Annotated in this window: 54 protein-coding genes (2 of these 54 cut by a window edge); 18 read left to right on the top strand and 36 right to left on the bottom strand. The window is 71.5% G+C overall.

The features are described 5' to 3' along the window. The 7 genes from ABT053_RS03900 to wrbA all read right to left on the bottom strand — a co-directional run. A protein-coding gene (locus ABT053_RS03900) for an NAD-dependent epimerase/dehydratase family protein (RefSeq protein ID WP_350967323.1) crosses the window boundary here: on the bottom strand, nt 1–544 show its 5' end (the start). The gene continues 800 nt to the left of window position 1, outside the view; 544 of the gene's 1,344 nt are visible here — the first part of the coding sequence; its start codon is at nt 542–544; its stop codon lies beyond the left edge, outside the window. 242 nt (nt 545–786) lie between these two features. Next, nucleotides 787–1,863 (bottom strand): methyltransferase, encoded by a 1,077-nt coding sequence (locus ABT053_RS03895; RefSeq protein ID WP_350967322.1) that lies wholly within the window; start codon nt 1,861–1,863, stop codon nt 787–789. A gap of 35 nt (nt 1,864–1,898) precedes the next feature. Then, complete coding sequence (locus ABT053_RS03890) at nt 1,899–2,717, bottom strand: aldo/keto reductase (protein ID WP_350967321.1); 819 nt, start codon at nt 2,715–2,717, stop codon at nt 1,899–1,901. A gap of 51 nt (nt 2,718–2,768) precedes the next feature. Beyond that, nucleotides 2,769–3,992, bottom strand: a complete 1,224-nt coding sequence (locus tag ABT053_RS03885) for an acyl-CoA dehydrogenase family protein (RefSeq protein ID WP_350967320.1) — start codon at nt 3,990–3,992, stop codon at nt 2,769–2,771. 150 nt (nt 3,993–4,142) lie between these two features. Further along, nucleotides 4,143–4,553: a YybH family protein gene (locus tag ABT053_RS03880; protein WP_350967319.1), complete on the bottom strand. Its 411-nt coding sequence runs from the start codon at nt 4,551–4,553 to the stop codon at nt 4,143–4,145. A gap of 10 nt (nt 4,554–4,563) precedes the next feature. Continuing rightward, complete coding sequence (locus ABT053_RS03875) at nt 4,564–5,178, bottom strand: flavin reductase family protein (RefSeq protein ID WP_350967317.1); 615 nt, start codon at nt 5,176–5,178, stop codon at nt 4,564–4,566. A gap of 351 nt (nt 5,179–5,529) precedes the next feature. Then, nucleotides 5,530–6,147 carry an NAD(P)H:quinone oxidoreductase gene (gene wrbA / locus ABT053_RS03870; protein WP_350967316.1) on the bottom strand — a complete coding sequence of 206 codons (618 nt, stop codon included), beginning with the start codon at nt 6,145–6,147 and terminating at the stop codon, nt 5,530–5,532. Nucleotides 6,148–6,242: 95 nt separating this feature from the next. Here wrbA and ABT053_RS03865 point away from each other — a divergent pair, with 95 nt between their 5' ends. After that, nucleotides 6,243–6,917: a MarR family winged helix-turn-helix transcriptional regulator gene (locus tag ABT053_RS03865; RefSeq protein ID WP_350967315.1), complete on the top strand. Its 675-nt coding sequence runs from the start codon at nt 6,243–6,245 to the stop codon at nt 6,915–6,917. Nucleotides 6,918–7,053: 136 nt separating this feature from the next. Here ABT053_RS03865 and ABT053_RS03860 read toward each other — a convergent pair whose 3' ends face one another. The 6 genes from ABT053_RS03860 to ABT053_RS03835 all read right to left on the bottom strand — a co-directional run bounded on the left by ABT053_RS03860 (nt 7,054) and on the right by ABT053_RS03835 (nt 14,998). After that, nucleotides 7,054–9,132: an AfsR/SARP family transcriptional regulator gene (locus tag ABT053_RS03860; RefSeq protein WP_350967314.1), complete on the bottom strand. Its 2,079-nt coding sequence runs from the start codon at nt 9,130–9,132 to the stop codon at nt 7,054–7,056. A gap of 1,393 nt (nt 9,133–10,525) precedes the next feature. Then, nucleotides 10,526–11,638 (bottom strand): hypothetical protein, encoded by a 1,113-nt coding sequence (locus ABT053_RS03855; RefSeq protein ID WP_350967313.1) that lies wholly within the window; start codon nt 11,636–11,638, stop codon nt 10,526–10,528. A gap of 359 nt (nt 11,639–11,997) precedes the next feature. Further along, entirely contained in the window at nt 11,998–12,423 is a 426-nt protein-coding gene (locus tag ABT053_RS03850) for a PPOX class F420-dependent oxidoreductase (protein ID WP_350967312.1), read from the bottom strand. A gap of 117 nt (nt 12,424–12,540) precedes the next feature. After that, nucleotides 12,541–13,092 carry a hypothetical protein gene (locus ABT053_RS03845; protein ID WP_350967311.1) on the bottom strand — a complete coding sequence of 184 codons (552 nt, stop codon included), beginning with the start codon at nt 13,090–13,092 and terminating at the stop codon, nt 12,541–12,543. 38 nt (nt 13,093–13,130) lie between these two features. Next, complete coding sequence (locus tag ABT053_RS03840; RefSeq protein WP_350967310.1) at nt 13,131–13,883, bottom strand: lysophospholipid acyltransferase family protein; 753 nt, start codon at nt 13,881–13,883, stop codon at nt 13,131–13,133. Nucleotides 13,884–14,224: 341 nt separating this feature from the next. Next, the gene (locus tag ABT053_RS03835) at nt 14,225–14,998 is read right to left on the bottom strand and encodes a cyclase family protein (protein WP_350967309.1); all 774 of its coding nucleotides are present in this window, start codon (nt 14,996–14,998) and stop codon (nt 14,225–14,227) included. A 219-nt stretch (nt 14,999–15,217) separates the two neighbouring features. Here ABT053_RS03835 and dhaK point away from each other — a divergent pair, with 219 nt between their 5' ends. From dhaK to ABT053_RS03815, 4 genes are all read left to right on the top strand, one after another. Next, complete coding sequence (gene dhaK / locus ABT053_RS03830; RefSeq protein WP_350967308.1) at nt 15,218–16,210, top strand: dihydroxyacetone kinase subunit DhaK; 993 nt, start codon at nt 15,218–15,220, stop codon at nt 16,208–16,210. After that, nucleotides 16,210–16,929 (top strand): dihydroxyacetone kinase subunit DhaL, encoded by a 720-nt coding sequence (gene dhaL / locus ABT053_RS03825; RefSeq protein WP_350967307.1) that lies wholly within the window; start codon nt 16,210–16,212, stop codon nt 16,927–16,929. The genes dhaK and dhaL overlap by 1 nt, the downstream gene beginning before the upstream one ends. A gap of 101 nt (nt 16,930–17,030) precedes the next feature. Further along, entirely contained in the window at nt 17,031–17,198 is a 168-nt protein-coding gene (locus ABT053_RS03820; RefSeq protein WP_350967306.1) for a hypothetical protein, read from the top strand. Then, nucleotides 17,192–17,563 (top strand): PTS-dependent dihydroxyacetone kinase phosphotransferase subunit DhaM, encoded by a 372-nt coding sequence (locus ABT053_RS03815; protein ID WP_350967305.1) that lies wholly within the window; start codon nt 17,192–17,194, stop codon nt 17,561–17,563. The genes ABT053_RS03820 and ABT053_RS03815 overlap by 7 nt, the downstream gene beginning before the upstream one ends. A gap of 258 nt (nt 17,564–17,821) precedes the next feature. On the opposite strand, the gene ABT053_RS03810 is transcribed toward ABT053_RS03815, so the two are convergent. Together ABT053_RS03810 and ABT053_RS03805 are read right to left on the bottom strand one after the other, a co-directional pair. Further along, nucleotides 17,822–18,184 (bottom strand): hypothetical protein, encoded by a 363-nt coding sequence (locus tag ABT053_RS03810; protein WP_350967304.1) that lies wholly within the window; start codon nt 18,182–18,184, stop codon nt 17,822–17,824. 275 nt (nt 18,185–18,459) lie between these two features. Then, entirely contained in the window at nt 18,460–19,809 is a 1,350-nt protein-coding gene (locus ABT053_RS03805; RefSeq protein WP_350967303.1) for a hypothetical protein, read from the bottom strand. 348 nt (nt 19,810–20,157) lie between these two features. Here ABT053_RS03805 and ABT053_RS03800 point away from each other — a divergent pair, with 348 nt between their 5' ends. After that, complete coding sequence (locus tag ABT053_RS03800; RefSeq protein WP_350967302.1) at nt 20,158–20,535, top strand: hypothetical protein; 378 nt, start codon at nt 20,158–20,160, stop codon at nt 20,533–20,535. 80 nt (nt 20,536–20,615) lie between these two features. Continuing rightward, nucleotides 20,616–21,800, top strand: a complete 1,185-nt coding sequence (locus tag ABT053_RS03795) for a serine hydrolase domain-containing protein (protein WP_350967301.1) — start codon at nt 20,616–20,618, stop codon at nt 21,798–21,800. 150 nt (nt 21,801–21,950) lie between these two features. Here the strand turns inward: ABT053_RS03795 and ABT053_RS03790 are convergent, their stop codons facing one another. Both ABT053_RS03790 and ABT053_RS03785 read right to left on the bottom strand, forming a co-directional pair. Further along, complete coding sequence (locus ABT053_RS03790; RefSeq protein ID WP_350967300.1) at nt 21,951–23,135, bottom strand: cellulose binding domain-containing protein; 1,185 nt, start codon at nt 23,133–23,135, stop codon at nt 21,951–21,953. Between the two features lie 380 nt (nt 23,136–23,515). Beyond that, on the bottom strand, nt 23,516–24,136 hold the full coding sequence (locus tag ABT053_RS03785; RefSeq protein WP_350967299.1) for a TIGR03086 family metal-binding protein: 621 nt from the start codon (nt 24,134–24,136) through the stop codon (nt 23,516–23,518). Nucleotides 24,137–24,234: 98 nt separating this feature from the next. Between ABT053_RS03785 and ABT053_RS03780 the strand changes: the two genes are divergently transcribed. Next, nucleotides 24,235–25,227, top strand: coding sequence for a helix-turn-helix transcriptional regulator (locus ABT053_RS03780; RefSeq protein WP_350967298.1), 993 nt, complete (start codon nt 24,235–24,237; stop codon nt 25,225–25,227). Nucleotides 25,228–25,450: 223 nt separating this feature from the next. On the opposite strand, the gene ABT053_RS03775 is transcribed toward ABT053_RS03780, so the two are convergent. The 5 genes from ABT053_RS03775 to ABT053_RS03755 form a co-directional block, all read right to left on the bottom strand. Beyond that, complete coding sequence (locus tag ABT053_RS03775) at nt 25,451–25,996, bottom strand: hypothetical protein (protein WP_350967297.1); 546 nt, start codon at nt 25,994–25,996, stop codon at nt 25,451–25,453. 105 nt (nt 25,997–26,101) lie between these two features. Further along, nucleotides 26,102–26,944, bottom strand: coding sequence for a helix-turn-helix domain-containing protein (locus tag ABT053_RS03770; protein WP_350967296.1), 843 nt, complete (start codon nt 26,942–26,944; stop codon nt 26,102–26,104). Beyond that, nucleotides 26,919–27,461, bottom strand: a complete 543-nt coding sequence (locus tag ABT053_RS03765; RefSeq protein WP_350967295.1) for a DUF6879 family protein — start codon at nt 27,459–27,461, stop codon at nt 26,919–26,921. Before ABT053_RS03765 ends, ABT053_RS03770 begins: the two co-directional genes overlap by 26 nt. Beyond that, nucleotides 27,458–27,658 (bottom strand): hypothetical protein, encoded by a 201-nt coding sequence (locus ABT053_RS03760; protein ID WP_350967294.1) that lies wholly within the window; start codon nt 27,656–27,658, stop codon nt 27,458–27,460. The genes ABT053_RS03765 and ABT053_RS03760 overlap by 4 nt, the downstream gene beginning before the upstream one ends. A 719-nt stretch (nt 27,659–28,377) precedes the next feature. Continuing rightward, nucleotides 28,378–28,632 (bottom strand): Smr/MutS family protein, encoded by a 255-nt coding sequence (locus ABT053_RS03755; RefSeq protein ID WP_329093428.1) that lies wholly within the window; start codon nt 28,630–28,632, stop codon nt 28,378–28,380. A 456-nt stretch (nt 28,633–29,088) separates the two neighbouring features. Here ABT053_RS03755 and ABT053_RS03750 point away from each other — a divergent pair, with 456 nt between their 5' ends. Next, entirely contained in the window at nt 29,089–32,433 is a 3,345-nt protein-coding gene (locus ABT053_RS03750) for a S8 family serine peptidase (RefSeq protein WP_350967293.1), read from the top strand. A 257-nt stretch (nt 32,434–32,690) separates the two neighbouring features. Here the strand turns inward: ABT053_RS03750 and ABT053_RS03745 are convergent, their stop codons facing one another. Both ABT053_RS03745 and ABT053_RS03740 read right to left on the bottom strand, forming a co-directional pair. After that, a complete protein-coding gene (locus tag ABT053_RS03745) occupies nt 32,691–33,119 on the bottom strand; it encodes a CBS domain-containing protein (protein ID WP_350967292.1) in 429 nt (142 codons plus the stop codon). A gap of 95 nt (nt 33,120–33,214) precedes the next feature. After that, entirely contained in the window at nt 33,215–34,414 is a 1,200-nt protein-coding gene (locus ABT053_RS03740) for a PucR family transcriptional regulator (RefSeq protein ID WP_350967291.1), read from the bottom strand. A 184-nt stretch (nt 34,415–34,598) separates the two neighbouring features. Between ABT053_RS03740 and ABT053_RS03735 the strand changes: the two genes are divergently transcribed. The 6 genes from ABT053_RS03735 to ABT053_RS03710 all read left to right on the top strand — a co-directional run bounded on the left by ABT053_RS03735 (nt 34,599) and on the right by ABT053_RS03710 (nt 41,584). Continuing rightward, a complete protein-coding gene (locus ABT053_RS03735) occupies nt 34,599–35,432 on the top strand; it encodes an ABC transporter ATP-binding protein (protein ID WP_350967290.1) in 834 nt (277 codons plus the stop codon). Next, nucleotides 35,429–36,550: an ABC transporter ATP-binding protein gene (locus ABT053_RS03730; protein ID WP_502991699.1), complete on the top strand. Its 1,122-nt coding sequence runs from the start codon at nt 35,429–35,431 to the stop codon at nt 36,548–36,550. The genes ABT053_RS03735 and ABT053_RS03730 overlap by 4 nt, the downstream gene beginning before the upstream one ends. After that, on the top strand, nt 36,547–37,437 hold the full coding sequence (locus ABT053_RS03725; protein ID WP_350967289.1) for a branched-chain amino acid ABC transporter permease: 891 nt from the start codon (nt 36,547–36,549) through the stop codon (nt 37,435–37,437). Before ABT053_RS03730 ends, ABT053_RS03725 begins: the two co-directional genes overlap by 4 nt. After that, nucleotides 37,430–38,602, top strand: a complete 1,173-nt coding sequence (locus ABT053_RS03720) for a branched-chain amino acid ABC transporter permease (RefSeq protein WP_350967288.1) — start codon at nt 37,430–37,432, stop codon at nt 38,600–38,602. Before ABT053_RS03725 ends, ABT053_RS03720 begins: the two co-directional genes overlap by 8 nt. Before the next feature lie 4 nt (nt 38,603–38,606). Further along, the gene (locus tag ABT053_RS03715) at nt 38,607–39,887 is read left to right on the top strand and encodes an ABC transporter substrate-binding protein (RefSeq protein ID WP_350967287.1); all 1,281 of its coding nucleotides are present in this window, start codon (nt 38,607–38,609) and stop codon (nt 39,885–39,887) included. Nucleotides 39,888–40,162: 275 nt separating this feature from the next. Then, entirely contained in the window at nt 40,163–41,584 is a 1,422-nt protein-coding gene (locus ABT053_RS03710) for an aminopeptidase P family protein (RefSeq protein WP_350967286.1), read from the top strand. Here ABT053_RS03710 and ABT053_RS03705 read toward each other — a convergent pair. Further along, entirely contained in the window at nt 41,570–42,589 is a 1,020-nt protein-coding gene (locus tag ABT053_RS03705) for a cation diffusion facilitator family transporter (protein ID WP_350967285.1), read from the bottom strand. The genes ABT053_RS03710 and ABT053_RS03705 overlap by 15 nt on opposite strands. A 298-nt stretch (nt 42,590–42,887) precedes the next feature. Here ABT053_RS03705 and ABT053_RS03700 point away from each other — a divergent pair, with 298 nt between their 5' ends. The 3 genes from ABT053_RS03700 (at nt 42,888) to ABT053_RS03690 (ending at nt 46,018) form a co-directional block, all read left to right on the top strand. Continuing rightward, entirely contained in the window at nt 42,888–43,457 is a 570-nt protein-coding gene (locus ABT053_RS03700) for a MarR family winged helix-turn-helix transcriptional regulator (protein ID WP_350967284.1), read from the top strand. Nucleotides 43,458–43,784: 327 nt separating this feature from the next. Beyond that, nucleotides 43,785–44,465 carry an LppX_LprAFG lipoprotein gene (locus ABT053_RS03695; RefSeq protein WP_350967283.1) on the top strand — a complete coding sequence of 227 codons (681 nt, stop codon included), beginning with the start codon at nt 43,785–43,787 and terminating at the stop codon, nt 44,463–44,465. Between the two features lie 2 nt (nt 44,466–44,467). After that, on the top strand, nt 44,468–46,018 hold the full coding sequence (locus tag ABT053_RS03690; RefSeq protein ID WP_350967282.1) for an MFS transporter: 1,551 nt from the start codon (nt 44,468–44,470) through the stop codon (nt 46,016–46,018). A gap of 374 nt (nt 46,019–46,392) precedes the next feature. On the opposite strand, the gene der is transcribed toward ABT053_RS03690, so the two are convergent. The 11 genes from der to pyrG form a co-directional block, all read right to left on the bottom strand. Beyond that, nucleotides 46,393–47,820 carry a ribosome biogenesis GTPase Der gene (gene der, locus ABT053_RS03685; RefSeq protein ID WP_350967281.1) on the bottom strand — a complete coding sequence of 476 codons (1,428 nt, stop codon included), beginning with the start codon at nt 47,818–47,820 and terminating at the stop codon, nt 46,393–46,395. Beyond that, the gene (gene cmk / locus ABT053_RS03680; RefSeq protein WP_350967280.1) at nt 47,817–48,473 is read right to left on the bottom strand and encodes a (d)CMP kinase; all 657 of its coding nucleotides are present in this window, start codon (nt 48,471–48,473) and stop codon (nt 47,817–47,819) included. Before cmk ends, der begins: the two co-directional genes overlap by 4 nt. A 92-nt stretch (nt 48,474–48,565) precedes the next feature. Next, nucleotides 48,566–49,699: a prephenate dehydrogenase gene (locus tag ABT053_RS03675; protein WP_350967279.1), complete on the bottom strand. Its 1,134-nt coding sequence runs from the start codon at nt 49,697–49,699 to the stop codon at nt 48,566–48,568. A gap of 37 nt (nt 49,700–49,736) precedes the next feature. After that, on the bottom strand, nt 49,737–50,096 hold the full coding sequence (aroH, locus tag ABT053_RS03670) for a chorismate mutase (protein WP_350967276.1): 360 nt from the start codon (nt 50,094–50,096) through the stop codon (nt 49,737–49,739). Between the two features lie 77 nt (nt 50,097–50,173). Beyond that, a complete protein-coding gene (locus tag ABT053_RS03665) occupies nt 50,174–52,261 on the bottom strand; it encodes a pseudouridine synthase (RefSeq protein WP_350967275.1) in 2,088 nt (695 codons plus the stop codon). Further along, entirely contained in the window at nt 52,258–52,821 is a 564-nt protein-coding gene (scpB, locus tag ABT053_RS03660; RefSeq protein WP_350967530.1) for an SMC-Scp complex subunit ScpB, read from the bottom strand. The genes ABT053_RS03665 and scpB overlap by 4 nt, the downstream gene beginning before the upstream one ends. A 205-nt stretch (nt 52,822–53,026) precedes the next feature. Then, the gene (locus ABT053_RS03655; protein WP_350967274.1) at nt 53,027–53,860 is read right to left on the bottom strand and encodes a segregation and condensation protein A; all 834 of its coding nucleotides are present in this window, start codon (nt 53,858–53,860) and stop codon (nt 53,027–53,029) included. A 30-nt stretch (nt 53,861–53,890) separates the two neighbouring features. After that, nucleotides 53,891–54,838 (bottom strand): ParA family protein, encoded by a 948-nt coding sequence (locus tag ABT053_RS03650; RefSeq protein WP_329093373.1) that lies wholly within the window; start codon nt 54,836–54,838, stop codon nt 53,891–53,893. Between the two features lie 99 nt (nt 54,839–54,937). Further along, a complete protein-coding gene (locus tag ABT053_RS03645; RefSeq protein ID WP_350967529.1) occupies nt 54,938–55,864 on the bottom strand; it encodes a tyrosine recombinase in 927 nt (308 codons plus the stop codon). 12 nt (nt 55,865–55,876) lie between these two features. Continuing rightward, a complete protein-coding gene (locus ABT053_RS03640; RefSeq protein ID WP_350967273.1) occupies nt 55,877–56,536 on the bottom strand; it encodes an NUDIX domain-containing protein in 660 nt (219 codons plus the stop codon). After that, nucleotides 56,533–57,051, bottom strand: partial view of a CTP synthase gene (gene pyrG / locus ABT053_RS03635; protein ID WP_350967271.1) — the final stretch only. Its footprint extends 1,152 nt past the window's final position; the window shows 519 of its 1,671 coding nt (coding positions 1,153–1,671); the start codon falls outside the window, past its right edge; its stop codon occupies nt 56,533–56,535. Before pyrG ends, ABT053_RS03640 begins: the two co-directional genes overlap by 4 nt.

The following is a 57,051-nucleotide window of genomic DNA, read 5'->3' as shown; positions in this document are numbered from 1 at the left end:
CGACCCGCGCCTCGGCGCAGGCGTCCACGACGTGGCGCGTGCCCAGCACGTCGGTGCACACCGAGTCGTGGGTGTCGGGTTCGGCCGTTCCCGTGACGGGACGCGTGGCCAGGTGGAAGACGACGTCGGGGCGGACGGCGGTGATCAGCCGGGAGACCCGCTCCCGGTCGCGGATGTCGAGGACGCGGTGCTCGGTGCCGTCCACGGGGGCGTCCGGCGAGAGGCCGGCCGTCAGCAGCCTGCCCGGCCCCAGGCCCGCCAGCCCGGCGACCAGCATGCCGCCGATGCGTCCCTCGGCCCCGATGACCAGCACGGTGCGGCCGCCGACCAGGTCGCGTACCCGCCGGTGCGGCACACCGACGTCCCGCCCGGCCGCCGCGAGGACGTGCCGGTAGCGCGCGCCACCCGCGGGGTACGCCGCGGTCAGCTCGGCGGTCAGTTCCCACAGCCTGCGCAGGGTGGTGTGGTCCAGTGCGCGGCGCCACGCGGGGGCGATGGCGCGGATCTCGTCGAGGATTCCCTCGATACGCCGTGCGGCACTCATATCTCGATGACTCCTGTACGGCAGGACCGGCTCGGGACTCGGGGCCCGGGACTCAGAACTCGGAACTCGGAGCTCAGGGCTCGGGACTTGGAGCTCGGGACTCGGGACTCAGGGCTCGGAACTCGGAGCTCAGGGGTCGGAGCTCAGGACTCAGGACTCGGAGCTCAGGGCCCGCGGATCCGGATGGGGCCCGCGTGGGCGCCCCGTCCGGATCCTCGGCTCAGCTCGCGCGGATCCCCGGCTCAGCTCGCGGCGGGGGTCCGCTTGGTCCCGCTGATCACCCCGTGCGGGGTCCAGGTCTCCCCGGGAAGCCTGCGCACCTCGTCGAACCCCGTCTCGCGCATCCACCGCTCGTAGTGGCTCCAGCTGTAGATCATGCTGCGCGGCGCGGTGAGCGTGGCGAAGTAGGCGTTGTCCAGCGCCGAGTAGAGCGGGCCGTCGCCGGTGTCGCCGGACATCACGTTGAACACCATGACCCTGCCGCCCTCGGGCAGCGCCGCGTGCGCCTTGCGCAGCAGGTCGCGGTTCTGCTCCGGGGACCAGATGACCAGCTGGTTGGCGAACAGCACCGCGTCGTGGCCCTGGGGGTACGGGTCGTTGAAGATGTCGCCCACCCGCACGTCGATGCGGTCGCTCAGGCCGTTGTCGGCGATCTTGCGCCGGGCGATCTCCACCGCGCCCGGCAGGTCGAGCACGGTGAACTCGACCCCGGGGTTGGCGCGGGCCAGCTCGATCGCGTTGACCCCGTCGCCGCCGCCCACGTCGAGCACCCGGCGCACCCCGGTGAGGTCCGCCTTGGCGACCAGGACCGGGTTGGACAGCAGCGACCAGGAGCGCATGCAGCGGTAGAACAGCCGCTCCAGCTCCGGCGTCTCGGGCAGCCGGTGGTACAGGTCCTCACCCGTCCCCGCGAACCGGGCCAGCCCGGCGTTGGTGTTCTCCCGCAGTGACTCGACGAGGTCGGCCAGCGGGAGGTAGACGAGCTTGGCCTGGAAGGCGACGATGTCGGCCAGCACCTCCCAGGAGCCGTCCTCGAACATCTCCTGGATCACCGCGCAGTTGCGGTAGCGCCCGCCGGTCACCTCGGTGAGCCCGAGGGCGGTGGTGCCCAGCAGCAGGATCTCGGCTGGCCGCGGGTCCAGCCCGAGCGCGTCGCCGACCTCCTCGGCGGCCAGCTCCCCCTTGTCGCGCAGCAGGGCGAACAGGCCCAGCTCGCAGCCCGCGTTGAGCATCTGGAACGCCGCCGCCCCGAACAGGGGGCCGACGAGGTCCTCACGTGACCGCACCTTCCGCGGGCCGTGGTGGTTGTGAAGGGACACCGCGCTCTCCTCCCGTGTTCTCGCACGTGGGGCCGTCACGACACGTCGAACAGCGTGCCGGGGACGGGGTGGCACCGCTGCTCGGTGCCCAGGTCGTCCAGCCGCGCCATCTGGGACTCGTCGAGGGTGAAGTCGAACACCTGGATGTTGGCGCGGATGCGCTCGGGCTTGGCCGACTTCGGGATGACGACGATGTCGTGCTGCAGGTGCCAGCGCAGCACCACCTGGGCGGGGGTCCTGTCGCACTCCCGGGCGATCTCCACCGCCGTGGGGTGCTGGAGCAGCCCCTGGTCACGGCCGATGGGGCTCCAGGCCTGCGTCACGATGCCGCGCTCGGCGTGCGCCGCGCGCAGCTCGTGCTGCGGGTACAGCGGGTGCAGCTCGATCTGGTTGACCGAGGGGACGACCGAGCACTCCTCGGCCAGCCGGTCGAGTTCGGCGACGCCGAAGTTCGACACGCCGATCGACCGGATGCGGCCGTCCGCGCGCAGCCTCTCGAACGCCCGCCAGCTGTCCACGTACCGGCCCAGCGCGGGGCGCGGGAAGTGGATCAGGTACAGGTCGAGGTAGTCGAGGCCGAGCCGGGCCATGCTCTCGTCGAAGGCCCGCATGGTCTCGTTGTAGCCGTGGTCGTCGTTCCACAGCTTGGTGGTGACGAAGAACTCCTCGCGGGGAACCGCGCTGTTGGCGATCGCCTTTCCGACTCCGGCCTCGTTCTGGTAGGCGGCGGCGGTGTCGATCAGGCGGTAGCCCTCTTCGATCGCCGTCGTCATCGGCTCCACCACCTGGTCGGCGGGGATGAGGAACACCCCGTACCCGAGCTGCGGGATGGACACGCCATCGTTGAGGGGCACGTGCGGGATCGTGGTCACGGCAGGTTCGTCCTTCCTGTTCGGGGGCCGTCGTCAGGAGTAGCGGCCGGGCTCGGGCACCTCGTCCAGCAGCCGGTACAGGCCGACCTCGCGGCGCTGGTAGGCCACCGGGTGGTGCAGCGTGTGGGTACGGACGTTGCGCCAGAAGCGGTCGAAGCCGAACCGGTTCGCGGTGGAGCGGGCACCGGTGACCTCGAAGATCCGCGAGGTGACCTCAAGCGCCACCTCGTCGGCCCGCGCCTTGACCGCCGCGGTCCGCACCTTGTACTCGCCGCGGATCCGGGGGGTGACCGAGTCGGGGTCGCGGTGGAGCGCCATGCCCTCCTCGGCGACCTGGTCGGCCAGCGCCTCGGCGGCCCAGAGCTTGGCGGTCAGGTCGCCGATGGTGTCCTGGACGCGGGGCTCGTCGACGGTGCGCTCGTAGCCGCCCCAGCCCCGGCCCGTCTGGGTGTACTCGATCGCGGCGCGCAGCGCGCCCCCGGCCACGCCCAGCCAGATGTTGCAGAACAGGAGCTGGCCGGTCGGCACGTTCGTGGTCGCGTAGGTACGGGGGTTGAACTCCTTGTCCCGGTAGCCCAGCGCGTCCTCCCAGGGCACCCGGACGTCGCGGATGGTGATCCCGCCGCTCTCCGTCAGGCGCTGGCCCATGTTGTCCCAGTTGTTGTGGTGGACGATGCCCGGCTGGTCGGTGGGCACGACGGCCAGCACGTGGTCCTTGCCGTTCAGCACGCCTTCCAGCACGGTGTGGTCGGAGACCTTCACCCCGGTGCAGAAGTGCTTGCTGCCGTTGAAGACCAGGTGGTCGCCCTCGTCCGTGGCCACCACGTCGGCGTCGCGCGGGTTGAGGGCGCACCCGAAGAACCAGTTGCCCTGGGTGGCCTCGATCTCCAGCCGCCGGATCTGCTCCTCGGTGCCCAGCCAGCGGGGCAGCCAGCACCAGGTGTAGTGGTCGCCCAGCAGCTGGCCGATCGACCCGTCGGCCGAGGCGACCGCCCGCACGACCCGGTAGGCCGTCGGCCACTCCTGGCCGGCGCCGCCGTGCTCCACGGGACCGAAGATCGGCACCAGTCCCGACTCCTTGAGGATCTGGATCTCCTCGTGCGGCGTCTGGTTGGCGCGGTCGCGCTCGGCCGCGCCGACGGTCAGCACGTCGGCCACCTCCCGGGCGCGGTCGACCCATCCCGTCGGCGTGTCCGGCCTGACCGACCAGTCCGGCCGGGGTATGGCCCCCGAGGGGGCGGGCGTGGTGATGGTCACGTTCTCTCCTTGGGGTCTCAGGTGGGCTCAGGTGGTCTCAGGGGTTCGGGGCGTCTTGGCGTCTCGGTGTCTTGGTGTCTCGATGTCTTGGTGTCTTGGTAGGTCGGATCGGTGTCTCGTGTCTTGGAGGGCCGGGCGTCGAGGGGGTCGTCAGGCCGCGGGGCGCGTGGTGCCGTGCGGGTTGTCGATGACCGAACGCCAGAGGCCGTCGGCACCGCGCCGGATGACGTCGGTGCTCGTCCCCTCCATCCGCATGTGGTCGCCGCCGGGGCCGGTTCCCTCCACGACCCAGTCGGCGATGATCAGCGCGATGTCGTCCGCGACGTAGACGTGGCGGTCGCGGATGTCCATGGGCAGCCCGAGCGCGAGGAAGTCGGCGATCGCCTTGCTCGCCTCGCCGCCGGTGACGGGATCGCCGGGGCCGCGGACGAAAACCGCGCCGTCCTCCAGACCGGCCTCGACGGCGGCCGCTTCACCGGAGTTGAAGGCGTGGCGGAAGTTCTCGGTGTGCTGGTACGGGTCGGAGACCGGGGCGAAGGTGCTCCTCGTCGAGCTGGTCATCTGTGCTCCTTCATGACATTCGGTGGCTCGCGGTCTCCGCGGTCAACGCGGGCCGGTGTCGGTGCCCCGCGGAGGCGGGTTCCGCGATGTCTGTGATGTCGGTGGGGACGGCCTCCTGCGGTTCCGGCCACACCGAGTAGCGGCGCAGCCCGTACAGCAGCGGACGGCGCGACTCTCGGCGCAGCACGCGCTGGACCGCGCCCATCACGACGGTGTGGTCGCCGACCCGGTCCGCGCGCGACACCAGGCAGTCGGCTATGGAGTGGGCGTCCCGCACCAGGTGCGGGCCGCACGCCCCGCCGTCGACCGTCCACTCGGCGCGCTCGAAGCGGCGCGGATCGCCGGAGGCGAACAGCTCGGCGGTCGGCCGGGCGTTGTGGTCGAGAAGATTGAGGGTGAACCGCCGGGCGGCGAGCACCGCCGCCAGGGTTGGGCTGGCGTTGCGCACGCACACCAGCAAGGTCGGCGGGGCGAGGGTGACGCTGCAGACCGACGAGCAGGTTATGCCTTTGGGACTGCCGTCGGCGGAGACGACCGTCACGACCGCCACCCCGGTGGGGAAACCGGCCATCAGGGCGCGGAAGTCGTCCTGACCGGTCTGATTCGTATTCGCTGCTTCGCGCATGTGATACCGCCTCTGCTGGCCGGGAGCCCGGTCCGGACCCGTACGCGACGATGTCCGGGAACCGCCTGCGATCACGTGAGTTCACGCTATGGGCGTCGGCTCTCGATGCTCTCTTTCCCATCTCTCACCGGCCCCGGCCTGGGCGGCCGTGACATGACGAGGACATGACGAGGCCGCCGGAGCGATGCTCCGGCGGCCTCGGGTGGCGCCTGTCGTACCGGCCGGGCGTCACGCGCCCGCGGCTCCCGGTGGGGCGTGGCCGGGTTGGGTGTCAGCCGTTCGCGGCTCGCGGCGAGCCGGTGCCGGGCCGGACGTCGGGCGTCCGCGACCCGCGGTAGGTCATGCCGGGCGTCACGCGTCCGCGGCTCGCAGCGGCTTGAGCGCCTCGGCGATCCGGGTGAAACGGGCGCCGTGGTACTCGGCGGCGGCGTACACGTGCTTGGCGAGGTCCTCGTCGCCGTCGCGGATGCTGATGCCGTACGGGTTGCCACCCGCGGCGTGGATGAGGTCGTAGTCGACGTACCCGGTGGGGACGATGATCGAGCCCCAGTGGTGCATCACGTTGTAGAGGGCGACCAGGGTGGTCTCCTGCCCCCCGTGGACCTCGTAGCTGCTGGTGAATCCGGTCGCCGCCTTGCCCGCCAGCTCGCCCTCCTGCCAGATCTTGCCGGTCATGTCGAGAAACTGCTTGAGCTGGGAGCTGACGTTGCCGAAGCGGGTGGGCGTGCCGAAGGCGAACCCGTCGGCCCAGACGAGGTCGTCGACGGTGGCCTCCTCGACGTGCGCGGTGGCGTCAACGTGCTCCCGCCAGGACGGGTTGGAGTCGATCGCCGAACTCGGGGCCAGCTCGGTGACCTTGCGCAGCCGGACCTCCGCCCCCGCCGAGGCGGCGCCACGGGCCAGGGCCTCGGCGAGCGCGTGCACGTTGCCCGTCGCCGAGTAGTAGATCACTGCGATTCGGGTATTCATTAGCACACCTCTCAACTGTTCATTTGACAACCGTTCTTAATTCAACGGTATAAGCGAAATAGTGCACGAGTCAACTGTTGCGATATGGTAGTAAAATGGACGAACGGCGACTGGAGCGGAAGATCACGGCATGGGCCGCGATCTTCCGGTTCAACGGGATGACGAACGTGCGTCTCGACTCGGTCCTGCGTTCGCGGGCGGGGATGACGCTGGCGGAGCACGAGCTGCTCGCCGTCCTGCAACGGCACGGCGGGCGCGCCAGGATGGGCGAGCTCGCCCGCGACCTGATGCTCTCCAAGAGCGGGGTGACCCGGCTGGTCGCCAAGCTGGAGGAGCCCGGCGACTGGGTCCGGAGGACGATGTCGCCCCGCGACCGCCGCGCCACCTGGGCCGAGCTCACACCGGCGGGTGAGAAGGCCCTTGAGGCCGCCAAGCCGGTGTTCGACGCGGCGGTGTCGGAGATCTTCGCGGACGCCCTCCCGGACGGGGAGCTGGACCGCGTCACGGCGGCGCTGGAACACGTCATCGCCACGAACGGGTGGACCGCCACGACCGGCTCGTGCGCCGAGGCGTACGCCCCGGTGCCCGGCACGCGTCCGGTCGGCGAACGCCCGAGCGATGCGCGTCCGGCCGACGGGCTTCCGGACGGCGTGCGTCCGAGCGGCGTTTCCCCGGACGACGGGCTTTCGGACGGCGAACGCCTGGACGGCGCGCGTCCGGACGACGTACCCCCGGACAGCGGGCACCCGGGCGCCGCCCCGGGGCGGTGAGCCCGCCCGGGGCCCGTACACGCGCGTCCCCTGCACACGCGTGCCGCGCGTACGCGTCCCGTACACACGTGTTCCGCGTGTACGGGCGCGGCCCGGCCGGGCCCCGTCCACCTCCCGCGCCTCCGCACGACGGCCGTCAGCTCGCGGACGGCACGGCCGCGACACCGTCCTGGTCGTCCGCGTCCGCGCCGACGATGCCGAGTTCCGGGCGGCCGAGCCGGGGGCGGGCCGGTGACGGCACGCGGGACAGCCGGTCGCGATGGCGGGCGGCGAAGCGCAGCCCCTCGGCCTCGAGTTCGAGCCAGGCGCCCGGATCGGACGTCACCATCTCGATCATCTGCTCGCACACCGACGTCGGGCACTCGATCAGGCCGGACGCCCCCGCCTCACCCTTGAGCAGCCGCTCGGCGCCCTGGGCGAGACCCAGCCAGCAGTCGGTGGCACGATCGAGCATGCCGGTCCGCTGCGCGGCGGTCAGCTCGCTGAGGGAGCGTTCCTTGGCGTACAGCCCCATCAGCTGGTGCATCCGGCAGCGCAGCACCCCCATGTGGTCGGTGCCCGCCACGTCCAGCAGCCCCCGGTCGACGAGGTGTTCCAGGATCGGCTCCACCTCGGCGATCGGGGTGTCGACGGCGGCGGCGATCACCCAGGCGCCGAAGTCGGGCACCTGCAGCATGCTCGCCGCGTACCAGACCCGCCGCGCGTCCGGGTCGAGGGCCTCGACGCTGGGGGCCAGGTAGGAGCGCATGTCGAACGCGCCGTGGGAGAGCTCGTCCAGCCGGCGGTCCGGGTCGCTCAGCCGCTGCGCGAGACGGCCGATCTTGAGGTGGGTGCGGGAGGCGAGGCGCGCCGCTGCGGCGCGCACCGAGAGCGCCAGCCTGCCGGTCGCGCCGACCACCTGGTCCACCGCCTCGGGCTCCGCCGCTATGCGGTGGACGCCCACGACCTTGCGGAGAAGCTCGACCGACTGGTCGACGGTGAGCATGCCCACCTCGACGGGGAAGTTGCCCGGGACGTCGGACAGGTTCGAGCGGCTGGTCATCAGCAGCGCGGCCTCGGGCGTGGCCGGGATCAGCGGCCAGACGTGACCGGCCCCGAGCACGTCGTCGAGCATGATGAGCACGCGTCTGCGGTCGAGCAGGCTGCGGTAGATCGCGGCCCGCTCGGCGAGCGCCTTCGGGATCGCGGTGTCGGCGACGCCGAAGGAGCGCAGGAAGCAGGACAGCACGTCGCCGACGTCGACCGGGTCGGGCCGGGAGCCGCGCAGATCGGCGTAGAGCTGCCCGTCGGGGAACTCGTCGCGCAGCTGGTGGGCCACGTGCAGGGCCATGGCCGACTTGCCGGAACTCCACTTGCCGTAGACGCCGCAGATGCGGGCGCCCTGGCTGTCGGCCGTCAGCGCGGCACGGATGCGGCGCTCGTGCTCCGGCCGGCCGACGTAGTCGGGCAGGTCCGCGACGAGCTGGGCGGGCACGTTGACGGGTGTGTCCTCAACGGTGTTGACCGGTTCGCCCGCCAGGACGCGCTGGTGCATCTCCCGCAGGGTCGGGCCGGGTTCGAGGCCGAGCTCGTCGACGAGGAGCACCCGCCCCGCGGCGTAGGCCTCCAGCGCCTCCGCCCTCCGGTCGGCGCAGTACAGCGCGTACATCAGCTGCGCGCGCAGGCCCTCACGCAGGGGATACCGTTCCACCAGGGCCATCAGCTCGTCGATCAGCTCCCGGCCTCGGCCGCACTGCAGCTCCAGGTCGATGCACTCCTCGATGACCGACAGCCGCCGTTCCTCCCATTTGGCGGCGATGGCCTGCACGGCGGGGCTGTCGACCTCGGCGAGCACCGGGCCGCGGAACAGCGACAGCGCGCAGCGGAACCGGGACGCCGCCAGCGTCCTATCCCCCTGCGCGGCCAGCGAGCGGGCGTCGGCGACCTGCTCGTTGAACCGGTGCGCGTCGACGGTCTGCGGGTCGACGCGCAGGGCGTAACCCGGTGACGTCGTCTCGATGAGGTCCGCGACGGCTCCGGCGAGCGCGAACGAGCGGCGCAACTGCCATATGCATGTCTGCACCTGCTCGGCGGCGGTCCGCGGCGGCCTGCCCGCCCAGAGGGCCTCCACGATCTCCCCGACCGTCACGATGCGGCCGGCGCTGGCCAGGAGCATCGTGAGAACGATGCGCTGCCGGTTCTTGCCGACAACGACCGGTGTGTCACCGATCAGCACTTCAAGTGGACCCAGTATACGAAACAGCATATGTGCCTCGACATTCCCGTTAACGGCAATCTAATCGGATCATCTCGCCTCGTCCCATCACCAATCCCCATTCCCGATCGGGTGTTCGCGGCGCCCTCCGCGACAACCCGGTTGACCACGGAGGGAGGACCGTCACGGTCGTTCGCCACCTTGCCTTTCCTTTCATCGTGGATCGCCGTTTCGCCGGCGGAGCGACGGCTCGGAGCGAATGTGACACACCCATACCGCCAATTCCGGATGATCACTATTCGACACGACAACGCATGTGATCTTGGCTTAACAAGACCCCCCTTCTCTTTACGTATAGCAAATCACCGCGTACGTGGCAAGCTATCGATGAATGGCACAGTGACGACTAATCGGCTCCCAGGAAGTGCAAGTCTTCCGAACGTAATGCCGATTTCTACCGCGACATAATGCGTCACGCCTCGTCGTCCCATTCCGTACGCGTCGCTCCGGGGAAGTTTGGGAGAAGGTGCCCGCAAGAGGGGGACAGAGAGGCAGAAGGGGCCGCTGACCACGGTGGATTCGCCGCTCCCGGCTCGACGGCCGGTCGGTTCCCGCACCGGGGGCCGACGGCCCGGCGTGACAGGGAGCGGCGGACCCGGATTTCGGTCGGCATCGCCGGGCCCCGTGCGAGCCGTTCACGGCACCCGGTCGCCGAATCGCGAACCAGGGGCGGAGGACCGCTCCATAAAACGTTTCAAATTCGGGGAGGAAAGCACCGCGACTTCAAGGGAACCGCGGTTCCCCGATTAAGGTCCCTTATACAGGGTGATAATTCCCGAACCTCGGGTGTGGCCGAATTCAAGAATGTCCGAACACGAGAATGGTGTCGGTGAATAACGCGTACGCGACCGGTCCCTGGACGCGGACGGCGACGGCGGCGAGAACACGCCATCGGCGACCCGAATTATCGGAGGCTCTGCCTGCTTGACCGATCACCACCCCATCGCGCTATTTTGTTCGTTCTTCGCGTGCAGGGAGCGATCAACCCCCGGCCGACCATCGCTACCCGCGCTCGGACCGGTCAAACACGGCCGGGCGCGGCCTCCGGCGCCCTCGCGGAGGTTCCGGCCTGTCTCCTGTTCACGACCGTGAGCGGACGGCCACCGGGCGATCAGGACACCCACCGGCTCGCCGTCCTGTACCCGCTGTCCCGTGGCCCGCCATCGGGTGTGCGGGACACGGTGATGGCCGGGTCTCCGATCGGAGACCCGGCCATCACCGTGTCGCACGGGGCCGGATCCGGGGCCGTCAGTCACCTCGTGGCGGACGGCCCCGGATCCACAACGCGGTCGTGCGGGTCAGGACCGCGTGACGGCCGCGTCCGATTCCCGAACACTCAGGGAGTCGGGGTGGCTCAGGGAGTCGGGGTAGGGGTCGGGGTCGGGGTTTCCGTCACGGTAGGGGTCGGCTCGGGGGTGGGGACGCCCGGCGTCTCCGAGGGCGGCGGGGTCTCCGAGGGCGGCGGGGTCTCCGAAGGGGGCGGCGTGGGGGTCACGACGGGCGGCGTGGGGCAGAGGCGGGGCACCCGCCACTTGCCGGACCGCCACTGGTCGACGGCCCACCGATCGCCGCCGCGCCAGAACTTCTTGCTGGGCCGCGTCAGGTCGAAGACGTAGGCGGCCGTCGCCGTCTCACCCGTGGCCGGCGGGGTCGTGGGAGTCTCGGTCGGCGTGTCCGTGGGAGTTTCGGTCGGCACGTCTGTAGGCGTCTCGCTCACCGTCGGCGTGCTCGTGGGAGTCCCGGTCGGCACGTCCGTGGGCGTCTCGGTCGGCGTGTCCGTGGGAGTCTCCGTAGGCGTGTCCGTGGGCGTCTCGCTCACGGTCGGCGTGCTCGTGGGAGTCTCGGTCGTGGTCGGCACGCTCCTGACCGGCCCGTTCGCGGTCGGCTCGTTCGGGGTCGTCTCACCGGTCGCCGGCCCGCCCGCGGTCGTGGTCGTGGCGGTCACCGAGACCCAGTCGCCCTGCCTGACCGCGTTGCCCCGCCGCCCCGAGAGGGACGTGGTGGAGTCGGTGATCTCGTACACCTTCTCGAAGCCGTCCTGGCTTCGTACCGTGATCGAGTCCTCCGCCACGGCGATCGCCTCGCCGGTCTGGGCGAACACCTTGAAGCCGCAGCCGTCCTTCGCCGGTAGCACGAACTCGCCGTGCAGCACGCCGGGGAACGCCACCCGGGGTACCCGGGGCGGTGGCGTCGTGGTGGGCGTCGGAGTCGGCGTCAAGGTCGGGGTCAGCGTAGGCTCCGGGGTGGGTGTCTCGCTCACCGTCACCGTCACGCTGGGAGTCGGCGTCTCCGGCGGCGTGGGAATGGGCGGCGGCGATGCCGCCGACGCCGAGGACACCCCGACACCGCCCGAGGCCGCCAGTACGAACGCGGTGGCGAGGACCATCGGGCGTGGAATGCGCCTGGGTGCTCCGCCCGACCCGCTCGACGACACCTCGTTGGACCTGTCGGGGGTTGTTCGCGTCACCTTGTCCTCCATCTGGTTTGATCCGGAACCAGCGGGGGCGCGGATGGGGTGCCTACGCCCGCCGCCGAGACCGAGGACCACCGCCCGGTCGTGGTCCTCTGTCAAGGGCGCGGGAAAGAGTGCCCGCTTCGAGCGGACCCATGCAAGCAAAATAAGTGCACGACACCCTAAACCGGACGTTCCAGCAGCTCACCACCGTGTTTAAAAATTCGAACTTCGAGGGGATTCGTCCCCCAACGGGCCTCCTCCCCCGGTTCTGGACAGGGAAGGGGGACGGCCTCGGGTGCCCCGAAGTGTGCCCATGTGCCTACGTGCCCGGGTGCTTGGGGACTCGGGTACTCCGTCAGCCCGTCAGCCTCTCACTCCGTCACGCCGCGGTCGGCGACGACCTTGTCGACGCGGAGCCGGACCAGCCACTCCCCCGGTACGCCGTTGCGCTCACCGAACTCGCGGGCGCGCTCACGGCCCATGTAGCGGCCACCGATCTCGGTGGCCCACTTCAGCAGCTCGTCCGTGTCCGCGGAGAGGGTGACGATGCCCTCGATCATGACGTAGGAGAACGGCGGGGCCTCGTCGTCCACGCACAGCACCACCCTGGGGTCGCGCCGCAGGCTCCTGCCTTTGACGCTGCTCTCGTGGGTGGTGAACACCACGTCGTCCCCGTCGAGCACGAACCAGATCGGTGTCACGTGCGGCCTGCCGTCGGCCCTGGTCACCCCGAGCTTGCCGGTGCGCGTCCCCGTCATCACGAACTCACGCCATTCGGCGTCCGTCATCTTCTCCATCCGACGATTGTCCTCAGCCCGCCTCCCGAACGAGCCCCGGGACACGCCGCCGGGCGTCCGCGCACGCCTCGGCGCGCCCAGAGGTGGCCCAGCAGTGGTTCGAAAGCAGGGAGCAGCTCAGGAGTAGGCGGCGACCATCCCGACGATCACGCCGACGAGCGAGACGAGCGTGAGGAGGCACCCGAGGGCCACGGCGGCCCGGCGGCCCCGCCGTACCTTGAGAACGTAAAGGAGGACGTACGGCAGGAAGCCCAGCACGCCGACGCCGAGGAACGGCATGGTCAGCGCGGCCAGGACACCGGAGGTGCCGGTCGGTACGGCGCGGTCGCCCTCGGGGGCGAGCTGCGCCCGCCTCACGTCACCGGCGCTGGAGTCGGGCGAGGCGTCGACCGGGATCGCGTCGCCGCCGCTGTCGGGCGCGAAGCTGCCCTCGCAGTCGTAGCGGCCCTGCCCCAGGTCCTCGCACGAGACGACCGTGAGCGTCCCCGGGGTGCCGATCGAGCCCGTCGCGAGCTTGAGGCCGGGCACCGCGACCACGAAGGGCAGCACGGCCAGCCCCGTCCAGAGGATCAGCAGGATGGCCATGCCGATCTTCCCCGGTGTGCGTCCCGGGCCGGGGGTCGGCGTCGGCTGGAAGGCGTTCGCCAGGTCCTCGAATGCGCTGCTCATGGGGAAATCATGAGACACGCCACTTGCGAACTACCTGTTCATGACTTGTGACGGATCGACCTGGCCTCCGCCTCGGCGGCGTCCAGCTTGGCGGCCTCCTCGGGGGTGGGCGCGGTGCCGCCGAGGTGGCGGGGCTGCCACCAGACGCCCGGCGGGATCTCCGGGTAGCTCCGCTGCGCCTTGTCGAGCATCTCGGCCATGCGCTCGCGCAGGTCCACGGTGATGGCGTCGTAGTCGTCGCCGCGCTGGGGATACATGGGCTCGCCGACCTCGATCGTGATCGGCACGTGCCGCTGCAGCAGCTTCTTGGGGTGGCCCTTGGTCCACAGCCGCTGGGTGCCCCACAGGGAGACCGGGATCATCGGCACCTTGGCGCTGACGGCCATCCGGACCGCGCCGTTCTTGATCTCCTTGATCGTGAAGGACCGGCTGATCGTGGCCTCGGCGAACACACCCACCACCTCACCGCCCTTGAGCGACTTCAACGCCGCGCCGAACGCGGCGGCCCCGGCCGCGCGGTCGACCGGGATGTGGTGCATGCCGCGCATCAGCGGCCCGGAGATCCGGTGGTCGAACACCTCCTTCTTCGCCATGAACCGCACCAGGCGCCCGGAGGGACGCGCGGCCAGACCGGCGAAGATGAAGTCGAGATAGCTGATGTGGTTGCTGACCAGCACGGCCCCGCCGGTCCGCGGGATGCGGTCCGCGCCCTCGATGCGGATCTTGAGGTCCAGCGCGCGGAACACGGTCAACGCCGCCCCGATGACCGGGGGGTACACGATCTCAGCCATGGCTGAACCGTACCTCAGCTCTCCCCCCGGCCCGACCTCCCCCGTTCCCCCTCCGGACGCCCTCGCGTGGCCGGGCCTCGGCGCCCCCGGAACGCCTCCTCCGGCCGCCACGATCCGCACGCGCAGCCGCTGCGGTCCGCACGCGCGACCACCACGGTCCGCACGCGCGACGGCCCCTGGAGTGGCCCGGCAGAGGCCGGCCGAGGTCTCCCTCCGGCCCCTGCCGGACCACCCCGACGAGATCCCCGGTTCCGTACGGTGACCGCCTCCGGGTCCCCGTACGGAACCGGGGCGGCCACAGCCGCGTGGGGCGAGGGGCCGCCCCACGGGCCCGGCGGCGTTCACCTCTCGACCAGGGCCAGCACCCGCAGCGGGCTTCCCGAGCCCCCGGCGATGGGCAGCGGCGGCGCGACGACCACGGCGCCGGTCGCCGGGAGCCGGTCGAGGTTGCGCAACTGGGTCAGGCCGTACTTCCCCGCGCCCAGCAGGAACGAGTGGCACGGGAAGGCGGGGTCGAAGCCGTGCGCGGCGCCCGCGTCGGTGCCGACGGTCTCCACGCCCAGCCCGGCGATCGCGGTCTCCTCGGCCAGCCACCGGGCGCACTCGACCGAGACGCCGGGGGTGTGCGGGCCCGTCTCGTTCGCGTTCAGGAAGCGCTCCTGGTCGTGGGAGCGGGCGTCCCAGCCGGTGCGGTAGAGCAGCCATCCGCCCTCCGGCAGCGGCCCGTTGGCCTCCTCCCACGCCTTGACGTGCGCGATCTCCAGCAGGAAGTCGGGGTCCTTCGCCGCCTCGGCGGCGAGGTCGAGGACCACGGCCGGGGCGATCAGCCGGTCGACCGGCACCTGCGAGACGTCCTCGCCGTCCTTGCCGGTGACCCAGTGAACGGGCGCGTCGAAGTGCGTTCCGGTGTGCTCGCCGGTCACGATGTCGTTCCAGTACCAGGCGGGGCCGCGGTCGTCGTAGCGGCTGATCTCCTTGAGCTCGAACGGGACGGTGTTGCCGAACGGCTCCGGCAGCCGCAGGATCGGCGTCTCCGACGACAGCGGCGCCGTCAGGTCGATCACCTCGATCCCGCCGTTCCGGATGCTCTCCACCAGGTTCCGCAACACCGACATGACGCCTCCAAGAGGGATAGGACCTGGGCAGATCCTCCTACAGCGCCACCGCCGCCCGCCACCTTCGCGTACCCGCCCGGACCGCCCGGCCCCGGACGGACCCCCAACGGACACCAGACAGACCCCGGGCGTCCGGTTCGGAGGAGACGCGACGCCGGGCGGGAGGGCTTCCGCGGCCGATGCTTGCCATCGCCCGCGAACAGGGCGAGTTTGGGAACTGTGAAAAAGCTCATCAACGATGTCGAGTCCGTCGTTCCCGATGCGTTGCGCGGCGTCGCGGCGGCCCATCCCGGGCTGCGGGTGGACGTGGACAACCAGATCGTGTTCCGGGCCTCGGGGCCGCGCCCCGGCAAGGTGGGCCTGGTGTCCGGCGGCGGTTCGGGACACGAGCCGCTGCACGCCGGATTCGTGGGGTACGGCATGCTCGACGCGGCCTGCGCCGGTGAGATCTTCACCTCCCCGGTGCCCGACCAGATGATCGAGGCCACCGCGGCGGTGGACGGCGGGGCGGGCGTCCTGCACATCGTGAAGAACTACACGGGCGACGTGCTGAACTTCCAGATGGCCGCCGAGCTGAGCGGCGAGGAGGGGGTTCAGGTGGAGAGCGTGCTGGTCGACGACGACGTGGCCGTGCGCGACTCCCTCTACACGGCGGGACGCAGGGGCACCGGCGCCACCCTGTTCGTCGAGAAGATCGCCGGTGCGCTGGCCGAGACCGGCGCGCCGCTCGCCGAGGTCGCGCGGGTGGCGAGGGAGGTCAACGCCCGCAGCCGCTCCTTCGGGGTCGCGCTGAGCCCCTGCACCACACCCGCGGCGGGCATGCCCACCTTCGACCTCGCCGACACCGAGATCGAGCTGGGCATCGGCATCCACGGCGAGCCCGGCCGGACGCGCTCGGCCATGCGCCCGGCCCGCGAGCTGGTCCACCTGGCGATGGACGCGATCCACGAGGACCTGCCGATCTCCGGCGACACCCTCGTCATGGTGAACGGGATGGGCGGCACACCGCTGATCGAGCTGTACGTCGCCTACGCGACCGTCGTGGACCACCTGGCGGAGAAGGGTGCGCGGGCGGCGCGTAACCTCGTGGGCAACTACGTGACGAGCCTCGACATGCAGGGATTCTCGATCACGGTCTGCCGGTTGAACGAGGAGCTCACCCGGCTGTGGGACGCCCCCGTCGAGACCCCCGCCCTTCGCTGGGGCCGCTGATGGCCTCCGGAACGGACGCCGAGACGAACACCGGCACCCGTATAAAAGACACCGCCACCGATACCGACACGGACGTTGAGATGAACACCGCGCTGGACACCGCCCTTTTCACCGCCTGGATCGAGGAGACCGCCAGGGCCGTCGCCGCCGAGAAGGACCGGCTGACCGGCCTGGACGCCGCGATCGGCGACGCCGACCACGGCGCCAACCTCGACCGGGGCCTCACCGCGGTCGCCACGGCCCTGGCCGCCGGGGAGCCCGGCACCCCGGGATCGCTGCTGGTGCTGGTGGGCAACACCCTGATCCGCAAGGTCGGCGGGGCGTCCGGTCCCCTGTACGGCACGGCGTTCCGCGAGGCGGGCAAGGCACTGGGCGACACCGCCGAGGTGTCCGTCGCGCAACTCCACGCCGCCCTGGAGGCCGGGCTCGCCGGGGTGCGGAAGCTGGGGTCCGCGGCCGAGGGCGACAAGACCATGGTGGACGCCCTCGCCCCGGCCGTACGGGCACTGGAGCAGGCCGTCCAGGACGGGAAGGACACCGCGGAGGCGATCGGCGCCGCGGCGGAGGCGGCCCGTACCGGAGCCGAGGCGACGATCCCGATGCAGGCCCGCAAGGGGCGGGCCAGCTATCTCGGGCCGCGCAGCGTGGGCCACGAGGACCCCGGCGCCGCCTCCACCGCGCTCATCCTCTCCGCCCTGCACACGGTGGCGGCACGATGACCGCGATGACCGCGATGACCACAACGACCGCGATGACCCGCACGAGCCACCGCATGAGCCCGCGCCCGAGCCACCGCGCGAGCCACCGAATGAGCCACCGCATGAGCCATCAGACGATGATCACCGGGCGCTCCCGCACACTTCCCGCGCCCGCCGGGATCCTCCTCACCCCCGCCGGGCGGGCACGGCCTTTCCCGTCCGAGGCGCGTGGCCGCCGGGCCACGCCCGAGGCCGGACCGGTCCGCGGGCGCCTGGTGAGCCAGTGGTAGGCATCGTCCTCATCTCGCACAGCGGCCCGCTGGCGGCCGAGGTGGCGCTGCTGGCCTCGCAGATCGGCGGCTCGAACGTCCCGCTGGCCGCCGCGGGCGGCACCGACGACGGCGGCCTCGGGACCAGCCCGGACCTGGTGGCGGCGGCGATCGAGGAGGTGGACCGGGGGGACGGGGTGATCCTCATCCCCGACCTGGGAAGCTCGGTCCTCACCGCCCGGCTCTTCGCGGACGAGTGGGTGGTCATCGCCGACGTGCCGTTCGTGGAGGGGACGATCTCGGCCGTCGTGTCGGCGGGCACCGGCTCTCCGCTGCCGGTCGTGCTCGCGGCGGCCGAGGAGGCGAGGACCTTCCGCAAGCTCTGACACGAAACCCCCGCCCTCCGGGGAGAGCGGGGGTCCCGGCGCGGGGCCGGTGCGGACCGAGGCGCTGGCGTACGCGAGGCCGGGCCGGTCGGTGCGGACCGAGGCGCTGGCGTACGCGAGGCCGGGCCGGTCGGTGCGGACCGAGGCTCCGGCATACGGCCAAGCAAGGCCGGTCGGTGCGGACCGAGACTCCGGCACACGCGCCAGGTGAGACCGTCGGTGCGGACCGAGGCTCCGATCGACGCACGCGAGGTGAGGCTAGCGGGTGGCGAGCAGGCCCTCCAGCAGGCCGAGGACGGCCTGGACCGGAGGGGGCGTGGTGCCGAACTCCACGTCGGTCCCGCTGACGGAGTCCATCACGCTGACCGAGCTCTGCGGCAGCCCCCAGCGCTCACCGCCGTCGTGGCCCACGCCGACCTCGATACCGGCGAAGGTGACGTACTCCCAGTTCTTGAGCTCCCTCCTGAGCGCCTCGTGACCGCGCACGGTGGCCCACTCGGCGACGGCCGCGAGGATGTCGCTGAGCGTGTTCTCGCGCTCCTTCAGGTCTCCGGACTGGAGTTCCTCGATCAGGCGGTCCAGCTCGGCGCGCTGGGCGAGAAGTGCGTTGAGGTCGCTCATAAGGGGGCCTTTCAGGGGAGGTGAGAAGTATGCGGGTGGAAGCGGCGCGTTCTGTCGAAGGTCGTTCACGAGAGGATCGGGCCTCCACCCGGGCAGAACCCCGCCGCGATCCGCGAGCTGCCGGAGGCTTCGCCGATCGCTGGAGAGGACATTGCCGTCATGCGTCACATAATGGTGCCGTACGAGCCCACCCTGCGTCGATCCGTCTCGGTGAATCATCACCGCTCAGAGGCATCCGGCATCGAGCCGGACCCCTCGCGGCGGGGTGGTACGGGTCAGGGTACGGCGTCGTGGGCGCGGGCGGTGAGATCGAGGTACTCCTCACGGCCCAGCGTACGGACCTCGAAGCCGAGCCCGCGCCGCGCGGCGAAGCGGTGCGCGTCCTCCAGCGGCCAGGGGCCGGGCAGGTGGCGGACGGGCCCGCCCTCGCCGTCCACCACGAACAGCCCGGACAGCCCCTCGTGGCGGTAGGCCATCAGGCCGGCCGCGCGTCCCGGGCCGGGCCCGATCTCCAGGTCGTCGGGCACCATCCGCGCGCCGAGCCGGACGCGCAGCGTCCTCCCCCGCGAGACGGAGAGGTACGGGCCCCCGGGCGGCCCGAGCGCGGTGCCGCGCCGGACGCGCCGGCCGTGCCACGCCTCTCGCGCGGGCCTCAGCACGACGAGCAGGGGGGCGAAGAAGACCGCGAGCCACTTGGCGTCCAGCAGGTCCAGCAGCATCCCGCCCAGCGCGGACAGCCCCCGCCACGCGAACCAGCCGCCCGCCGTGACGACGTAGGCCATCGCGAACAACCCCGCCACCCCGGCGCAGACCGCGACGGTCTTCCTGGCCCTGGACATCCGGGGGACGGCCAGCCCGGCGAGGCGCGCCCAGCCGGGCCCCCGCCTGCTCAGCGTGGTGCGCACCCACCTCGACGGCGCCACCAGGGCGTCGTGCACGGGGAGTCTCCGCCCGGCCGCGAAGGCGGCCACCTCGTGGGGCGGCCACTCGCCCGGGAGGTCGGCGAGCACCAGCCCGTCGGCGTCGAGCACGGCGAGCCCGGTGAGGGTGCGCGTCTCCTCCTTGCCGGAGACGAGCACCCGGCGCTCGTACCGGTAGTGGTACAGGGAGGCTGGCAGGAGCCGCAGCGCGCGTCCCGCCGCCGGATCGGCCGCGACCAGCGTCCGGCCGTCCCAGCTGAGCGTGGTCGCGGGGCAGGGCGCGCCCTCCAGCGCCCCCTCGCACGGCCGGAGCTCGCCGGACACCTCGTCGTACGGCCGGAGCCGGAGCGCCACCTCGCGGGGAGAGTGGTCGCCGCGCACCGGCAGCCCCACGTCCGCCGTGTTGCGCCATCCCCGCGCCCGGGTCTCGAGGTCGGCGCGCCCCTCCCGCTCCGAGGCGTGGGGCCGATACTCGAACAACAGCCCGGCGTGCACGGCGAACGCCTCCACCAGGTGACGGGGCCTGGCCCCCGGGGAGTCGAGCATGCCCTTTCCCCGGGCGTTCAGGATCGCGACCCCGTAGACGACCCCGTTCTCGCGGGGAAGGCGGTACATGACCAGGCGGTCCGCGCGGTCCCGGCCGGTGAGCGGCAACCGGATCGGATGTCGCCCCGGCACGTCGACGACGAGACAGTCCTCGTCCACCCACATCTCACACCCGCCCCCGGCGAGCGATCGTGTCGCCCCTATCGCTACCCCCGCCTTCCCCGCGGCGATGCCCCGTTCTTCCCGGATGACGGATAAGGCGCCCGTAAAGTTCCGCCCTCCACGGAAACATCGTCCCTCCCGTTGACGATGTTTCACCGCCGTCCCTAATATCGTCCCTGCCGGAGACAATGTACGAAGACGGTGTCCGGAGACGATGTCCGGAGACGATGTCCGGAGACGATGTCCGGAGACGATGTCCGGAGACGATGTCCGGTGCGCCGGGCGAGCGGGACCCCGTCTCGGGCGCGCAGGAACGGGACCCGCGGAGGAGGCCGGGAAGACACCATGACCGAGCACTTCCTCGGCGTCCTCGGCATCGGCGAGGCGCTGGGGGTGAGCCGGCACGCGGTGCACAAATGGCGCTCCCGCTATCCGGGCGACTCGCGTCACCCCTTTCCCGAGCCCGACGTCGAGGTCGACGGAGCCCCCGGCTGGCGGGCCGACCGGCTGGAGGAGATCGCGCGGTGGCGCGACGGCCTGCCGGGCCGCGGCGCGGGCGGGGGCCGTCCTTCCGCCGCGCGTCAGGAGTACCTGAGAGCGGCGGCGGCGCACGGCCTGGACCGGGACGAGGCGGTACGCGCGCTCGTCACGTTCACCGAGGAGTTCCCCGAGATGACCGAGCCGGAGATCCGCGCCTGGCTCATCGGGAAATGGCGCGGGTGACACTTCCCGGCGGCACTTCCCGCCGATACTCACCACCAGCACTTTTCCGACAGCACACCTCAAACGGAAGGCGATGACGCATGCCCGAAATCGGCGGGAGCACCGCACCGGGGTTCGAAGGGGTGCGCGAGGCGTTCGCGGCCAATCTGGCCGGCGGGCAGGAGGTGGGCGCCGCGGTCGGCGTCTACCTGCACGGCCGGAAGGTCGTCGACCTGTGGGGCGGGATCGCCGACCCCGCGACCGGCCGCCGCTGGGAGCGCGACACGCTGCAGGTCGTGTTCTCCACCACCAAGGGCGTCACGGCCGCCTGCGCGCACCTGCTGGCCCAGCGGGGCGAGCTGGACCTCGACGCGCCCGTCGCCGACTACTGGCCGGAGTTCGCGGCGAACGGCAAGGAGCGCGTCCCGGTCCGCTGGCTGCTCACCCACCAGGCCGGGCTGCCCGCGATCGACCACCCGATCACCCCCGCGGAGGCGATCGCCTGGGACCCGATGGTGACCGCCCTCGCCGCCCAGCGGCCCTTCTGGGAGCCGGGCACCGAGCACGGCTACCACGCGCACACCTACGGCTGGCTGGTCGGGGAGGTCGTCCGCCGGGTGACCGGCCGCGGCATCGGCACGTTCCTCGCCGAGGAGATAGCCGCGCCGCTCGGCCTGGACCTGTGGATCGGGCTGCCGGAGAGCGAGCTGCCCCGGGTCAGCCGGATCGTCGCCGCCCCGGTCGACCTGGACGCGCTCGCCCGGATCGACCTGGACTCCCTGCCCGAGCCCGTACGCGAGGTGATGCGGGCGTACGCCGACCCCACCTCGCTGACCGTGCGGGCGATGAGCGTCGTCACGCCGATGCTGAACCACGACGACCCCGCCGAGCAGGTCGCCGAGATGCCCTCCAGCAACGGCGTCTGCACGGCCCGCGCGCTGGCCCGTTTCTACGCCGCGCTCATCGGCGAGGTCGACGGGCACCGCGTTCTCGAGCCGGGCACCCTGGCCGCGGCGACCGCGGAACAGGCCGCCGGCGTCGACCGGGTCCTGCGGGTACCGGTCCGGATCGGCACCGGTTTCGGCCTGCCGACCCCCGACGCCTTCTGGTACAGCCCGACCGCCTTCGGGTTCCCCGGCTACGGCGGCTCGCTCGGCTTCGCCGACCCGGAGACCGGCCTCGCCTTCGGCTACGTCATGAACCACATCCAGGAGGGCGTGCCCGACCGCAGGGCCGCCGACCTCCTCGACGCGGTCCACGACGCCGTCAAGACCCAGGCCCGCTGAGACAGGCGGCAGGCCGTCGTACGTGGCCGGCGCGCGACTCGCACGCGACGACTGGAGTGACGGACCGGTTGTCCGGGCGGCGCCTTCACGGCACCACCCGGAACGGCACCACCGGAACGGCACCACCGGAACGGCATCGCCCGGACGCGGTCACCCGGTGGCGCAGGCCCTTCCGTTGAGGCCGAAGCCCACGGGGACGGGCGAGGACCCGCTGTAGGAGGCGACGAACCCGGCCTGGACCGACGAACCGGCGGGGATGACCTTGTTCCACTGCTTGCCCGTGCCGGTGAGCCGTGAGCCGGTCTGGGTCCAGTCCGCCGACCAGCCCGAGGTGAGGCGTACGGCCGACGTCGGGTAGTCGACCGTCAGCGTCCAGCCGTCGATCGCGGTTCTACCGGTGTTGCGCACGGTGACCTGAGCGGTCAGCCCCGAACCCCACGTCGTCGCGCGGTACGACACGGTGCACGACGGGCCCGGCGTCGGCGTCGGGCTCGGGGAGGGGAGCCCTTCCCTGGACGGGACGGACAGCGGGTCGGACGGCGCGCCGAGGTTGCCGGCCGCGTCCCTGGCGACCACGACGTAGGTGTAACGCTGCCCGGTGACCAGGCCGGACTCGGTGAAGAGCAGGAAGCCGGGAGAGACCGTGCCGACCTTGACATAGGTCGTCGCGGTCTCGCGGTAGACGTCGTACGCCGTCACCGCCACGTTGTCGCTCGACGGCTGCCAGCAGAACGCGGTGCCCCGGAAGTCCCACAGGCAGGGCTCGTTCAGGCCGGTCGGCTTGGACGGGGGCACGCGGTCGCCCGGCAGCGGGGTCGGCGAGGCGGTCGGCGGCACGCCGACCGTCGCCGACACCGTGATCAGGGCGGAGGGCGGGCTGACGTTCCCCGCCGCGTCCCTGGCCACGACGTACATCGTGTACGAGCGGTTCAGCTCGCCCGAGAAGCCGCCGACCGTGCCGGTCGTGGTGGAGGCGAGGACGAAACCGCCGACGTCCAGGCGGTACAGGTCGTAGCCGACGACCCCCGTGTCGTCCGTCGAGGGGTTCCAGCAGATGGAGGCGTATCCGGTCGGGGCGGGGGCGGCCGGCACCGGGCAGGGCCGCGTTCCGGCGGGACGCGTCGGCGGGCTGGTGTCGCCGGCCGCTTCAGCCGCGCGGCCCCCGGCCGCCCCCGCCGGAACGACGGCGTGCGGGGCGTCCCTCGCGAGAACGGGAGCGTACGGAGCGTTCCCCGCCGGGACGGCGGCCAGTGCCGTCCCGGCGGCCGGGCCGGTCAGCGGTGCGGCGACGAGTAGCGCCAGGGCGAGAAGCCCGAGGGTGAGAAGAACCGCCATCAGGGATCGCCTGCCGAATTGCATGATGCCCCTATCGAACCGCGTCGGCCTGTGACCCCCCGCAGGGATTGTGAATCATCCCCGGCATCCCGTAAAGCCGCGATTTCACCGGCGAAGAAACGCGCAGGTAGACGGCATATACGGCCCATTATGGCTATATACGGACTATCGGCATATCACACCCGAAACCGCCGCGATCGTCTGCGCCTTCGAGCCTTTCCGGTCAACTCGTCCCGTCCTTTTTTCGCCGCCGATTCCCATCGCGGAAGGACGGCCCGGGTCCGCGGTGCGAGGTGCGACGGTTCGGCACGGACCCGGCGGCCTGAAAGCGGGAAAGAAGGGACGGGACCGGATTCGTCCAGGGATCGGCCGTCGGATCGTCAGCGCGGGTCGCGGCCGAGGTAGCGGAGCAGGTCGTCGGCGACCGGGGTGGAGGAGGGACCGCCGGTGGCCTCGACCACCGGCGCGTAGGCGCCCCACTGGCGCAGCGGTTCGACGATCCCCCGCGCCGCGGCGAGAAGGTGACCGGCCAGCTCGTCGTCGAGCGGGGACGGCCGGCCCGTGGCGATCGCGACGTCCCAGGCGTGCACGGCGGCGTCGAGCGCGCACATCACCGCGGCGACCGGAGTGGGCAGGTCACCGTGCGGCAGCGGCGTCGGAACGGTCTCGGTGTCGTCGGCGACCGTCGCCCACGCCGCGGCGGTCCGCTCGACGGCGTCCCTCACCAGCTGTGCCGCGGTGCCGTCGACGGCTCCGGAAGGCGAGAAGGGGTCGTAGGCCGGGCCGTTCCCGATGCCGAGCATCTTCGCGTAGGCGAGCTGGTCACCCGCGGCGTGCTGGATCACCTGGGTGACCGTCCATTCCGAGCACGGGGTGGCGTTGTCCCACTGGCCGTCCCGCACGCCCGCGACGCTGTTCTCCAGCGCCAGGTAGGAGGCGGCCAGCACCTCACGCCAGACCGGCCGCAGGGAGGTGACGGTGGCGGTGGTGGTGGTGTTCATGATCTCGCCTTTCGATCTCTTCCTTGCCTGTGACATCAATCTATGGGCCCATTAGGCTGTTTTCGTTCCTAATGACGACCCGGGACGAGAAGAGATCCATGGCTCCGACGACGACGCGAGTGCTGCGCCTGCTGTCCCTGCTGCAGGACCGGTCCCACACCGGCCGCGAGCTCGCCGAACACCTCGGCGTCACCGGGCGCACCCTGCGGCAGGACATCCAGCGCCTCCGCGAACTCGGCTACCCGGTGCACGCCGCACGCGGCGCGGTGGGCGGATACCGGCTCGGGCAGGGCGCGAAGATGCCCCCGCTGCTGCTCGACGACGACGAGGCGGTGGCCGTGGCGCTCGCCGTCGGCCTGGCCGAGGACGGCTCCACCGGGATCGCCGACATCGACGCCAGCCTCACCCGAGCGCTCGCCAAGCTCCAGCGGATCCTCCCGAAACGCCTGCAGCGCAAGGTGACCGCCCTGCGGTCGGCCACCGCGGTCGGGCCCGCCACGGTCGGCTCCCGCGAGCCGGACGCCCCGGTGCCCGCCGCGACCCTCACCGTCGTCGCGGGCGCGATTCGCGACGGCGCGACCCTGCTGGCGACCCGCGCCGGCACCAAGCCCCAGCCCCAGACCGACACCGACAACGAGGTGGAGGTGGAGCCCTACCGCCTGATCAGCTGGCGCCGCCGCTGGTTCCTGGTCGCCTACGACCTCGGCGCGCACGCCTGGCGGGCGCTGCCCGTCGCCGACCTGACCGGCGTCCGGGCCGCGTCCCGCCGCTTCGCGCCCCGCTCCCTGCCCGACGACGACCTGGTCGCCTTCGTCCTGCGCGAAGTCGCGCGGACCGGCTGGAAGGTGCACGCTCGCGTTACCGTCCTCGCCCCCGCCGAGACCGTGATCGCCCGTATCAACCCCGCCGTCGGCGTCGTCGAGGCCGTCGACTCCCACTCCAGCGTCCTCGTCACCGGCGCCGACGCCCTGGAGACCATCGCCGTCTACCTCAGCATGCTGATGATGGACTTCCGCGTCGACGGCCCACCCGAACTGGTCGCCCACATCCGAACCCTCGCCCGCCGCTACACCGAAGCCCTCGACGGCTAGACCCGGCCGGTCTGTCGCGCTACTGCGTAGAGGCGGAGCACAGCCGCGTCCGGCATCTGAGGCAGGCACCTGAACGTGACGGTGCCCCCGCCAGAGGACGAGTCGAGGCGGGGGCACCGGTCGCGGTCGGCTGTTCAGCGGACGTCCCGCCTCTGAGATGCCGCTCCAACCGCGATCGCCCCCGCAGGCGGCCCCTGGTAGCGCACCACCGCCCGCGGGGAGTTCAGGAAGTGAAGGTGTGACCGGCCCGCCCTCGGTGCACCCGCTCCACCTGGGTGGCCAGCACCGCGGCGAGCGCCTCGGCGGAGAAACACATGAAGCTTTCGCGGACGCCGGCGGCCTTCTGCTTCTCTGTCAGCGGAGCGCGCAGCCCGGCATGCCAGACGGGCGCGGACAGGTCGGCCACACAGGTGATGTCCCAGCCCGGGTACGCCTGTCGCAGCGCTCCCAGTTGCCGTTCGGCCAGCTCCGCCGCCTCGTCGGAGAACTGGGCCTCACCACGAACGAACGCCTCCTCGTTCGTCACGACGCCGCCGCGCCGCGCACGCCCCGCCGCTTCGACCTCGGCGAGCTGACGACACAGATCGGCCGGTCCGGTCGCGTGCAGGGTGCGGGAGCAGACGCATTCCGGGAGACGGCACGGGCCGGTCGCGTACCAGGTACTGGCGGCCCGCCAGATCCGCCAGGGCGGGAAGGCGCGGCCGAGGTGCAGCAGGAGGGCGTGGGCTTGGTCGTCGGTCAGCAGGAGCGGCTCAGGGAAGGAAGCCATGCTCAGGACCTTAGGGCGGACCGACACGCACCTTGAAGGACAGTGCACCAAGATGCGCATGAGCTGTTTCACTCATGCGAGACAAGCACCTTGCCGCACCTTCTGCTACTCGTCGGACATCAGAGCATCCAGAGCACGGTCGATCAATGCCCGCGCCTCCCGGCCGTAGACCGCCACGTCGGCGAGTCGAGCGAACGAGCCCAGGTAGGCACTCACCTCGCCGACCTGGGTGATGGTGAGCTCCGCAGTAAGGGTCTCAACAGAGACATGTTGGTCATCGAAGATGTGAAACCCGTGGATCGGCTCAACCGGGTAGCGGACCTCGAAGGGGATGACGCCGAGGCGAATCGTCCGCATCGTCGAGGCGACCGCCAGCTTTTCCAGCTGACCGGCCAGGACCTCGACCGAGCACAGGCGAAGCTTCAAGACGGACTCGGTGACAACGAAGTGGAAGCGCCGGCCGGTGGAGTAGAGGAGCTGCTGGCGGGCCATCCGGGCGGCGACGGCTTCATGGAGATCATCGGTCGCGTTGTCATAGGCGACCGCCTCGGCGAGCCGCTCACGGGCGTACTCAGGCGTCTGCAGCAGACCTGGAACAAAGCAGGTCTCGAAGTTGCGAACAAAGGTGGCCGCCGCTTCGACCTCGGCGAACGCGCGTTGCCGCCCTGCCATGCCCGCGCGGAACATCCTGCGGAATTCGATGTACTGGCCTTCCAGCGATCGCAGAGCGGCGATCAGCTCGCGAGCCTGCTCCGGCACCCCGCAGGACGCCGCCCAGGCCTCAAGGTCGGCGTCGGACGGCGTCTGCTTCCCACTCTCGATCTTGGAGATCTTCGTGCGGTGCCAGCCGTGAGCCGCGGCGAGCTCGGCTCCCGTCAGGCGGGCGTCCCGCCGCAGCTCGCGCAGACGGACACCGAGCGCTTCACGGGCTTTCTGGTAGGTCGACACGTCCCTTGTACTCAATCCACGGGACGGCGTGGTGGCGAGCCACATCCCGGTAGTAGCAGTGCTTCACGATCACAGCCGGATCGTCGATGAGGTCCGCGCCGAGAAGCACGTCGTCATCGCCGAACCTCAAAATGAGCAGCGCAGTGGAGTCGATCAGCCAGAAGTCATGCTCGGGCAGATCGACCGCAGCCGCCTGGTGGCGGGGCAGGTACCCGATGTCCTCACCAGCGGCGGTGTTGTACGCCGCCAGGGCGAGCCCGAACCGCGTGTAGTCGCTGTACGGCTCGGACACCACCCGGACCCGTTCCATCCGCCAACCGGCGGCGAGCCGGGGACCAAGCTCCTCGACCCAGTCGGCCATGTAGGAGGAATCCAGATGCCCACTGGTCAGGAACCGGCGCAGAACCTCGGCCTCGGACGGCTCGTTGTAGCGGTCGCGGACCTCCAGCCGGAACGCCGTGTGCTCGAAGCCGAGAACCAGGTCGGTGAACTCCGGGATGTCGACGAACCGAGTCACTCGGGCTTCCGCGCGAAGGTGAGGAGGTGGGCAGGGACTTCCACGTAGAACTCGTCGTCTTGGAGACCGACCAGGTCGGCGATCGCTTCCCGGTCGGTGACGCGTTTGCCCTGGACGACGTAGGTGCCACGGTCGGTGGCGTACAAGGCGGGGCAGCCGCTCTTTCCGCTGGAGGTGCCGAGCAGGGTGAGTCTCATGGTGCGCCTTCCGGTGGGGTTGATGCGTTCGGTTCTGATGCTCAACCGTGCTTAAACATGCGTCAAGATGCTCTGCAGATCGGTCAGCGTGGCCCCTCGCTCAGGGATGTGTGACAGCAAGATCGCGGCACCCTCCGTGGCGGGGGTACGGCGCCCTGTCCGCGACACCCGTGGCACTCCCCGGGGTCAGGGTTGTCGCGGGTGAGAGCCTTCCGGCAGGTGTCGCGAGACCCCGCCCGGCGGGCCGGCAGTGCTCCGAAGCCCTCATGAAGATCAAGAAGCTTTTTCGGTGCTCTCCCCCACGCGCAGCCGTACGCGAGACTCTGCTGCGGTCAGCGCCGGCGAGGGGCTGGTGCGCCGCCCGTCTGCCTGCTTCGCTGGTGCCATGACGAATTTTCGGCGCCCCACCCGATCCTCCTGGCGCGCCTTGGCCACGCTGGTCGTGATGACCCTCCTACTGGGTGTCGCGATCGCTGCGGGCGTCTGGTGGGTGCTGACGATGGCGTGGGATGCCCTGTGGGGGCCGCCGATGCTTCCTGTCACCCGCTCCTAGTGACTCGGCTCAGCCGCCATGAGAGCCCGCCGCAAGGTGTAGGCGGCGGGCGCGCCTGGTGTATCCGCTCCACCTGCGTGGACACGTAGACGTTCTGGGCGAGGTAGGAAACCCCGGGCCATAGGCCGTTCAGGGGAAGCCTCCGCAGGTCCGGGACCTGCCCTTCCTACTTGTAGCGGAAGTAGACGAAGAGGCGGCCGTGGTTCTTGGCGTCCTTGTCGATGCGGTGGTAGAGGGCCTTGATCTCCTTCTGCTCCAGGAAGCGCAGGACCTTCTTCTTCAGCTGGCCCGAGCCCTTGCCGGGGATGATCTCGACCTCGGTGGCCTTCTTCCTGATGGCCTCGTCGATGATGCCCCGCAGCGCCTTGTCGATCTCCCCGCCCTTGTTGTAGAGGGGGTGTAGATCAAGCTTGAGCTTCAACCGAGCCTCCCGCGTGTCAGGTGCGGCCAGTTTACGCGGGGCGGGCCGCCTCACCTTCTCGGCCGCCCTGCCCTCTCGGCCGCCCTGCCCTCTCGACCGCCTCACCTTCGCGGCGGCCCCGGCGATCACGCTCCACCGTCACGGCGGCCCGCGAACTCACATCGCGCCGGTGCGGCGAAAGCCCGAAGCCACCGACCTCGGGGAGACCGAATCACCTGTCGAGTCTGCGAGCAAATTTGACCAATTCCCACGATTATTGTGTCAATTTAACGATCTAGGCAAACAAATGCCCTCTAGTTAGGCTCCCTGTCATGATCGGCCGCCTTCCGGGGTGGCCGATCGCGCGTCACCCACCGGGGAGGGTCACGGCCTTCCGGCATGCCCTGCCCCGGGCGCGCGCGGCTGGTCTCCCCTCCCTGCGGCTCAGCGGTTCATGCGTGCCTACAGGAGGTCTCGTTGGCCAGCAAGCCCTACTCACCGAGGATCAGACGCGTGGCGGTGCTCGCCGCCGGCGTCGGGCTCGTCGCGGCGATGGCGCCGCCGGCGAGCGCCGATCCCACCCCCACCCCCACGCCGTCCGCCAAGTGGACGGCGACCCCCCTGACCGGAGGTGAGCCGGTCCAGGGCGCGAAGTCCCCCACCGGCAAACTCGCCCGGAGTGACGAGGGGCTGCTGAAGTCGACCTCGGGCGCCACGGTCAATGTGATGGTCAAGCTCGACTACGACTCTTTCGCCGCCTACCAGGGCGGTCTCGAAGGACTTCCCGCGACGAGTCCGGCGAAGACCGGAAAGGCTCTCGACGTCAAGAGCGGCGACGCGAAGAAATACCAGAAGCACATCGAGGACGTCGAGAACACCTTCCTCGCCGAGCTGGCCAGGAACGTTCCAGGCGCCACGGCGGGCCAGAAGCTGCGGACCGTCTACGGCGGCATCGCGCTGCGCGTCCCCGCCAACAAGGCGGCCTCGCTGCTGAAGCTGCCCGGTGTGGCCGCCGTCCAGGAGGACAAGCCCGAGCAGCTGCTGACCGACTCCAGCCCCGCGTTCATCGGAGCGCCCGCGATCTACAGCAAGCTGGGCGGCAGCTCCTCGTCGGGCAAGGGTGTCATCGTCGGCATCCTGGACTCCGGCGCCTGGCCCGAGCACCCCCAGTTCGCCGACCCCGGCACGCTGCCCGCCGCACCCGCGACCAAGGACGGCACGCCGCGCGTCTGTGACTTCGGCGACAACCCGCTCACCCCGGCGGCCGACCCGTTCGTCTGCAACCGGAAGATCATCGGTGGTGCTCCGTTCCTGGACACCTACAACGCGAACGTCGGCGGCGAGACCTTCCCGGACAGCGCCCGCGACTCCAACGGCCACGGCACCCACACCGCGACGACCTCGGCGGGCGGCCCGGTGGCCGACACGAACCCGCTCGGCATCAGCCGCGGGCCGATCCACGGCATCGCCCCGGCGGCGCACGTGTCGGTCTACAAGGTCTGCGGCCAGGCCGGCTGCTACCCCTCCGACTCCGCCCAGGCGGTCGGCCGGGCCATCCTCGACGGCGTCCGGGTGATCAACTTCTCGATCTCCGGCGGCACCTCCCCCTACAGCGACCCGGTGGAGCTCGCCTTCCTCGACGCGTACTCGGCGGGCGTGCTCGTCTCGGCCTCGGCGGGCAACGCCGGTCCCGGCGCGGCGACCGTCAACCACGTCAGCCCGTGGGTGACCACGGTGGCGGCCTCCACGCAGACCAGGACCTTCCAGTCGACCATCACGCTGTCCGGTTCCGGCGGCGCGACGGCCTCGGTGAAGGGCGCCTCCATCACCCCGGGCATCGCCTCCGCGCTGCCGGTGGTGCTGGCCTCGGCGCCGCCGTACTCCAACGCGCTCTGCACCGCCCCCGCTCCCCCCGGCCTGTTCACCGGGAAGATCGTCGTCTGTCAGCGCGGTCCCGACCGGGTCCTGAAGGGCTTCAACGTCCGGCAGGGCGGCGCGGCCGGGATGATCCTGTACAACGCCACCCCGCTCGATGTGATGACGGACAACCACTGGGTCCCCTCCGTCCACATCGACAAGCCGGAGGGTGACGCCCTGCTCGCGTTCCTGACGGCCAACCCGAGCACGACGGCCTCGTTCACCCAGGGCACCAAGGCCACCTGGCAGGGCGACGCGATCACCACGTTCTCCTCGCGCGGCCCCGGCGGCGACTTCCTCAAGCCGGACGTCACCGCCCCCGGCCTGCACATCCTGGCCGGTCAGACGCCGCTGCTGGAAGGTCCGGCCGGTGGTCCTCCGGGCAACCTGTACCAGGTCATCTCGGGCACCTCGATGTCGTCGCCGCACGTCGCGGGCTCCGCGGCCCTGGTGTTCGCGCTGCACCCGACCTGGACACCGGGCCAGGTGAAGTCCGCGCTGGAGACGACGGCCAAGACCTCGGTCACCAAGCAGGACCGCGTCACCCCGGCCGACCCGTTCGACACCGGCGGCGGGCGCATCGACCTGACCAAGGCCGGCGACCCCGGCCTGACCCTGGACGAGACGGGCGAGAACTTCACCGCCTCGGCCGACGACCCGATCAACCGCATCGACCTGAACCTGCCGTCGGTGAACGCCCCGATCATGCCGGGTCTCATCACCGCCAAGCGGACGTTCACCAACGTCACGGACAAGACGCTCACCTTCACCGCCACGGGCACGACCGTGAGCGGCGCGAACATCACGGTGCTGCCGCCGCTGTTCAGCGTGAAGCCGGGCAAGAGCGTCAAGCTCAGCGTGGTGATCACCGCGCCGGACCTGGCCGAGGGCCAGTACTTCGGCCAGGTGAACCTCAAGCAGGTGGGCGGCTCGCGCAACCTGCACCTGCCGGTCGCGTTCGTCCGCAAGGAGGGCGCCATCCCGGTGGACCAGACCTGCGCACCGGCCACCATCCCGCGCAACACCGGCGAGTCCACCTGCACGGTGACCGTGCAGAACGACACCCTGGAGGACGCCGAGGTCACGGCGCTCAGCACGCTCGACGGCAAGCTGCGCCTGAACTCGGTGACCGGCGCCACCAAGATCGGTTCTCAGGTCGCGACGGCGAAGGCCACCCTCGCGGCCAGGCAGCCCGACAGGCCGGGCATCGCCCCGGGCACCGGTCCGGCACCGTACCTGCCGCTCGACGCCTTCGGCATCGCGCCGACGCCGATCGGTGACGAGCAGGCGCTCAACTTCACCGTGCCCCCGTTCCAGTACGCGGGCAACACCTACACCAGGCTCGGCATCGTCTCCAACGGCTACACGATCGCCGGGGGAAGCTCGGGCTCGGCCGACGTGGCGTTCCAGCCGCAGACCCTGCCCGACCCCGCGGTCCCGAACAACGTGCTCGCCCCCTACTGGACCGACCTGGACGGCACCGGCGCGCCGGGCCTCTACGTCGGCACGCTGACCGACGGCGTGAGTGACTGGCTCGTCGTCGAGTGGCGGGTCAACCTCTACGGTACGAGCGACCTCAAGGTCTTCCAGCAGTGGATCGGCCTGAACGGGACCGAGGACATCACCTACACCTACGACCCGGACAACCTGCCCGGCGATCCCCCGGCGGGCTACGGCCTCACCGTGGGCGCCGAGAACGCCGACGGCACCGCGGGTGGCCAGATCACCGGCCCGCCGACCGAGGACCTCCGGGTGGCCAGCACGCCCGGCGCCCCGGGAGGCAGCCTGAGCTACACGATGAAGATCAAGGGCGTCAGCCCCGGGATCGGGACGGTGACGACGGGCACGTCGACACCGCAGGTCAAGGGCCTGACGATCGAGGTGGACAGGATAACCGTGCAGTAGCGGGAACGTGATGGGCCCGGCGCGCCGCGCCGGGCCCATCCGGGCTCACGAAGAAAACGGACCCGTCCGTGCTCACGGGCTCGGGCCTGTCCGGGCTCACGAACCCGCGGGCCCGGAGCCTGTCCGTGCTGCGACCTCGCGCCCATCCGGGCTCACGGAGAACCCGGGCCCGTCCGTGCTCACGGGCTCGGGCCTGTCCGGGCTCGGAGCCTGTCCGTACTGCGACCTCGGGACCACCCGGACCCGCAGGCCCGGGATCAGCGGTGGAGATAGTCGACCAGGTGGGCCTTCTCGGTCTCCAGCGCCTCGATGGAGCTCTTGACCACGTCGCCGATGCTCACGATCCCGGCCAGCCGGCCGGCGTCCACGACCGGCACGTGCCGGATTCGGTGCGTGGTCATGGTCTGACGGAGGTCTTCGACGTCGGCGTCGGGCGGGCAGGTGCGGACCTCGGTCGTCATGATCGACGACACCGGCTCGTCCAGCACGCCGGCGCCGCGGTCGTGCAGCCGCCGCACGACGTCGCGCTCGGAGACGATGCCCGCGATGGACGAGCCGTCCTCGGACACCACCACGGCACCGATGTTCTTCTCGGCCAGCATGGCCAGCAGCGCGGTGACCGTCGCATCTGGGCGGACGGTCGCCACCTCCGCTCCCTTGCCTTGCAGAATCGTACCGATCAGCATTTGACACCACCTCGGTTCAGCCTGGCGCGGGTATCCCTGTCCTTTGCCCCTTTGTGCCCCACGCTAAGCGCCCAGGAGGGCAAAGCGTGTGATTGTCAGGTGACGGGCAGCAGCCGTACCGCGTCGAGGGCGAGGGTGAGTTCCACGATGTCGAGCGGGCGCGCGAGAGAGCGGCCGGTGAGCTGCTCGATGCGGCGGATGCGGTTGAAGACCGTGTTGCGGTGGCAGTACAGCTGCCCCGCGGCGCGCATGGCCGAGCCCTCGCACTTCAGCCACGCCTCCAGGGTGCCGAGGAGCACCTCCCGGTCGGCCTGGTCGAGGGCGAGGATGGGCCGCAGCACAGCGCCGCTGAGGTGACCGGCGAGCTCGGGCTGGCTGACCACCAGCGCGGCGGGCAGCCTGTCCTCCAGCCTGGCGATCTCCGGGCCCTCGCCCACGCAGGTCCGCAGGGCCAGCTCGGCGAGCCGCCTGGCGCGGCCCAGCTCCGCCAGCCCCTCCACGACCGGGCTGATCCCCGCGCATCCGGTGACGTGCGGGCGGAGCTCCTCGGCCAGGTCGTCCATGTTCGCGTCGTGCAGCAGCACGACGGACACCTCGTAGTCGGGACGCATCCGCCACAGCAGGCGCATCACGCCCAGGGCGGTCGGCCGGGGGGCGTCGTCCCCGTGGTCGTGGCGGCCGGGCAGCCGGGTGATGACGACGGCGTACCGTCCCAGCTCGGGCAGGTCGAGCCCGGCGGCGGCGCTGCGGACGAGGGCGGCGTCGACCCGGTCCTCCAGGAGCGCGTCGAGCAGGGCCTGGACCCTCTCGGCTGTGCGGCCGAACATCTCGGCCTCCCGTCTTCGGTAGGCCTCGGCGGCGGCGATCGCCTGCCTGTCGATGGCGTGCCACACCTTCGTGGCGCTGCGGAGCAGGACCGGCAGGCTGTCTGATTCCTCTTCGGCGACCACGTCGATGAGACCGTCCCACATCACCTGCGCGGAGAGCCGGTAGCTGCGCAGCAGGGAGTCCATGGGCAGTCCCTGCTCGGCCCTGCGCCGGGCGGTCTTCTCCGCCTGCGGCAGGTCACACCGTTCGGAGCGGGGCAGCAGGATGGCGCCGATGCCGTCCCGCATCGCCTCGTAGACGCTCTGCCAGTGGTCGTCGGTGGGCACCATCCGCCGGTACGCCTCGTCGGTGTCGCGGATCTTCGCGACAAGCTCGTCGGTGAGCTCGGGAAGTCTCCGCAACAGCCTGCGGGCGGCCAGGCGCATGATCCTGCGTACTTCGTCGTCCGTAACCGGCCGGGTCCCCATCTGGGGATCGTGACAGCAAGGGACCTGGCCGAACAAGGTTCTGTTCTGTTTCGTGACCCGGGGTTGTGCGCGCGCACAACCGGCACCCGCCCCGCATGGGCGCCCGCCTCGACTTCACCCTGCCCTCTGGACGCCGGTGAAACGCCTCGGTTGGGTGCGTTCATCGGCTGTCAGGAGGCAACACATGGACGTGCACGACCCTCGCCCGCCCGGAGATTCCGGGCTGGTCGTCAGGGATCTGGCGGTGAGTTACGGCCCGGTCCTGGCCCTGCGGGGTGTCTCGCTGAACGTCCCGCGCGGCTCGGTCGTCGCGGTGCTCGGCGGCAACGGCGCGGGCAAGTCGACCCTGCTGCGCGCCGTCTCGGGCACCCTCAGGTTCCACCGGGGCGGGATCACCTCCGGCGAGGTCGGGTTCGGCGGTACGCGCCTGTCCGGCACGGCCACCTCGGCCGTGGTGGCGAGGGGCGTCGTCCAGGTGCCCGAGGGGCGCAGGGTCTTCGCGCGGATGACCGTGGAGGAGAACCTGAGGGCCGGCGCCCTCGGCGCGCCCGACCGGCGCACGGCGGCCGAGGCGCGGGAGAGCGTGCTCGCGCTCTTCCCCGTGCTCGCCGAACGGGCCGGGCAGCGCGCGGGCCTGCTGTCCGGGGGCGAGCAGCAGATGCTCGCCATCGGCCGCGCGCTGATGGCGAGGCCGAGAATGCTGCTGCTGGACGAGCCCACCCTCGGTCTCGCGCCGATGATGGCCGCCAAAATCGCCGACACCGTCCGCGAGATCAACGCGCGGGGCACCACGGTGCTCCTGGTGGAGCAGAACGCCGCGATGGCCCTCTCCCTGGCCTCGCACGCCTACGTGCTGGAGGTCGGCGAGGTGGTGCTGTCGGGACCGGCCGCCGAGCTCGCCGCGAGCGACGAGGTGCGCCGCCGCTACCTGGGCATCGAGGACCCGGTCCCGGTCGTCCCGGGATCGCCGGAGAACCCGGGGACCTCCCGCCCGGTGCTGGCGAGGTGGTCCGCGTGAGTGACACATACCAACCGGACGGTACGGATACTTCCATTCCCCGGCTCGACGTGCGTGACGTGACCGTGCGCTTCGCCGGGCTCACCGCGCTGGACGCCGTCGGCTTCAGCGTCGAGCCCGGCAGCGTCCACGCGGTGATCGGGCCCAACGGGGCGGGCAAGTCGACGTGCTTCAACGTCCTGTCGGGCGTCTACCGGGCCACCTCGGGCAGCGTGCGGTTCGGCGACGCGGAGCTGACCTCCCTGGCCCCGCACCGCATCGCCGCCCTGGGGGTGGCGCGCACCTTCCAGAACATCGCCCTGTCGCCGCGCCTGTCGGTGCGGGACAACCTGATGCTCGGCCGCCACCGGCTGACCCGCGCCGGGTTCGTCTCGGCCGGGCTGCGGCTGCCGTCGGCCCGGCGCGAGGCCGCCGCGCACGGCGAGCGGGTGACCGAGATCGCGGCGTTCGTCGGGCTCTCCGAACGGCTGGCCACACCCGTGGGGCTGCTGCCGTACGGCGTGCAGAAGCGCGTGGAGCTGGCGCGGGCCCTGTGCATGGAGCCCCGGCTGCTGCTGCTGGACGAGCCGGTCGCCGGCATGAACGGCGGCGAGCGCCGCGACATGGCCGAGCTGATCGTCGCGGTGCGGGAGAGCCTCGGCATCTCGATCCTGCTGGTCGAGCACGACATGGGGATCGTCATGCGGCTCGCCGACGCGGTGACGGTCCTGGACTTCGGCAGGCGCATCGCGGACGGGTCCCCCGGCGAGGTGCAGAACGACCCCGAGGTGGTCCGCGCCTACCTGGGCGCGGCGGCGGAGAGCACCCCGGCCAAGGACACCCTGGTCGAGGACGCGCTGGCCGGGAGCACGGAGAACACCGAGAGCCCGGAGCACACCGGGAGCCCGGAGAACGCCGGGCACACCGGAGACACCGGAGACACCGGGAAAGCCGACAAAGCCGGAGACACCGGGAACGCCGGGAACGCCGGCGACACCGGCGACACCGGCGACACCGGCGACACCGACAACACCGGCGACACCGGCGACACCGGCGACACCGACGACTCCGGGAAAACGACGACCCGAGGCACCGCGCGCGAGAGCGCGGCGGGCAAGGACGAGGAGGTCGCTTCGTGATCACTTTTCTCGAACTCCTGGTGAACGGGATCTCCGTCGGAGCCGTGTACGCGCTGATCGCCCTGGGCTTCGTCATCATCTTCAAGGCGACCGAGGTGGTGAACTTCGCGCACGCCTCGCTGCTGCTGGTCGGCGGCTTCATCGTGGCGAAGCTGCACCCGTCGGTCGGCTTCTGGACGGCCCTGCTGATGGGCGTCGCCGGGGCGGCCGTGGTGGGCGCCCTCGTCGAGTTCCTGATCATCCGCAGGGCGAACGTCGCCTCGCACAGCGTGCTCGCGATCGTGACGATCGGCGTCGACATCGTGCTGACGACCGAGCTGACCAGGCAGATCGGCACCGACGTGCTCGCCCTGGGCGATCCGTGGCACGACCGGGTGCTGCATATCGGAGACGTCAGCGTCGCCCAGACCCGGGTGGTCGCGCTCGCCGTCGCGGCGGCTCTGATCACCGCGTTCCTGCTGGCGTTCAAGTACACGAACTGGGGCATCGCGATGCGCGCCACCGCGGAGGACGCGGAGACCGCCGCGCTGATGGGCGTGCGGCGCGGGCGGGTCTCGATGGGTGCCTGGGCGGTCGCCGGGGCGCTCGCCGCCGTCGCCGCGCTCTTCCTGTGCGTCTTCCCCACCCCGGGGCTGGACCGCAGCACCACGTTCGCGGCCATGAAGGCGTTCCCCGCGGCGATCCTCGGCGGCCTCGACTCCACCACGGGCGCGCTGGCCGGGGGGCTGATCATCGGCATCACCGAGGCCATGATGAGCGGCTACCAGAACGACCTGGCCTTCCTCGGCCGGGGCATCGGCGACGTCGCGCCGTTCCTCGTGATGATCGTTGTCCTGCTCATCCGCCCCGCGGGGCTGTTCGGGACGAGGGAGCTGGCACGTGTCTAAGAAGGTCATCCTCTCCTGCGTCGCGCTGGTCGCGGCGGCGATCGCCGTGCCGTTCTACCTGGAGGGCTTCTGGCTGCAGGCCGGGCTCTTCGCGATGTCGGCGGCGATCGGGGCGATCGGCATCAACCTGCTGACCGGCGCCACCGGGCAGCTGTCCATGGGCCACGCGTTCTTCCTCGCGGTCGGCGCGTACGCCTACGTCTACTTCGGCTCCGAGCCGGAGGGCGGCGCGCACGCCCTCGGCGGCCTGGGGCTGCCCACGCCCGTCGCGGCGCTGCTCGCGGTGCTCACGGCGGGCGTCGCGGGCGGGGTGTTCAGCCCCATCGCGGGACGCCTGAAGGGCGCCTACCTCGGCATCGCCACCCTCGCGCTGATCTTCGTCGGCCAGCACGTGCTGTTCAACGCCGAACCCGTGACGGGCGGCTACAACGGGCGGACGGTGCCGCCGATGGAGCTGTTCGGGTTCGCGTTCGCCGACACCCCGGAGCTGGTGGTGGCGCAGGTGCCGTTCGGTTCGCTGGAGCGGCTCTGGTTCCTGGGGCTGGTCCTGCTGACCGGCGCGGCGCTGTTCGCCCGCGGGGTGCTGCGCGGCCGACCCGGGCGGGCCATGAACACCATCCGCGACCACGAGATCGCGGCCGGGGTGATGGGCGTGCCGGTGGCCCGCTACCGGGCCGGGGTGTTCGTGCTGTCGTCGATGTACGGCGGGCTGGCCGGGGTCCTGATCGCGCTGGTCTTCCAGCGCACCGTGCCCGACTACTTCGGCCTGCTGCTCTCCCTCGACTACCTCGCGATGATCATCATCGGCGGGCTCGGCTCCGTCGCGGGCGCGGTGATCGGCGCGATCTTCATCTCGATGCTCCCCCAGCTGCTCAGCCGCTACAGCGACGCCCTGCCGCTGGTGGCCGAGCCGGGCTCCGGCGGGGTGTCGCCCGCCGAGGCGGCCCGCATCCTGTACGGCGCCGCCGTCGTCGTCATCGTCCTCTTCCTGCCCGGCGGGCTGCTCGGCCTCGCCGGGCGCCTGCGCCTGGCGGTCGACCGGCGGCTCACCCCCGCCTCCGCCCGCCGGGCTCCCGCGGCAACGAAGCCCCCGCTGTCCCCATCCCCATCCCCATCCCCATCCCCATCCCCATCTCCCTCCCCCTCCCCCGACACAAGGAACTGATGACATGGGAATCCCAAGAACCCCGGTCCGACACATCGCGGTACTCGCCGCCCTCGCCCTGGCCGTCACCGCGTGCGCCAGCGAGAAGGCCACCGGGGGCAGCGGCGCCGCCGCCCCCTCCGCCGTCGGGGGGGACGGCGTGAAGACGGGCCCCGGCGTCACCGCCGACAAGATCACGATCGGCATGATGACCGACCTCACCGGCCCGTACGCCTCGTTCGGCAAGAGCCTGACGCAGGCGCAGCAGCTGTACTTCGAGCAGACGAACGCGGCCGGGGGCGTGTGCGGGCGGCAGCTGGAGGGCCTGGTGCGCGACCACGGCTACGACGCGCAGAAGGCGATCGCGGCCTACACCGAGATCGCCCCGAAGACGGTGGCGATCGCCCACTTCGTCGGCTCGCCCATGGTCAACGCGCTCAAGCAGCGCATCGAGACCGACCAGATGCTCACCATCCCGCAGGCCTGGGCGACCGGGCTGCTCGGCAGCAAGTCGATCCAGGTCACCGGGACGACCTACGACATCGACATGATCAACGGGGTGGACTTCCTGGCCAAGGAGAAGGGCATCAAGTCCGGGGACAAGATCGGTCACCTGTACTTCGAGGGCGACTACGGCGAGAGCGCGCTGAACGGCTCCAAGTACGCGTCCGAGAAGCTCGGCCTCACGCTCGTGGAGCAGAAGATCAAGGCCACCGACCAGGACATGAGCGCCCAGGTCGCCGCGTTCAAGGCGGAGGGCGTCAAGGCCATCCTGGTCTCCGTCGGCCCCAAGCAGACCGCCTCGCTCGTCGGCGTCTCGCTCGCCAAGGGCATGGACGTGCCGTTCGTCGGCAGCAACTCGGCCTACTCCCCGCAGCTGCTGCCCACCCCGGCCGGACCCGCCCTGCTGAAGGACTTCTACTACATAACGGCGGGCACGCCGATCAGCGCCGACATGCCCGCCATGAAGAAGCTGGCCGCCGACTACGCGGCGAAGTACCCGGACACGGCCATCGACAGCGGCGTCCCCTCGGGCTACTCGGCGGCGGCGATCGTCGTCGACGCGCTCAAGAAGGCCTGCGAGGGCAAGGACCTGACCCGGGCCGCCGTGGTCGCCGCGCACCGCGGCCAGTCGTCCTGGGGCGCGGAGTTCGGCACGGTCATGGACTTCACCACCTTCGACAAGCCCGCCTCGCTGCTGTCGTACGTGGCCAAGCCGGACAAGGCGGCCCTGGGCGGCGCGGTCATCTTCAAGGAGGCCGCGACCTCCGACCTGGCCAAGGAGTACCAGGTCCCGGTCGGCTGACCGGCGATCTGCGAGACGGCCCCGCACCCGCCGGGGCGCGGGACCGTACCGCCCCTGACCATCGTGGCGAGGGCAGGGACCTCCGCGCCCGGGATGCGGAGGCCCCGGTCGGCTGACCGGCGATCCGCGAGACGGCCCCGCACCCGCCGGGGCGCGGGACCGTACCGCCCCTGACCATCGTGGCGAGGGCAGGGACCTCCGCGCCCGGGGTGCGGGGCCGTACCGCCCCGGGCTAGCGTGGGGGCGTCCAGAAGACCTCCGCGCCCGGGGACACGATGACCCAGAAGCTCAACACCGGCAGCCACGACCTGCCGGTCTCCGACGCCCTCGCCGCGTTCATGAACACCGGCTGGGCCGACACGCACCGCGACGACCTGGCCCCGCTGCCGCAGGCCGCCTACACGGCCAAGCGGCGCGCCGCGCTCGCCGCCCGCTTCCCCGGCGAGCGGCTGGTGATCCCGTCCGGCACGCTCAAGGCGCGCAGCAACGACAGCGACTACCGGTTCCGGGCGCACAGCGCGTTCGCCTACCTCACCGGCGACCAGGAGCCCGACGACGTGCTGGTCGTCGAGCCCTCCGGGGAGGCCACGCTGTTCCTGCGCCCCCGCTCGCCGAGGTCGGCGCCGGGCCAGGCCGGGCAGGAGTTCTATCGCGACCGCCGTTACGGCGAGTTCTGGGTGGGCCGCCGCCCCGACCTGGCCGAGGCGGAGGCCGTCCACCAGATCGCCTGCGCGCCGATCGACAGGCTGGACGACGCGCTCACCGGGCCCGCGCGGGTGCTGCGCGGGGTGGACGCGTCCGTCGACGCGCGGGTCTCGCCCGGCGGCGGTGACGAGGAGCTGGAGACGTTCCTGTCCGAGACGCGGCTGGTCAAGGACGAGTGGGAGATCGCCGAGCTGCAGTTCTCGGTCGACGCGACCACGCGCGGGTTCGAGGACGTGAGGCGGGCCCTGCCCGCCGCCCTGGGGCACCGGCGCGGCGAGCGCTACCTGGAGGGGATCTTCGGCCTCCGCGCCCGCCTGGAGGGCAACGCGGTCGGCTACGACAGCATCGTGGCCTCCGGCGCGAACGCGTGCGTGCTGCACTGGATCCGCAACGACGGGCGGCTGGACGGCGACGAGCTGCTGCTCCTCGACGCGGGCGTGGAGACCGACCACCTCTACACCGCCGACATCACCAGGACCCTGCCGCTCTCCGGGCGCTTCAGCCCGATCCAGCGCCAGGTCTACGAGCTGGTGTACGAGGCCCAGGAGGCGGCGATCGCCACCCTGCGCCCGGGGGCGAGCTTCCGCGACTTCCACCGCGCGGCGATGCGCGTCATCGCGGAGGGCCTGCACGACTGGGGCGTGCTGAAGATCGGCGCGGACGAGGCGATGGAGCCCGGCAGCGGCCTGTACCGCCGCTACACGCTGTGCAGCAGCGGCCACATGCTGGGCATGGACGTGCACGACTGCGCCAGGGCCCGCTCGGAGGTCTACCTCGACGGCGTGCTGGAGGAAGGACAGGTGCTGACCGTCGAGCCGGGCCTCTACCTGCAGCCGGACGACCTGACGCTCCCGCCCGAGCTGCACGGCATCGGCGTGCGCATCGAGGACGACCTCGTCGTCACCGCCGACGGCGCCCGCCTCATGTCGGCCGGGCTGCCCCGCCACCCCGACGAGGTGGAGAGGTGGATGGGAGAGTCAGGCCTCGCGTGAGTCCAGGGAGTCCAGGGAGTCCAGGGGGTCCGGGGAGTCCGGGGAGTCCGGGGAGTCACGGGCCGATCGTCCGGGGGTGGGGTCGAGGAAGACCTGCGTCACCGAGGGGAACCGCTCCTTGAGCAAGCGTTCCACCCGGTCGGCGGCCCGTTCCAGCCCCGCCCCCGTGGTGTCGTCCACGAAGTCGACGCGGGCGGCGACCAGGATCTCGCCGGGGCCCAGCATCATGGTCAGGAGCTCCATCACGCTCTCGACCTCGGGCAGGGCGGTGATCTCCTCGCGGATCCGTTCCGTCAGCCCCTCGGGCGCGGACTGGCCGATCAGCAGGGAGACGTTGGCGCGGATGAGGTGGATCGCGACCCACAGGAGCAGCAGGCCGATCAGCACGGAGGCGGCCCCGTCCCAGAAGGACGAGCCGGTCAGCTGGGAGGCCAGCAGGCCCGCCGCCGCGATCAGCAGCCCGGCCAGGGCGGCCGCGTCCTCGAAGAGCACGGCCTTCAGCGCCGTGTCCGAGGTCTTCGCGACGTAGCGCCGCGGGGTCACCTCAAGGCGCCGGGCCGCCCCCCGCACCTGCGAGAGGGCCTTGAGGAACGAGATCCCCTCGATCACGAACGAGACCGCGAGGACCACGTACGAGATCGTCAGGTCGGTGAGCCTCTCCCCCGTGAGAATCTCGTGCACCCCGTGGGTGATGGAGAACCCGGCTCCGCCGATGAGGGTGGCGAAGGCCGCGAGCAGCGCCCAGAAGAACCCCGCCTTGCCGTAGCCGAACGGGTGCCGCGCGTCGGCGGGGTGCCCGCCCCTGCGCACCGCGACGAACAGCAGGGCCTCGGTGACGGTGTCCGCGGCGGAGTGGGCGGCCTCGGACAGCATCGCCGACGAACCGCTGATCAGCCCGGCGACCAGCTTGGCCACGGCGATCGCGAGATTGGCCAGACCCGCCACGATCACCGTGGCGAGACTCTCCGATCCGGCCTTGTCATCATCCGTCCCGTTCTGTGCCATGTGGTTACTTTACGGGTGCTTCATCCCTTACTTCCCAGCGGTGACGCGACCCGTCCCGCCCTGCCACCGGGTCCGTCCCCGCCCGGCTCACCGGGTCCGTCCCGCCCGGCCCACCGGCACGGGACCCGCGGGCGGGGGACACACGGGTTCCGTCACGTCGCCACCGCGTCCCCGCCATGTCCCGTCGTGTCCCCGCCGTGCCGCCCCCAGGTCCCCGCAGTGCCGCCACCGTGCCGTCACCGCGTTGCCGCATCGCCTGCCACGAGCGATCGGCACCTTCTGAGGTAAGTTCTGATCTATGACCCTGAAGCAAGCCCCGCCCGGCGAGCGAAGTGGTCGGCCGGGGGACGAATCCGCCGGGATCGCGGCCATACGCGCGGGGAACGAGAGTGGTGAGCGACCGGTGAACGACCAGGAGCCTCGCTGGCTGTCCTCGATCGAGCAACGGGCGTGGCGCGCCCACCTCGCCGTGCACAAGCTCCTCGACCACCGCCTCGACCGCGAGCTCCAGCCCTTCGGGCTCTCGGTCAACGACTACGAGATCCTGGTGAACCTGTCGGAGACGCCCGGTCACCGGATGCGGATGAGCGATCTGGCGGACGCCACGATCCAGTCCCGCAGCCGCCTGTCCCACCAGATCTCCCGGATGGAGACCGCGGGCCTGGTCGCCAGGGAGACCTGCGCCGACGACCGGCGCGGCACCTTCGCCGTCCTCACCGAGCACGGCTGGGCCACCATCCAGAAGGTCGCGCCCCACCACGTGGCCGGCGTGCGCCGGCATTTCATCGACCTGCTCACCGACGACCAGCTGATCGAGCTGGAGGCGGCGTACGCACCGGTGGTGGACCACCTCAAAGGCATCCGCTGACCCGCGACCGGCCGGTGTCTCCCGGAAACGTCCACTGACGGAAACCCGGCCGGCGCCCTTCGAGAGCATTCGTCGGCAGGAAAAAGCCGGTAGCCCCCGGAAACGCCCACTGCCACGAAACCGGGCTCCGGTCCCCGGAAGCGTCCGACGGCCGGAAAACAGCCGCTGACCTCCGAAAAGCGTCCACCGGCACCAAACCGGTCGCGACCCTCGAAAGCGTCCACCAGCGGGAAAACAGCCAGCGGAAACCCTCGCGGGCGTCCGCCGACGCGAAACCGATACCGGTCGTTACTCCTTAGTAGACCGGAGTGTCGTTACGATCCGCCCATGTCTGCTCGCCGGATCCTCATCATCGCGGTGATCGCCGCGTTCTCCCTGGTAACCGCGTGCAGCGGCGATGGCGCCCCCGACGGCACAACGCCCCTCCCCAGCGGAGCCGACCTGGTCAGGCAGTCCGCGGACGCGACGCGCGCCGTGAAGTCGGCCGCCTTCTCGATGGAGACCGAGGGCACTCCCCCCGTACCGGTCAAGAAGGCCTCCGGCCGCCTCAGCGGGACCGGCGACGCGGACGGCACCCTCCAGATCGACGTGATGGGCAGCCTCCAGGAGATCAACTTCGTGCTGATCGGGGAGACCGTCCACTTCAAGGGCGTGACCGGCGGCTTCCAGCAGATGTCGCGCAGCCAGCTGGCGGCGATCTACGACCCGTCCGCCATCCTCAACCCGGAGAAGGGCGTCGTACAGCTGCTGACCAACGCGCTCGACGCGAAGACCCAGGCGGCGGAGAAGCTGAACGGCGTCGACACCTACCGGGTCTCGGCGACGCTCTCCCAGCAGGTGCTCGCCACGATGGTGCCCGGTCTCACGCAGAGCGTCGACGCCGTGCTCTGGATCGACAAGGCCACCAGCCGGCTGCTCAAGGCGGACCTGCCCCTGACCGGCGGCAAGGTGATCGTGGCCTTCAGCGACTACGACGTGCCGGTCCAGGTCACCGCTCCGGCGAAGTGACGATGACCCGCACCGCCCCGGAGGGCGCCCGCGCGGCCAGGCGGCGCACCGCCCTCGGCGTCGGCGGCACCGCGGTGCTGCTCGCGGCCCTGGACGCCTACGTCGTGGTCACCGTCCTCGTCGACATCGCCAGGGACGTCGACGTCCCCTTCAACCACCTGGAGCGCGCCACCCCGATCGTCACCGGTTTCCTGCTCGGCTACATCGCGGCCATGCCGCTGCTCGGCCAGCTCTCCGACCGGTACGGCAGGCGCCCGCTCATCCACCTGTGCCTGGCGGGCTTCGCCGTGGGCTCGGTCGTCACCGCGCTGGGCGAGACGGTGCCCTGGCTGGTCGCGGGGCGGGCCCTGCAGGGGGTCGCGGGCGGCGCGCTGCTGCCCATCACGATGGCCCTGATCGGGGACCTGTGGGACGAGGACGAGCGCCCGGTGGCGCTCGGCGCGGTGGGGTCGGCCCAGGAGCTCGGCAGCGTGCTGGGCCCCCTGTACGGCGCGGCCCTCGCCACCCTGGTCCCGGCCACCCTCCAGGTCGGCGGCGTGCAGCTCGGCGGCTGGCGGTCGATCTTCTGGCTGAACGTCCCGCTGGTAGCCCTGGCGGCGATCGCCGTGCAGCGGTCGGTGCCGCCGCCCTCCCGCGACCGGGCCCCCGGGTCGGGCGGGCGCGTCGACGTGGTCGGCGGGCTGCTGCTCGCGCTCGCGCTCGGCCTGCTCGTGGCCGGTCTCTACAACCCCGACCCCGGCGAGTCGGTCCTCCCCTCGTGGGGCGTGCCCATGATCGTCGCCGGGGTCGTGTCCGGCGCCGCGTTCGTCGCGTGGGAGTGGCGCTCCAGGACCCGGCTGATCGACATGACGGGGGTGGCGCGCGGCCCGTTCCTCGCCACGCTCGGGGTGAGCTTCCTGGCCGGAGCCGCGCTCCTGGTCACCCTGGTCGACGTGCAACTGTCGGCGCAGACGCTGCTGGGACTGGACAGCCTGGACGGCGCCCTGGTGCTGTCGCGCTTCCTCGTCGCGCTCTCCGTGGCCGCGCTGGCGGGCGGTCTCATGGCCCGCCGCTACGGCGAGCGCGCGGTGACGGTGATCGGGCTCGCGGTGGCCGCCGCCGGATACGTCCGCATCGGCCAGTGGCCCCTGGACCTGGCCTCGGCCGGACACCGCGTGGACGCCGACCTGGTCGTCGCCGGTCTGGGGCTCGGCCTGGTGATCGCCCCGGTCTCCTCCGCGGTGCTGCGGGCCGTGCCCGCCGCCCAGCACGGGGTGGCCTCGGCGGCGGTGGTCGTGGCCCGGATGATGGGCATGCTGCTCGGCGTCGCCGGGCTGTCGGCGTGGGGCTTCCACCGCTTCCAGTCGCTCACCGCCGACCTGGACACGCCGCTGCCCTTCGGCGTGGACCCCGTCGTGTACGCCGGACAGCTCGCCGAGTACCAGAACAGCGTGAAGGAGGCGCTGCACACCGAGTACAGCGAGATCTTCCTGATCACCGCCGTCCTGTGCGGGGTGGGCGCGCTGGTCGCACTGCTGCTGCCCCGCGGATCCGGACGCGTGGACGGGGCCTGACACCCCGGACCGGGACCGGGACCGGGATCCCGTACGACACGCGAACGGTACGGGCGCGGCCCGCCCCCGGACGCGGGCGAGCCGGGATCTCCGCCGACGCGCGAACGGCCCGGCCGCGGATAGGGGCGGGACCGAGCCCCCGGCCGACACGCGAACGGCCCGGCGCGTGCCGGGCCGTTCGAAGCTTCAACCTCGGAAAGGGGCCGTCCGATGCGGACGTCTCCCGGGAACAGGACAGGACTCCCACCCCGGAAAGCCCCAGGAAGGCCCAAGAGCCCCAGGAAATTCCGAAAGGTCCCACGAAGACCCCGGGAACGGTTCGCCCAGGACAGAGACTCAGGAACTCATGGATTCCCGCCCCAGACAGGAGACCCCTACTTCCTCTTCTGTCCCTGGCGCTTCTCGCGGATCTTCATGGTGACCTCGATGGGCGACCCGGCGAAGCCGAACTCCTCGCGGATCCGGCGCTCGATGAAGCGGCGGTAGGTCTCCTCCAGGAAGCCCGAGGTGAACAGCACGAACTTCGGCGGCTCCGTCGACGCCTGCGTGGCGAAGAGGATCTTGGGCTGCTTGCCGCTGCGGACCGGGGGCGGGGTGGCCGCGACCAGGTCGGTCAGGAAGGCGTTGAGCCTGGCGGTGGGCACCCGGGTCGACCAGGAGTCGAGCGCCTTCTCGATCGCGGGGACGATCCGGTCGACGTGCCAGCCGTTCTTCGCGGAGATGTTGATCCGCAGCGCCCACGGCACGCGGACGAGCTGGCGGTCGATCTCCTTCTCCAGGTAGTAACGGCGGTCCTCGTCGAGCAGGTCCCACTTGTTGAACGCCACGACCATGCACCGGCCGGACTCGATCACCAGGGAGATGATCCGCAGGTCCTGCTCGGTCAGCACGTCGCTGGCGTCGATGAGCACCACCGCGATCTCCGAGCGCTCCAGGGCCCCCCGGGTGCGCATGCTCGCGTAGAAGTCGGCGCCCTTCAGCTCGCGGTCGCGCCGCCTGATCCCGGCGGTGTCGACGAAGCGCCAGGTCTTGCCGCCGAGCTCGACCAGCTCGTCCACCGGGTCGCGGGTGGTGCCCGCCATCGGGTCGACGAGCACGCGCTCGGAGCCCGCCAGCTTGTTCAGCAGCGAGGACTTGCCCACGTTGGGCTTGCCGACCAGGGCGACCCTGCGCGGGCCGCGCTCGGGGCCGAAACGCTGCTCGGGCGTCTCCGGCAGCTTGTCGAGGATCACGTCCAGCAGGTCGCCGCTGGAACGGCCGTGCAGGGCCGAGACCGGCTGCGGCTCGCCCAGGCCGAGGGCCCACAGCCCGGCGGCCTCCAGCTCCATCTGCTGGTTGTCGACCTTGTTGGCGGCGAGGATGACCGGCTTGCCGGACCCGCGCAGCACGTGGCCGACGATCTCGTCCGCGTCGGTCACACCCACGACGGCGTCGACCACGAACAGGATCACGTCGGCCAGCTCGGCCGCGACCTGGGCCTGCTCGGCGATCTTCAGCGCCATCCCGGTCGCGTCGGGGTCCCAGCCCCCGGTGTCGACCACCGTGAACCGGCGCCCGCGCCAGGTGGCGTCGTAGGTGACCCGGTCGCGGGTCACCCCCGGCACGTCCTCCACGACCGCCTCCCGACGGCCGATGATCCGGTTGACCAGGGTGGACTTGCCCACGTTGGGGCGGCCCACCACGGCCACTACCGGCTGCGGGGCCGTGTCGGGCCCCACATCCCGCTGCGAGCTGTCGTCGGTCCCCGAATCGGCGAGCTCCGCGTCGATCCAGCCGTTGTCGTCCTCGTATACCCCGGTCACGCCTTTTCCTTAATCACACGCAGTATTTCGGCGATGACCTCTTCGAGGTTCAGCGCCGTGGTGTCGAGCTCGACGGCGTCGGCCGCCTTCGCCAGCGGGTCGGCCTTCCTGGTCGAGTCGAGGGTGTCGCGGCGGGCCATCGCGGCCCGCTGCGCCGCCACCGTGGTGCCGGTGAGCTCCGCCGTGCGGCGCAGCGCCCTGGCGTCCGCGCTCGCGGTCAGGTAGATCTTGACCGCGGCGCCGGGCGCCACCACCGTGCCGATGTCGCGGCCCTCGACGACGATGCCGCCCGAGCCGATGATCTCACGCTGCTCGGCGACCAGGCGGTGCCGTACCTCGGGCACCGCGCTGACCGCCGAGACGGCCGCGGTGACCTCGGAGGTGCGGATCGGCGCGACGGCGTCGACGCCGTCGACCGCCACCACCGCGCTGTCCGGGTCGGTGCCCAGGGTGAGGACCGGGTCGAGCGCCCTGGCGGCGATCGCCTCGGGGTCGCCGAGATCGACGCCCTTCTGGAGCATCCACCAGGTGATCGCCCGGTACATCGCGCCGGTATCGAGATAACGCAGCCCCAAGGCTCGCGCCACCCCTCGTGACGCGCTCGACTTGCCCGATCCCGAAGGACCGTCCATGGCGACGACCAGTCCGGTCACGACGCCTCTCCCTTGCAGCCCGCTTCAGTTGTCCGTACGAGGCTACCGGGAGCCGGGAAGGAACCACGCATCGAGCGAGAGGCCGGGAGGGATCACGGCAGGTGCCAGCCGTTCTCCCGCAGGGCCTCGGCCAGCGCCGTCACCGCCTCCGGCTGCACCCAGAGCTCGGCGGCGCCCAGCGGCAGGCCGGGGGCGTGCTCCAGCCGGACGTCCTCGATGTTGACGCCCGCCTCCTTCGCCGCCTGGAACAGCCGGGCCAGCTCGCCGGGCCGGTCGCCGACGATGACCTGGACGGCCGTGTAGGTGCGCGCGGGACCACCGTGCTTGCCGGGGATCCGGCCCGTGCCCGCGACGCCCCGGTACAGCAGCTCGGTGACGCGGGCCATGGCGTCGGAGCCGGCGGGATCGGCGGGGTCGGCGTCGGCGGAGGCGGCCGAGGTGCGGAGCGAGGCCGCCGCGGCGGCCAGGTCGGCCGCCACCGCCTCCAGCACCTCGGCCACGGGCAGCGCGTTGCCCGACAGGATCCCGGTCCAGAGCCTCGGGTCGCTCGCCGCGACGCGGGTGACGTCGCGCACCCCCGGCCCGGCCAGGCCGAGCGCGGTGACCGGAGCCTCCGCGAGGCGGGCGGCCACCGCGGAGGCGGCCACGTGGGGAGCGTGTGAGACGACCGCCACGGCCCTGTCGTGCTCCTCCGCACCGATCCTGACCGCCTCGCCGCCGCAGAGCTTGACGAGCCCGTACAGGGCCTCCAGGGCGTCGGGGGAGGTCTCCTCGGTCGGGCAGAGCGCCCACGGGCGCCCGAGGAACAGGTCGGCCCGCGCGGCGGCGGGCCCGGAGCGCTCGCGCCCGGCGAGCGGGTGCCCGGCGACGTAGGTCGTCAGGTCGCAGCCGAGGCTCGCGGCCTCCCTGAGCGGGAACGCCTTGACGCTGGCCACGTCGGTGTAGAAACGGGCCGCGCCGGCCTTCTGGAGGGCGGCGAGCCGCCCGGCGACCACCTGCGGCGGGACCGCGATGATCGCGACGTCCACGGTCACGCCCTCGGCCCACTCGACGCCCGCGCCCAGCTCCCGCGCCAGCCGCAGGGATCCCGCGTCGCGGTCGGCCAGGTGGACGGCCACGCCCTGCTCGCGCAGGGCGAGCGCGATCGAGGTGCCGATCAGTCCCGTGCCGACGACCAGGACGCTTTCGAGGCCGCTCACGCGCGCTCCCCCGGGACGGCTCCGCATAAGGGGCTCACGCGTAAAGGGCTCACGCGTAAGGGGCTCACTGGGCGATGTCCACGCGAAGGGCGACGGCGCCGCGCAGGTAGACGTGCTGGATGTCCTGGCGGGGCCGGTCGACCTCGACGTGGGCCATCAGCCGCACCACGCGGGGCAGCGCGCCGGGGACGTCGATCTCGGAGGCGCAGATCAGCGGAACGTCGTGGAACCCGAGCTTGCGGGCGGCCAGGGCGGGGAACTCGGCGGTGAGGTCGGGCGTGGCCGTGAAGATCACGCTGATCACGTCGTCGGTGGTGAGCCTGTTGCGCCCCATCACCTCCGTGACCAGTTCGGTGACCCCGGACAGGATGGCGTCCCGGTCGTTGGACTCGACCTGGATCGCACCGCGGATCGCCCGCACCATCGTCGTTCCTCCAGTCCCTCCGCGCCGGACCACCCTCGGGGTGATCCGGCGCGTCCTAACACGTGTTTCAGGGAAGGCTACAACCCGACGGCGGCGTAGAGCTCCCCGACTTCCGTGAGGGTCAGCGCCCGCACGGTGCCCGGCTTGAGGCGGCCGAGCTTGACCGGGCCGAACTCGATGCGGGCCAGGTCGATGACCGGGTGCCCGACCTCCTCCAGCATGCGGCGGACGATGTGCTTGCGGCCCTCGTGCAGCACGACCTCGATCAGGGCCTGCTGGCCGTGCTCCTGGACCAGGGCGAAGGAGTCGGCCTTGGCGAGGCCGTCCTCCAGCTCGACGCCCTTCTTCAGGCGGCGTCCGAGATCGCGCTCGATCCGGCCCGGGACCTTCGCCCAGTACTTCTTCTGGACGCCGTAGCTCGGGTGGGTGAGCCTGTTGGCCAGCTCGCCGTCGTTGGTGAGCAGGATCAGGCCCTCGGTCTCGGTGTCGAGGCGTCCCACGTGGAACAGCCGCTCGGTGCGGTCGGCCACGAAGTCGGCCAGCGAGGGGCGGCCGTCCGGGTCGGACATGGTGCTGACGACGCCGATCGGCTTGTTGATCGCGAGGTAGACCAGGTCGGGCATGGTCGGCAGGCGCTTGCCGTCGACGTGGATAACCTGCTTGGCGGGGTCGACCCGGGCGCCGAAGCGGCGGACCACCTGCCCGTCGACCGTCACCCGGCCCTCGCCGATCATGTCCTCGCAGGCCCGGCGGCTGGCGACGCCCGCCTGGGCGAGGACCTTCTGCAGCCGTACGCCGTCGGGAACCTCGGTGGTGTCGCGCTCGTCGACGTAGTCGCGGTCGTAGAAGTCGGAGTCGCGCCTGGGCTGGCGAGCGGTCTTGAACCGGTCGTTCGCGATCGTGCCCGGCCGGAGCGGCGCCTTCGCCGAGGGGGCCCGGCTGCCGGACCGGTCCGCGGGGGTCCGGCGCTCTCCGTACGAGTCGGCGCGGCCGCCGCCGATGGTCTGGACGTCGTCCCGGCGCCCGGTCCTGCCGAAGCGGCCACGGGAGCCACCGGCGGGCGCGTCGCCGCGACCACGATCGGAGCCGGGCCTGCCGCGGTCGAAGCCGGACCCGCCGCGCGAGCCGTCACGGTCGGCACGGAAGCCACCGCGATCGTCACGACGCGGACCGTCGGAACGGTAACCACCGGACGACGAACCACCGCGGTCGTCGCGGCGCGGGCCGTCGGAGCGGAAGCCGTCACGGTCGTCACGGCGCGGGCCGTCAGAGCGGTAACCACCCTGGGAACCACCCGAAGGCCGGCCGCCGCCGTACTGACTGCGCGAACCATCGCGCTCCGCCCGGAAACCACCCGACGACGAACCACCACGATCATCACGACGCGGACCGTCGGAACGGAAACCGTCACGGTCGTCACGACGCGGACCGTCGGAGCGGAAACCGCCCCGCGAGCCACCGAAGGACGAACCACCACGGTCATCGCGACGCGGGCCGTCGGAGCGATAGCCGCCCTGGGAACCACCCGAAGGCCGGCCACCGCCGTACTGACTACGCGAACCATCGCGCTCCGCCCGGAAACCACCCGACGACGAACCACCACGATCATCACGACGCGGACCGTCGGAACGGAAACCACCCCGCGAACCACCGAAGGACGAACCACCACGGTCATCGCGGCGCGAGCCGTCAGAGCGGTAACCACCGGACGGCGAACCACCGCGATCGTCACGACGCGGGCCGTCGGAGCGGAAGCCGTCACGGTCGTCACGGCGCGGGCCGTCAGAGCGGTAACCACCCTGGGAACCACCCGAGGGCCGGCCACCGCCGTACTGACTACGCGAACCATCGCGCTCCGCCCGGAAACCACCCGACGACGAACCACCACGATCATCACGACGCGGACCGTCGGAACGGTAACCACCGGAGGACGAACCACCGCGGTCGTCGCGACGCGGGCCGTCGGAGCGGTAACCGCCCTGGGAGCCCCCGCGAGAGCCCCCCTGGGAGCCTCCGCGGGACCCGCCGAAGGAGGACCCGCCTCGGGAGGACCCGCCGCGGAATCCGCCGGACTGCGAGCCCCCACGGGGACTGCCACCGCGCGGGGCTCCGCCACGGCCTTGACCGCGTCCATCACCGGACGGGGTACTGCGCCTGTTGTTCACTGCTTCTGCTCCTCTAGGGATTCCATGTCGTCGGGCAGGAAAGGTGCCAGCTCGGGAAGCTCGCCGAGCTCCCGCAGGCCCATCCGCTCGAGAAAATACGAACTCGTCCGGTAGAGCACGGCTTGGCTCTCCGGTTCGGTGCCGGCCTCTTCGACCAGCCCCCTCGTCATCAGCGTGCGCATCACGCCGTCGCTGTTGACACCGCGGATGGCCGCCACCCGGGCCCGGCTCACCGGCTGCCGGTAGGCGACCACGGCCAGGGTCTCCAGCGCGGCCTGGGTGAGCCGCGTCTGCTGGCCGTCGCGGACGAACCGCTCCACGAGTGGCGCGCACTCGGCCCGCGTGTAGAACCGCCAGCCGCCCGCGACCTCTCTCAGGTCAAAACCCCGTCCGTCAGCGGTGTATTCCGCTGAAAGCTCACGAATCGCCCGCCCTACCTCGTGGACGGGCCGCTCCAGAACCTGGGCGAGCGTCACCTCGGCGACGGGCTCGTCGACCACCAGCAGGATGGCCTCCAGCCCGGCGCGCAGATCCGGCTCGGCACCCGGACCGGGCTCGATACGCGAGTCCGGCCCGGCACCCGGACCGGGCTCGGTCCGCAGGTCCGGCTCGGCAGGCAGGTCAGGCTCGGCGCGCGAGCCGGACCCGGTACGTGAGTCCGGCTCGGCAAACGGGCCGGGCTCGTCAAACGGGCCGGGTTCGGTGGACGGGCCGACCACGGCACGCGAACCGGGCTCGGGTGCCGGGCCGGCCAGGTCGGCCAGGTCAGTCATCGGCGGGCTCTCTCTTCTGGCTGTCCGGGGTCTCGTCGTAGTCGTCGGCCACGGCGACGTCGCCGTCGTCGCTGCCGGTCCAGGTCACGTGCAGCTCTCCGAGAGGCTCCACCTGCTCGAAGGACACGGCCGCCTCCCGGTAGAGCTCCAGGACGGCCAGAAAACGCGCCACGACCTCGAAAGTGCCGGCGCAGTCGGAGGTGAGGGCCCGGAAAGTCGCCCGGCGCATCCGCCGCAGCCGCTCGACAAGGATAACCGCCTGCTCGCGGACATTGGCGAGCGGTTGGTAGATGTGGGCCGTCGAGACCGACGGGGGCGCCTTGGGGGCGAAGGCCCTCCGGGCGATCTCCGCGAGGCGGTCGGGGCCGATGCCGAGGATCAGCGCGGGCAGCAGGCTCGCGAACTCGGCCTCCATCGGCACCGTACGGGGGAAGCGCAGCGCCTCCTCGGCCATCCGGCCGGAGAAGACCTTGACGACCTCCTTGTAGGCCCGGTACTGCAGGAGCCGGGCGAACAGCAGGTCACGGGCCTCCAGGAGGGCGAGGTCCTCCTCGTCGTCGACCTCGCCCGAGGGCAGCAGCCTGGCGGCCTTGAGGTCGAGCAGGGTCGCCGCGACGAGCAGGAAGTGGCTCGTCTGGTCCAGGTCCCACTCCGGGCCCCTGGCCCGGATGTAGGAGATGAACTCGTCGGTCACCTGGCTGAGCGAGACCTCGGTGATGTCCAGCTTGTGCTTGGAGATCAGACCGAGCAGGAGGTCGAAAGGACCCTCGAAGACCTCCAGATGCACCTTGAAGGTGTCATCGTCGGTCTTCGGCTGCTCGGTCATCCCGCCATTGTCCCGCACCCGGGGGCGGGATCACCGCTCCAGCGCGGCCCACCTGGCCAGGACTTCCCTGGCGAGCTCGCGGTACGCGCTGGCGCCGAGCGACGACGAGTCGAAGCTGGTGATGGGCTCACCGGCCACGGTGGCGTCGGGGAAGCGGACCGTCCGGTTGATCACCGTGTGGTAGACCTTCTCGTCGAACGCCTCGACGACCCGGGCCAGCACCTCGCGGCCGTGCAGGGTGCGCGCGTCGTACATGGTGGCGAGCAGGCCCTCGATGACGAGCTCGTCGTTGATGCGCTCCTGGACCTTGATGATGGTGTCCATGAGCAGCGCGACGCCGCGCAGCGCGAAGAACTCGCACTCCAGCGGCACCATGACGCCGTGCGCGCAGGCCAGCGCGTTGATCGTGAGCAGTCCCAGGGAGGGCTGGCAGTCGATCAGGCACACGTCGTACTCGGGCAGGAGGGGTTTGATCACCCGGCCGAGCACCTGCTCGCGGGCGACCTCCGTGACGAGCTGGACCTCCGCGGCCGACAGGTCGATGTTGCTGGGCAGCAGGTCCATGCCCTCGACGCCGGTCTCCAGCAGCACGTCCCTGGCGGTGATCTGCCGCTCCATGAGGAGGTTGTAGACCGTCAGGTCGAGCTGGAGGGGGTTGATCCCGAGGCCGACCGAGAGGGCGCCCTGCGGGTCGAAGTCGACCAGCAGCACCTTGAGCCCGGCCTCCGCCAGCGCGGCGCCCAGGTTGATGGTGGTCGTCGTCTTGCCGACGCCACCCTTCTGGTTGACCATGGCGACGACCCTCGCCGGCCCGTGCACCGTACGGGGGGGCGGGTCGGGGAACACCGGCCGGGGACGCCCGGTCGGGCCGAGGACTCCCCCGCTGCGAGGGGTCCCGGCGGTCTTGGTGTCGCCCCAGGGATTCTCGGGGTTTGCCGGGGTCGTTCCCCGGATAGAACCGTCGGTGGTCACAGTCACCAGTCGAACCTCCCTGACGGCCTCTAACCGGACCGTCCGGACGGACACTATGGCGTCAACACGTATGCGGCAAGGCGGCACGCCCGGACATAAGCAAGGTCAATCCCGCGTGCGCGGATGCGCGGCGGCATAGACCTCGCGGAGCTTGTCGACCGTGACCTGTGTGTACACCTGGGTAGTGGTCACCGAGGCGTGGCCGAGTAGTTCCTGAACCACCCTAACGTCCACACCGCCGTCAAGGAGGTGGGTTGCGAACGAATGTCGCAACATGTGTGGCGACACTCCTTCGAGCCCGCCGCGCTCGGCGGCGGCCTGGAGGACCTCCCAGGCGCCCTGGCGGGTGAGCCGCCCGCCCCTGGCGTTGAGGAAGAGCCCCGGGGTGCCCCGGCCGTGCGAGGCGATGCGGGGGCGCGCGCGGGTGAGGTAGGCGCGCAGCGCCTCTCCCGCGAAGCCGCCCAGGGGCACCAGCCGGGTGCGCCCGCCCTTGCCGCGCAGCCGCACCAGCTGGGCCTCGGCCCCCAGGTCGACGTCGTCGACGGTGAGACCCACGGCCTCGGAGATGCGCGCGCCGGTGCCGTACAGAAGTTCGAGCAGCGCCCGGTTGCGCAGCGTGAGCGGGGCCCCGTCGGGCCCGGAGGCGGCGATCAGGCGTTCCACGTCACGGACGCTGATCGCCTTGGGGAGCCGCTTGAGCTGGCGCGGCGGGCGCACCTCGTGGGCCGGGTCGTGGCGGCAGACGCCCTGGCTCAGCGCGAAGCGGTGCAGGCCGCGCACCGCGGAGACGGCCCGCGCCGCCGAGGCGGCGACGAGGGCCTGGTGCCCCCCGTCGCCCTCCCTGAGCGCCGCCACGAAGGCGGTGACGTCACCCTCGGCGACCTCGCCGAAGGTGACGCGGCCGCGCCGCTTGAGGTGTTCCACGTACCGCAGGAGGTCACGGCGGTAGGAGGCCAGGGTGTTGGCGGCCAGGCCCCGCTCCACGGCCAGGTGGGCGAGATAGCTGGTGAGGACGGCCTCCGTCTCGCTCAGGGTGTCCTCCTGTCATGCCTCCGGTGCGTCGGCGGGGCGCAGTGAGGCGAATCCGTCCGCCGAAGCGGCGTATGCGGCGAGAATACCGGCCACGGCTTGGGAATTGTGGATCATTCCCGCCATGGCACGCCGAACCGCGTCGGACAGGGGAATCCAGACCACCGGCATGTCGGCCTCCTCGTGCCGGTGGACGAAGTCCAGCTCCCCCTCGGGGATGGGAGTGACGTCCCTGGCGAGGAAGATGCGGGTCCGCTCGTCGGTCATCCCGGGCGAGGTGAAGGCGTCGACCAGGGTGTGCCAGGTGCCCGCCCGGTAGCCCGCCTCCTCGGCGAGCTCGCGGGCCGCCCCGGCCTGCAGGGGCTCGCCCTCGACGTCGCGCAGTCCGGCGGGCAGCTCCCACAGCAGCCGCCGCGCCGGGTGGCGGTACTGGCGGATCAGCAGGACCCGTCCCCCCTCGTCGAGGGCGACGACGGCCACGGAGCCCGGGTGGGTCACGTAGTCGCGGTTGACGATCTCGGCGTCCGGCATGACGACCGCGTCGGTGACCCCGGTGATGACGCGGGCGCGGAAGTGCTCGGTGGAGGAGACGACCTTCCACTCCTCCGGAACGTCCACGACGTCCACGCCCTCCACGCCCTCCACGGGGTCCTGGCCCTCTCCCGCGCCGCTCACTTGCCCCGCCCCGCCTTGGCGGCGGTGCCGCGGATGTCGGCGTACGTCAGGGCGGCGCCGATCAGGCCCTTGAACAGCGGGTGCGCCCGGGTCGGCCGGGAACGGAACTCGGGGTGCGCCTGGGTGCCGATGAAGAAGGGGTGGACGTCTGCGGGCAGCTCGGCGTACTCCACCAGGCGGCCGTCGGGCGAGAGGCCGGAGAAGACCATGCCGACCTTCTCCAGCTGCTCGCGGTAGGCGTTGTTGACCTCGTAGCGATGGCGGTGGCGCTCGTCCACCTTCGCCATGCCGTACAGCTGGCGGGCGAGCGTGCCCTCGCCGAGCCTGGCCGGGTAGAGGCCCAGCCTCATGGTGCCGCCCATGTCGCGCTCGCCGGAGACGACGTCCTCCTGGTCGGCCATGGTGGAGATGACCGGGTGGGTGGTCTCGGCGTCGAACTCGGTGCTTCCGGCGTCCTCGATGTCCGCGAGGTTGCGGGCGGCGTCGATGACCATGCACTGCATGCCCAGGCAGAT

Origin of the sequence: Streptosporangium sp. NPDC002524, from assembly GCF_040295985.1 — a bacterium.
In the GTDB taxonomy this organism is placed as follows: domain Bacteria; phylum Actinomycetota; class Actinomycetes; order Streptosporangiales; family Streptosporangiaceae; genus Streptosporangium.
Note: the sequence above shows the minus strand (reverse complement) of the source record. Positions and strands in the feature narration are given on the sequence as shown.

What these genes read in the sequence shown, in the direction of transcription:
- ABT053_RS03880 (WP_350967319.1), bottom strand. Translation starts at nt 4,553, where the DNA reads ATGACCAGCTCGACGAGGAGCACCTTCGCCCCGGTCTCCGACCCGTAC.
- ABT053_RS03875 (WP_350967317.1), bottom strand. Translation starts at nt 5,178, where the DNA reads ATGCGCGAAGCAGCGAATACGAATCAGACCGGTCAGGACGACTTCCGC.
- wrbA (WP_350967316.1), bottom strand. Translation starts at nt 6,147, where the DNA reads ATGAATACCCGAATCGCAGTGATCTACTACTCGGCGACGGGCAACGTG.
- ABT053_RS03865 (WP_350967315.1), top strand. Translation starts at nt 6,243, where the DNA reads ATGGACGAACGGCGACTGGAGCGGAAGATCACGGCATGGGCCGCGATC.
- ABT053_RS03850 (WP_350967312.1), bottom strand. Translation starts at nt 12,423, where the DNA reads ATGGAGAAGATGACGGACGCCGAATGGCGTGAGTTCGTGATGACGGGG.
- ABT053_RS03845 (WP_350967311.1), bottom strand. Translation starts at nt 13,092, where the DNA reads ATGAGCAGCGCATTCGAGGACCTGGCGAACGCCTTCCAGCCGACGCCG.
- ABT053_RS03840 (WP_350967310.1), bottom strand. Translation starts at nt 13,883, where the DNA reads ATGGCTGAGATCGTGTACCCCCCGGTCATCGGGGCGGCGTTGACCGTG.
- ABT053_RS03835 (WP_350967309.1), bottom strand. Translation starts at nt 14,998, where the DNA reads ATGTCGGTGTTGCGGAACCTGGTGGAGAGCATCCGGAACGGCGGGATC.
- dhaL (WP_350967307.1), top strand. Translation starts at nt 16,210, where the DNA reads ATGGCCTCCGGAACGGACGCCGAGACGAACACCGGCACCCGTATAAAA.
- ABT053_RS03820 (WP_350967306.1), top strand. Translation starts at nt 17,031, where the DNA reads ATGAGCCATCAGACGATGATCACCGGGCGCTCCCGCACACTTCCCGCG.
- ABT053_RS03810 (WP_350967304.1), bottom strand. Translation starts at nt 18,184, where the DNA reads ATGAGCGACCTCAACGCACTTCTCGCCCAGCGCGCCGAGCTGGACCGC.
- ABT053_RS03800 (WP_350967302.1), top strand. Translation starts at nt 20,158, where the DNA reads ATGACCGAGCACTTCCTCGGCGTCCTCGGCATCGGCGAGGCGCTGGGG.
- ABT053_RS03795 (WP_350967301.1), top strand. Translation starts at nt 20,616, where the DNA reads ATGCCCGAAATCGGCGGGAGCACCGCACCGGGGTTCGAAGGGGTGCGC.
- ABT053_RS03790 (WP_350967300.1), bottom strand. Translation starts at nt 23,135, where the DNA reads ATGGCGGTTCTTCTCACCCTCGGGCTTCTCGCCCTGGCGCTACTCGTC.
- ABT053_RS03785 (WP_350967299.1), bottom strand. Translation starts at nt 24,136, where the DNA reads ATGAACACCACCACCACCGCCACCGTCACCTCCCTGCGGCCGGTCTGG.
- ABT053_RS03780 (WP_350967298.1), top strand. Translation starts at nt 24,235, where the DNA reads ATGGCTCCGACGACGACGCGAGTGCTGCGCCTGCTGTCCCTGCTGCAG.
- ABT053_RS03775 (WP_350967297.1), bottom strand. Translation starts at nt 25,996, where the DNA reads ATGGCTTCCTTCCCTGAGCCGCTCCTGCTGACCGACGACCAAGCCCAC.
- ABT053_RS03760 (WP_350967294.1), bottom strand. Translation starts at nt 27,658, where the DNA reads ATGAGACTCACCCTGCTCGGCACCTCCAGCGGAAAGAGCGGCTGCCCC.
- ABT053_RS03745 (WP_350967292.1), bottom strand. Translation starts at nt 33,119, where the DNA reads ATGCTGATCGGTACGATTCTGCAAGGCAAGGGAGCGGAGGTGGCGACC.
- ABT053_RS03740 (WP_350967291.1), bottom strand. Translation starts at nt 34,414, where the DNA reads ATGGGGACCCGGCCGGTTACGGACGACGAAGTACGCAGGATCATGCGC.
- ABT053_RS03735 (WP_350967290.1), top strand. Translation starts at nt 34,599, where the DNA reads ATGGACGTGCACGACCCTCGCCCGCCCGGAGATTCCGGGCTGGTCGTC.
- ABT053_RS03715 (WP_350967287.1), top strand. Translation starts at nt 38,607, where the DNA reads ATGGGAATCCCAAGAACCCCGGTCCGACACATCGCGGTACTCGCCGCC.
- ABT053_RS03710 (WP_350967286.1), top strand. Translation starts at nt 40,163, where the DNA reads ATGACCCAGAAGCTCAACACCGGCAGCCACGACCTGCCGGTCTCCGAC.
- ABT053_RS03705 (WP_350967285.1), bottom strand. Translation starts at nt 42,589, where the DNA reads ATGGCACAGAACGGGACGGATGATGACAAGGCCGGATCGGAGAGTCTC.
- ABT053_RS03700 (WP_350967284.1), top strand. Translation starts at nt 42,888, where the DNA reads ATGACCCTGAAGCAAGCCCCGCCCGGCGAGCGAAGTGGTCGGCCGGGG.
- ABT053_RS03695 (WP_350967283.1), top strand. Translation starts at nt 43,785, where the DNA reads ATGTCTGCTCGCCGGATCCTCATCATCGCGGTGATCGCCGCGTTCTCC.
- ABT053_RS03690 (WP_350967282.1), top strand. Translation starts at nt 44,468, where the DNA reads ATGACCCGCACCGCCCCGGAGGGCGCCCGCGCGGCCAGGCGGCGCACC.
- ABT053_RS03675 (WP_350967279.1), bottom strand. Translation starts at nt 49,699, where the DNA reads ATGCGGAGCCGTCCCGGGGGAGCGCGCGTGAGCGGCCTCGAAAGCGTC.
- aroH (WP_350967276.1), bottom strand. Translation starts at nt 50,096, where the DNA reads ATGGTGCGGGCGATCCGCGGTGCGATCCAGGTCGAGTCCAACGACCGG.
- ABT053_RS03655 (WP_350967274.1), bottom strand. Translation starts at nt 53,860, where the DNA reads ATGACCGAGCAGCCGAAGACCGACGATGACACCTTCAAGGTGCATCTG.